Genomic DNA, 55,876 nt, shown 5'->3' on the forward strand with positions numbered 1-55,876 from the left:
TGCCCGGAGACGCGCACGGGATAGGTCTGCGCCAGCATGTTCAGCGAACGTTGGGTGTCGCTGATGGGAAAGGCTCCGGAAATGCGCAAATCGGCAATGGCTGGATCGCAACGCACAAAGCCTCGGCGATAGCGCGCCAGTTCGACGACGAAATCCGCCAGCCGCATTTTGTCGGCCATCAGCATGCCTTGGGTCCAGGCGCCGAGGTTGCGGTCGGTAGCGCTCAGTGAGCCAAAGGCTTGAGATGAAAAGTCGGTACGTTGCCCGGCGTTGACGATGACGGGCGCACTTTGAGGACTGTCGGCCAGTTCGACCTGCACAGCGCCTTCGAGCACTGCGAGTTGGGTGTGCGGCTGCCATTCACGAACGGTGAAGCGCGTGCCCAGCGCCTGCATCCGGCCTTGGCGGGTGCTGACCAGAAAAGGTCGAGGCTGCGCGGCGTTGTCCGGCGCAGTCTGCACCAGGATTTCGCCTTCGCGTAAATGGATCAGCCGCTGTCGGGTGTCGAACAGAACGTCGATGGCCGTGTCGGTGTTCAGGGTGAGTTGCGAGCCGTCGGCCAGGGTCAGTTCGCGGCGCTGCCCGACGGCGGTGTGGTAATCGGCGGACCATTGCTGCGACTGCGCCAGTTTCCAGCTGCCCCAACCGGCGGGTATCGCCGCCAGCAGCAAGGCCAGTTTGCCCAGGGCTGCGCGGCGTTCCGGGTTGCTCGGGCGATCCAGCGCCGACATCGCCAGCGACGGCGGCAGGCCGCCGAACTTGCTTTGCAGCAACTGCGCGCGGGCCCATGCCCGGTTGCGCTCGGGGCTGCTGACTTTCCAGTACTCCCACTCCGCACGCTCGGTTTCGCTGAGGTCGTTTTCGCTCAGGCGCATCAGCCACTCGGCGGCTTCTTCGAGGATTTTCGGATCGAGCGGCGGTTCACTGCGGCGCGTAAGCATTCATTCCACCAGCATCAGGCACTGCACGAAAGCCTGTTTCATGTAGCGCTTGACGGTGATCAGCGAAACGTCCAACTGCTCGGCGATGTCGGCGTATTTCAAGCCGCCGATCTGCGACAGCAGGAACGCGCGTTTGACCAGTGGCGGCAGGGTGTCGAGCATCGCGTCGATTTCGTGCAGGGTTTCCAGCACCACGAAGCGCAACTCGGGGGAGGGCACTTCCGGTGCGGGCAAATGCGCAAGGGCATCAAGGTAGGCGCGTTCCAGAGCCTTGCGCTGATACCAGTTGATGAGGATGCCCTTCGCCACGCAACTCAGGTAGGCCCGGGGTTGCTCGATGGTCGTGACCTGAGAAGCGAGGATCCGAGTGAAAGTATCCTGCGCCAGATCTGCCGCATCCATGGCGTTACCCAGTTTTTTCTTCAGCGTGGCGTACAGCCAGCCGTGATGGCCGCTGTACAGCGCTTCGATCACGCGCAGATGATTGTCGTTGTTCGCGGGAAGGGTTTCGCTCATGGCTGCAGTGTTTTGCAATTGAGAAGTATTCCCAATGCTAGTTTACAAAGAGCCTGCGACGCAAGCGCGATTCGTATCCGTTTTCAGGCGCGTGGCATTCTCATCAACGCGTCCGCCATGGCATCGATTTCCGCCTCGGTGTTGTAGGCGTGCAGTGATGCCCGGCTGACTTCCAGCAGGTCCCGCTGCTGCATGTCGAGCAGCGTCGAGCGGAAAGTCGAGGTGGTGACGTTGATGCGTTTGTCCTGCGCCGCCAGCCATGCCTGGACTTGCGCGGCACTGGCGTCCTGGCAGGTGAACGTGACGATGCCTGACTTGACCGCGCCCCGATCCTGCGACGTAACACCCGGCACGTCAGCCAGGCGATTGCGCAGGTGTGCCGACAATCGTTGAATGCGCTGCCACATCGGTTCGATACCTTGCGCCAGTGCGTAATGGGCCGCCGCGCCCATGCCGAGTTTCGCCGCGACGTTGCATTCCCAGTTTTCGAAGCGCCGGGCATCGCCACGAATTTTGAAGGTGTCCGGTGTCAGCAATGAAGCCGCATGCAGGTCGAGAAACGCTGGCTCAAGGTTTTCGCACAAAGTCTTTTCGACGTAGAGAAACCCCATGCCCCGAGGGCCACGAAGGTATTTGCGGCTGGTGGCCGCCAGCATGTGGCAACCGATTTTCTGCACATCGATCGGCATCTGCCCGACGCCCTGACAGGCATCCAGCAGAAACAGAACCCCGGCCGCGCGGGCGAGGGCGCCGATCTGCTCGATGGGTTGCACCGGGCCACCGTTGGTGGCGATCACCGGCAGCGACACCAGGGCAACCCGGTCATCGCCGAGCATGTCCCGCAGCGCCGGCAATGACACCTGGCCCTGTTCATCGTTGGGAATGACCCTGATCTCGATGCCGCGCTGTTGCTTGAGTTGCAGGTAGGGAATGTAGTTGCCGGCGTATTCGGTGGTCGATGTCAGCACCACATCGCCAGGCCGCAGCGGCAATGAATAGAAGGCCATGTCCCAGGCGCGGGTCGCGTTTTCGATCACCGCGATCTCTTCGGGACGCGCGTTGATCAGTTGGCCGATGGTGTCGTAAACGTCTTCCACTTCCCGGGCCTGTTGCCCGGCGGCTTCGTAACCGCCGATCCGGGTTTCAAGTTGCAAGTGACGGGTCACCGCTTCGATGACTGGATTGGGCATCAGCGCCGCGCCTGCATTGTTGAAGTGAATCAGTTGCTCGACACCAGGGGTGTCGGCGCGCAGTTGTTCAATGTTCAACGAAAACTCCTTGGTCAGTCGCCCGGCGGCATCTGGCTCGGTTGCATGACCATCGGCCGGTAGCGCAAGGCAACGATGGGCATCAGCGCGAGCATGTAGGCGAGGCAGACAAACAGGTAGGTGTACTGCAAACCATAGACCTGGCTGAGTAACCCACCGGCCGAAATGCCGGCGATGGACGCGAATTGCGCAGTGCTTTGGGCAATGCCCAGCACGTAGCCCTGGCGCGAGCTGTCGGCGGTTTTGGAAATCAGGGCCATCAGCACCGGCGTGGTGGCCCCCAGCAATACGCCCCAGATGAAATAGGCACCGACGAACACGATCGGGTTGCGCGTGTAGCCGGCAAGGGCCGTCAGCGCAATACAGCCGAGGACGACATAAGTGATGCGTTGCAGGGTGTCCTGCTGGGTACGGTGCTCGAAGTAACGCGACCACGCGGTTGCCGACAGAATGAAACCCAGCGCCAGCAAGCCATAACACAGCCCGACCACCGAGTTGCTGACCTCGAACACCGAGCTGACGTACAGCGAGAACGACGTCTGCGGCAGCATCCGCGCCAGCAGCAAGATGCCCATGACGCCCAGCAGCGACAGCAGGGGCGTGCCCTGCCAGACGCTGGTGTTATGGCTGGCAGGCGCCGCTTTATCAGCGATCGGCGCTTTCTTCACTGGCGGTACATCCGGCAACGTCACGGCTGCGACCACGGTGCAGATGGCGCATAACACAGCGGCGATCATGTTGATCCAGAAGAATGTCGCGTAATCGAGGATCAGTCCGCCGACCACTGCGCCGAGCAACGAGCCGACGTTGGTGGAGATCTGCAGGATCGCGAACAGCCGTGCCCGCCGCGAAGGTGCTTCAATGCTCACGCCGTACGCCTGGGCCGGGGCGATGTAGCCGGCGAAGGCGCCTTGCAGGAAGCGCAGGATCAGGATCACCCAGATGTCACTGCACAGGGCCAGCCCAAGCTGGGTCAATGACAGGCCGGCGAGGGCGCGGATCATCATCAACTTGTGGCCGTAGCGGTCGCCGATACGGCCCCAGAATGCGCTGGTCAGAATAATGCCCAGCATCGGCCCGACGTACACGGCGATGCTGGCGAAGCTGAAAAGCGAGTCTGACGAGGTCAGCCCGCGCAGGTGGACAGGCCAGAATGGCCCACTCATTTCCATCGCGCCCATCGAAATGAGCTGGATCGCGAACAGAAGATAAATCAGGACTCTTACGCGCGAACCCGCGATGGCACCTGCTTGGGTCATGAGTCAGCCTCGGTTATTGAACGACATTGAGCGGGTTGGTCAGCGTGTGCTGAATCCGGTAGTTGGAATACTGCATCATGTGCATGCGCAGCAACGAACGGGTCGGCCATGGATCATTGAGGAAGGCCTTGCGTTCGACTTCCCATAGATCCGGCGCGACACGCTCGCGCACCGCTGCGAACGCCTGCTCGGTTTCTTCACGCAGAATGCCCCACATCCGGTTGTTGTCCAGCGCGTACTCCCTGGTCAGCCACAGGGCCATTTCATGCAGGTGCGTGAGGAAGGCTGCGTCGAGCACGAACATGCGTACCGGCTCGATATCGCCCTCGAACACTGTCGGCAGAATGCCTGGCTGCACGTGCGGTTGCAGGGTGTAGCCACGTCCCTCCAGCAATGGGGCGTAGGTCCTGCCGTCGCCGAAATCGCGGATCAGCAGACTACGTGCTTTGCCATCCGGGGAAAACAGCACCATCGTGTTCTGCTGATGCGCCTCAAGCCCGATCCCGTACATCAGGTAGATCGCCACCACCGGATGGGTGACCACTTTGGCGTACTGACGGAACCAGTCTTCCACCTGAGCGGCATTGGCCCGAACGCCGTCGCGCTCGATCAGCTCGGTGAACAGTGGTCGACCGTTGCCCGGCAAGCGAGTGAACAGAGAAGCCACGGTGATCGGCAGACAATCGTCGTTACGCTCAAACGCTTGCTGGCTGGCACGGAACACCACCGACAGATGCCGGCCGGGGTGGTCGTCCTGAGTGATCGCGTGCTTGTAACGCACGCCGATCTCCTCCGGGAAGATTTCCAGGCGTTGCTCGAAACCGTTTTCGACCTCGAGGATCTTCGTGATGACGGTGCTGATGCGTGGCCCCATGTGAATCGACTTGGCTTGCAGGCTGCGCAGTTCGCTGGTCATCCACACGGCAATCGGCAACTTGATCAGCGGCGCGCTCTCATTGAGCACCGGCATCATCGTGCGGTAGGACATGGTCGGCAGGGTCTGGATGTCCGGACCGTCGGTGATGAGAATGCCTTCTGCAATTTCCGCCGCAAAGTTTTTCAGCACGTAAGCCTGCAAATGCCATGAGTGAATCGGTAGCGGCAACCACTGGGATTCGTCCAGGCCCTTGTCGTTGAGCGACGCCTTCCATTGCGCCCATTGCGTTGGGAAGTTACTGGCGAACCAGCTGTGGTAATCGCTGACGTGAGGCATGCTTTCGCTTTTCGCCATGTCGGCCCGCAGCGCGGCAATGCGCAGCGGCACCTGGGCGTTAAACTCCGGTGACAGTTGCTCGACTTCCTCATCGCTGAGGCCCGGGCGGGCTTTCCAGGTTGGATAGTAGGGGTGACCTTCCAGCGAGCCCCACTGGTCGAGAAGGATCGCGGCGTCCTTGGTGCTGGCGTGCTGGCGCAGGTAATCGGTCAGGCTGTCGAGGCCCTGTTCCCGGGCGGCGGCGGCCAGTCGAGCGTTCCATTGCTGGCGATGCTGACGCGCGTGGGCGTCGTTCATCAGGCTGTTTTCCATGTCTGACTTGAGCCCGGCGATGCCTTCATCGGTGGGTTCGAAATCGAAGCTGTCGCGCAGCACATCCAGCAGGTCATGATGGGTGTAGATCACCTGGCGTACGCCTTCATCGGTCATCAGGATCACGTCGCCGTCATTGACCACGGTATCGGCCGGGCCCTTGGCGATGTTGGAAAAGAACACATGGGAACGACCGTCTTTCAGCGCGTACGTGGCCTCGTTACCGGCCTCAGAGAAGCGCAGGCCCGCGCGATCCAGAATGTTTTCGGCAAACAGGCAACGGATCATCCGTCGCAGGGCGTTCTTGCGGGAGTAGGCGATGAGTGTCTTGAAGTCATCCATATCAGCTATCTGCTCGTCGAGAAATTAATGAAAAGTTGAACCCGCTCACGCAGTGCGCGGCCAATGGCGGGGGAAGTAGTCGAGCGCCGAGTCGCGCAGGCCCTGCATGTAGGAAACGCTCCATTGCAGGACTTCTTCGATGTAGGGGACTTTCAGTTCGAAGCGCCGGGCCATTTCCACCAGCAGCACGAGGCCGTAGGCAACGTCTTCGTTGAAGGCGCGGCTTTCGCGCTCGATCACGTAGCCGGCGCGGTTGTCGTCGGCCGGAATCATTGGCGCGAGGATGTCGTTGTAGGCCTGGTTGGTGCGCAGGATCGACAGCATGCTGCTCTGATCGCGGATCTGCTCGCCATAGGCCTCGACGATTTCCTGCTTGAGGGATTTGACCGATGACAGGTCGATGCCCATGCGCTGGCTGATCACGCTGCACAGTTCCTGACTTTCCTGATCCATGCGCTCCAGAAAATAGGCGCCCAGCTCGGGGCATTCGGTCCACCAGCACATTCGTTGCGGGAAGATCTTGCGATGCCATTGGCCGTAAGGACCGATCAAACCGTAGATCACCGAGCTGTGCATGATCGGATTGCCCGGTGTCAGGGTGATTTCCAGGTAGTGGTCGAGCATCGTCACGCAGGGGCCATAAAGCGTGGTGAGGATTTTTTCCAGGTGCAGCCGTGATTGCGCTGATTCGCGGTCGTGCAACGCGACATACAACTGGCTCTTGCCGCCGCCCATCTTGACCGACACCCCTGGCTTCAGATCGAACGCGGTGTGCGGCACATCCTTCATGCCCCAGATCACCACGTTCGAACGTTCGCCCAGCGTGGCTTGCGCCAGCCAGTCGAAACCGCAGAAACCCGGGATTGCGCCGACGTACACCGGTTTGCCTGAACTCAAATGCGGTGCGATGGCTTGCAGGGTCTGCGGTCGTGCGTGGGCCGGAACCGTGATGATCACGATGTCAGCGTCGGCAACTGCAACACTCGCAGCGCTGCTGACCTGGTCCGGTCGCGCGCTCAGCGTCGAGCCGTCCGGCATCAGCGCCAGCATCGGCAGATTGGCGAGGTGACGATCAACCACCTCTTGATTATTGGTGAGTATCGAAACGTGAACATTGGGCAACTGTTTAAACAGGATGGCATTCAGATGCCCGGTCCGGCCTGCGCCGCAGATGGCGACTTTCAGCGGTTTCATACAGAGACTTTCCTGTGTGGGAGACGCGTCAGGCGACGCTCAATTGCAAGGGAGTAGCGTCGGATTCCAGCCAGCGGGTCTTGCCCAGCCAGCGATCCAGTTGCGGTGCGACGTCCGGGTCCAGCAGATCCCGCTCTTGCAGCCATTTGTCGTCGAACACGGTGTGCAAGTACTTCTCGCCGCCGTCGGCAATCGGCACCACAACGTTGCCGGTCAACGTGCCTTTGTGAATCAGCTCCAGCGCCTTGAAGATCGCTCCGCCGGTGGATCCGCCGACCAGCAGTGCCAGGTTGCGCGCGATGTAGCGGGCGGTTTCGAAGGCCTGGGAATCGGTGACCTGCAAGCCCAGGTCGATGCAGCTATAGTCGAGCACCAGACCGACGGTGTCGCCGGCAGGCGTGCCGGTTCCCGATTGGTAATAGGGATAGCCGGGATGGCCGAAGACGATGGAACCGGCCGGTTCGACGGCGACGGTAACGATGTCCGGGTTGTGCAGTTTCAGGCCACGGGCAATGCCGGTCATCGAGCCGCCGGTGCCGACGCAACCGACGTAGGCGCCAATGTGGCCACCGGCCTGGGCGATGGTTTCACGCACAAAATCGCTGTAGCCGCCAGCGTTGGCCGCGTTGTCGGACTGGTTCATGAACACCGCGCCGGGGATCTGCGAAGCCAGTTCGGCCGCCAACCGTTGACGCTCGACCACGGCCACTTCGTCTTCGCGGTAAGTGCCGGCGACAAAACGGATTTCGGCGCCCAGAGCCTTCATCACCGCGATCTTGTCCTGCGCTGCATGGTGATCGACCACCGCAATGAAATGCAGGTCGAACTCCACGGCTGCCATCGCCAGGCCGATGCCGGTATTGCCGGAGGACGACTCCACGACCACACCACCGGGTTTCAACTTTCCGGACTTGAGCGCCGCCAATACCATGTTGCGCGCCATACGGTCTTTAATGCTGCCGCCGGGGTTGTTCTTCTCTATCTTGAGCAAAAGTCGAGCGTTGCTATCCGGAACATCAATGCCCAACATTGGTGTATTGCCAATAAGATCCGAAACTTTATTCAGTATCATCTGGACGTCTTCCCTTAATAGTCAGGTGTGAATGCGTAGTTACCTTCCGTACAACAAGTCGCCATCAGTCGCCGTGGCAACGGGTGACGATGAAATTCGTTTTCCAGCAAGTCCATCTGATAACCGGCGGTATTGGCATAGATCAATAAATCGCCGGTTTGCGGTGTTGTTTCAAAGTTGATCAATCGATGAGTAATCACATCATCGTCCAGGCAACTATGCCCGGCGATGTAGGCTTGCATTGGAACTTGTCTTGATTCTTTCGAAGTGATCAGGATTGGATCGACAAGGTATTCAGACGAGAACCAGGTTTCGCACGCGCTGAAACTGCTGCCTTCGGCGAATATCACAACTTTGTTGTCGGCCAATTGTTTGGTGCGCGTTACGCGAAAGACGGTGATCGCCGCTTGATCCACCAGACTTCGGCCGGGCTCCAGTGCCAGTTTTATATTCTGACTCTTCAAGTAACTGGCAATGGTTTTTTCCGGGGAATGCTCCGACGCCAGGAATAAGTCCAACCACTGGCAAGCCGTCAGACTGCTGCCATAAGGGTAATAAGAGTGGGGTACTCGACGGTTCTGATAATGACCAGGGTTGTTGTCGTTCTGCAAAAAACTGTCGTACTGCCGTGGGTCGACATAGCGCATCGGCAGGCCACCACCGATGTCAATCATGACCGGGTCGAGGCCCATTTCCCTGGCGGCATCGAAGAACCCGGTCACTTCACGGAAGGCCTGTACTCGGGTTTCGTAGCCGTATCCGCCGAGGTGGAAATGGAAACCTTCGAAGTGCAACGACTCCCGATGTTCCGTCAGCCATTGCAGGCACTGAAACACGTCATCGGCGCCCATGCCGAAGCGGCTCGCCAGGCAACTTGTCGGCCTGTAACGCAGTAGAACTCGGGCTTTGGCCGGTGCCGGCGTAGTGTCGAGCAGTGCTTTGAGCTGGCTGAACTCTTCCCGTGAATCCACACAAATCAGCGAACCGCCTTGCACCAGCGCTTGATGAAACGCGGTCGTCTTCGCCGGCCCGGTTGCGCACAGATGTTCCGCTTCGGTCCCGGCGCGCAGCGCAGCTTGCAGTTCAAACAGGCTCGATACGTCAGTGCCGATGCCTGACGACGCAGCCGCAGCCAGCAGGCACTGGGACTTGTTGGCTTTGGCGCCGTAGAAAATCGCGTAGTCAACGTTGTGCTTCTTCAGCACCGATTGCAGCGCTTGGGCGTTGGCCTCAAAGGCATGTGGCCACACCAGATTCAGCGGCGATCCGTGTTGTTTAACAAGTTCAACAAGTGCTTGGGGTGAGTGTTGAAGAAAGTTTTCGATAACAGGATCAAGTAACGGTTTCAGCACTTTTGTGTACTGAGCTACAGTTGTTTCTTTAATGGGCGGCGCAATTAATTCAGGCATAGAAAACCTCTGGCGTAAATAATCGCCATATGTATGTTGCGTGTTCTTGCTGCTCGTCAGATACGAATGTTTAAAAAGGTGGAGGCGGATGACAGATCCGCTCTGGAATTAAACAAGGGGCATGTTCTTTCATAAAATTTTCACAAATCTGTTTCATGAGAACCCCACTCCTTAAGGCTCAGGCAGGCAAGGAGAAGGCCAATAAAATATGGCCTTGTCGCTTTTGAAGTGCCATTGCCTGACATGTAAATGACATCATTGCGCCGAACTTTCCGTGAACAAAATCGCAGGTTTTGATTTGAGTCTCGACCCTGTCAGCGGCTCGAACAATATTGCGAACGGGAACGATTATCAAGTAAGGTTTTCAAATATTTTTGAATGAACACACACAACAGGGGAGTGCGAAGCCGTTTGTTCGCCTGCTCAAGTAAGCGCTCGCGTATTGATTAAAAATTCTCTTAACGCCTTGTTATTCAAGGTGTTGACGATTGATTCAATGCGCCTGAAATCAACCCGGTTTTTCCCCTGTAACAGGTGTTCGAATTTTTTTGAAAACCCACGACTGAAGCACGCTCAGGAGAGTCCCGATGACTGTTCGTCACAGCACCAACGCTACGCTTCCCATCAGCTACCTGTTCGTTCCCGGCAACCGCCCGGAGCGTTTTTCCAAAGCGGTCGAAGCCGGGCCGGACGCGATCATTCTCGACCTCGAAGATGCCGTTCATCCGAACAGCAAAGCCGTGGCCCGGGCGTCGATCTGGGCCTGGCAACAGAGCACGCCTGAAACCGCCTGCCGGCGTTACATCCGGCTGAACAGCGTCGGCAGTTCGCTGTTTCGCCAGGACATGACGTGGCTGGGCGATATGCGCTACCCCGAGCGCTGCGCGGGGATTTTCCTGCCCAAGGCCGAATGCCCGCAGAGCCTGTCCCATGTTGTCGGGCGCCTGCTGGAATGGAACCCCGAGCTGCAGATCGTCGCCATCATCGAGACCGCCAAGGGCTTGCATCAGGTCGAGGCGATTGCGGCGATTCCCGGGTTGGCGCGGCTGGCATTCGGTTCGCTGGATTTTTCCCTGGACATCGATTGCAGCCAGATTCCCGAAGCGTTTCTGTTCGCCCGCAATCGCATCGTGCTGGCTTCGCGGGTGGCCGGGTTACCGGCGCCGATCGATGGCGTGACCCCGGCCATCAGCGACATGGCGGTGGTCGAGCGCGACTCGCGTTACGCCCGGTCGCTGGGGTTCGGCGCCAAGCTGTGTATCCATCCTTCGCAAATCACCACGGTGCAGAAAGCCTTCCTGCCCAACGCCCGCCAACTGGCGTGGGCGGATCGGGTCCTGAGCGCGGTGGCCGGAGGCAGTCACGCGGTGCAGGTCGACGGCGAAATGGTCGATCTGCCGCTCATCGAACAGGCCCAGCGCCTGCGGGACATGGCCAGCCAGTACGCGCTGCTCGCCAACGCGGATGCCTGCTGAAACCGGGGGTGAAGCATGGGACATGGTTACCAGATTGCCTTGCGTGCGCTGTGCGACGTGCGGCAATCCGAGCAGGTCGATCCGCTCAACGTGCAACGTCTGCGCGAGGCGATCATCCAGGCCGGGCATTGGCTGGAACCGATCATCGTCGAGCGTTCCCGGGGCATCGTGATGGACGGCAACCACCGGTTCAACGCAGCGCGGGCACTGGGGTTGAAACGCGTGCCGTGCATCCAGCTCGACTACGCCGACCCACGGGTTTGTGTGCGCCACTGGCAAACCGGACAAGCGTTCGAAGTGGCGCAGATTTTCACCACCATCGAGCGTGGCGAATTGTTCCCGTACAAGACCACCCGCCACGCGTTCGACCCCGCGCTGCCGGTGGTCTCCATCCCGCTGCACTGCCTGTATGACTGATCGGCGTCGGAGGGTGGGTTTCACTGCCCCATCCTCCGGCGTTTTCCCCTGCGGGCGATCCGCGCAAAAAAATATTCGGCCACGCTGATACTTTTTCGATTGTCGACTGGCAAATAGGAGTCATTACCATTTTCAGCCATTCGAGAAGGACCCAATCGTCATGTCTGTTGCACGCCGACCCTGCAGTGAACGCGCCCTCACACTGGCCATTCGCACCGCGATGCTGAGTTCTATCCTGGCCGCAGGAAGCGCCACTGCCTGGGCAGCAGACCCCAAGCAACCCGAGCAACAGGACGCCGCCGCCACCGAAGGGCTGACGCTGGACACCACCAACGTCAACGCCCGTTACAACGGCGCAACCGCATTGCCGGAAGTCCTCGCCGGCGGGCAGGTCGCCCGAGGCGCAAGGCTGGGGATGATGGGCAACAAAGACGTGATGGACACGCCGTTCAGCGTGACCAGCTACACCGCCAAAACCCTCGCGGATCTGCAAACGGTCACCGTGGCTGACGCACTGGAACGCGACCCATCGGTGCGCTCGACCGGGCAGACCGGTGGGATCGTCGATTCGTTTTTCATCCGGGGATTTGCGATAGGCGAGGGCAACCTCGGCGAGCTGGCCTATGACGGTGTGTACGGCGTTGCGCCCAACTATCGCGTGTTCACCGAATACGCCGAGCGCGTCGAAGTGCTCAAGGGTCCGGGCGCGCTGATGTACGGGATTTCGCCCAACAGTGGCGTTGGCGGCGTGATCAACATCGTACCCAAACGGCCGCTGGCCGAAGACCTGACCCGCTTCACCGGCAGTTACGCGTCGGACTCGCAAGTGGGTGGGCACCTGGACATCAGTCGGCGTTTCGGTGACGAAAACCAGTTCGGCGTACGTTTCAATGGCAGCCTCCAGGGCGGCGACACTGCGGTGGATGATCAGGAGAGGGACCTCAACATCGGTGCCATCGCCCTCGACTACCAGGGCGAGCGCTTGCGTCTGAACCTGGATTTCATCAGCCAGAAAGAGAGCTTCGAGGCGGCGTCGCGCCCGTTCACCATCGCACCGGGCGTCGAGATTCCATCGGCGCCCAACGGCCGCACCAACCTGCCGCAGGACTGGGGCTGGTCGGACACCAAGGAGCAGTCGGCCTTGCTCGGCGGCGAGTACGACCTCAACGATAATCTGACGGTATTCGCCCACGCCGGCGGTGGCCGCTCCGACGTCAAGCGCATGTCCGACCAGGTGCCGCGAATCCTCAACGACGCCGGCGACACCAGCAACATCCCCGGCTACTACAAATTCAACGTCGACCGTTCGACGGCCGACGTGGGCATGCGTGCGCTGTTCGCCACCGGCCCGGTCACCCACACGACCACGATCATGGCGACCCGTTATCAGGACGAGTTGTCCCGTGGCATCAACAACGGCACAGAGATCCGCTCGAACATCTACCACCCGGTGGACGTGCCGAAGCAGTACATCAACTCGCCGAAAGTGCTGCGCGTTTCCGAATCGGAACTGTCCGGCATCGCGTTGACCGACACCCTGGGCTTTCTCGATGACCGGATCCAGTTGACCCTCGGCGTGCGCCGTCAGGACATCGAATCGCGTAACTACAACGCTTCGGGTGCGGTCAGCTCCCGTTACGACGACAACGCGACGACGCCGTTGGCTGGCGTGGTGGTTAAACCGTGGGAAGACGTTTCGCTGTACTACAACTACGTCGAAGGCCTGAGCAAAGGTGATATCGCTCCGGGCACTGCAGCAAACTCCGGCGAAACCTTCGCCCCCTACAAGTCCAGGCAGCACGAAATCGGCGTGAAGTACGAACACGGCACGTTCATGACCACCCTGGCGCTGTTCCAGATCGAGAAGCCGAGCGGCGAAATCGGCGCCGGCAACGTGTTCTCGGTGCAAGCCGAACAACGTAACCGTGGTGTCGAGCTGAGCATGTTCGGTGAAGTTGCGCCGGGCACCCGCCTGATGGGCGGCGTGACCTTGCTCGATGGCGAACTGACGGATTCGGCCACCGCCGCCAACCGTGGCAACAAACCGGTGGGCGTGCCGGATGTCCAGGCCAACCTCTGGGCCGAGTGGGACACACCGTGGGTCGAAGGTTTCACCCTGACCGGCGGCGCGATCTACACCGACAGCCAATACGTCAATCAGGCCAACACCCAGGAACTGCCTTCCTGGACCCGCATAGACGCCGGCGCTCGCTACGCCACCAAGATCGAAGGTCGGCCAACGACATTCCGCGCCACGGTGCAGAACGTGTTTGATCGCGAGTACTGGTCGGGTGTGGCGTCCTATGGCGCGTTCTCCCCGGGCTACCCACGCACGTTGCAGTTGTCGGCGACCGTCGACTTCTGATCCGGGGGCGCACTGTCGGGTGCGCCTTCTTCTATATAGAGCTACGCACAGCGGTTGATCACAGAGCCTTCAAGGAAAGGAGTATTCGAATGTTAACCAGCCCGGCATCGACTTCCTCTGGTACGCCATTGCCGATCCCGAAAGTCCAGCGAGCCTTCGATTTCGAGCGCAGCACCAACGAGCATATCCGTGAGCTGCTGCATTATTACGGGCTGCGCACCAGCCTGATCCGGATCAAGGTGATCGATGCCTTGCTGGTTGCCGCACGGGAAGGACGCGCCGTTGGCGGGCGCGGGGTGCATGGGTATCTGCAGGCATTTGTCAGCGGCATTCAGTTCATCAGCGTCAGGGAAGTGCTCAAGCGTTTGTGCGAGGAGGGCGTCATCGTGTTTCATTCCGACAAAAGCTACCGTTTCACCGGCGAGGCCTATGCGATGCTGGAGCAGCATGCCGATCGCTGAGTGATCGGGTGTGCCGGCCAGATCAAACCACCTGTTCGCAGGTGGTTTTTTCGTTGGGGGCCGTCAATTCTGATTCGCGCAAACACGGCCAGCGCCCGGCTCATATTCACTTCTTCATTTCCGCACCGGGGCAGCAGCACCTATACCGTCGATGGCACGCCCATTGCGCTGGGTGGGATGAAAACTGCGTGTGGGGCGGCGCTTATCGCCAGCGGCCCGAAAGGCGTGGTGGTCAGCTGAGTCCCGTAGTCAGACAGACCTAAGCTAATGCAAAAAAGATATTTGTTCGGTGTTTTTAATATCGTTTAGTTTTGTTTCATAGACGAACCAAAAGCATCAAACCGACAGACCCCCGATTGCCATGACGGCACACGCTGAATCGATCACGGACTCTTCAGGTTTGATTCACACGGGAGTGAATCATGCCGCACACCTCAGACATCACCGCATTACCCATCCTCGACCTGTCCCAGCTCGACGGTACGCCGTCGCAACGCCAGGCATTTCTTGATGACTTGCGCCATGCCGCCCGCGATGTGGGTTTTTTCTACCTGACCGGTCATGGCATCGACGCCGGCCTGCTCGAGCAAGTGCAGGACCACGCGCGCCAGTTCTTCGCCTTGCCTGACAGCGAGAAAACCGCTGTCGGCATGATCAATTCGCCGCACTTTCGTGGCTACAACCGCGCCGCTTCCGAGATCACCCGTGGCCAGCCCGATCAGCGTGAGCAATTCGATCTGGGCGCCGAGCGTGAGGTCTTGCCGTTGAACGCCGACAGTCCGTTGTGGGCGCGGCTGCAAGGGCCGAATCAATGGCCCGAGGCGTTGCCGCAACTCAAGCCGCTGTTGCTCGACTGGCAGCAGGCGATGACCCAAATGTCGCTGCGCCTGCTGCGCGCATTCGCTCAGGCGCTGTCCTTGCCGGAAGACGCTTTTGACCGGTTGTACGGCGACAAACCCAACGAACACATCAAGCTGATGCGCTATCCGGGGCAAGCCTCGACGGCGAGCAATCAGGGCGTCGGCGCGCACAAGGATTCGGGATTTCTCAGCTTCCTGCTGCAAGACCAGCAGGCCGGCCTGCAAGTGGAAATCGAAGAGGGGCGCTGGATCGATGCGCTGCCTCGGGACAACACCTTGGTGGTGAACATCGGCGAATTGCTGGAGCTGGCCACCAACGGTTATCTGCGCGCCACGGTGCATCGTGTGGTGTCGCCGCCGGTGGGCAGCGAGCGCTTGTCCATCGCGTTTTTCCTCGGTGCGCAACTGGATGCAGTGGTGCCGCTGTATCCCTTGCCGACGGCGCTGTTGCGTGAGGCGCGCGGCCCGGCGAGTGATCCGCTCAATCCGCTGTTCCGCGATGTCGGCTGGAATTATCTGAAGGGTCGACTGCGCTCCCATCCCGATGTCGCGCAGCGCTTCTACGCCGATGCCGCGAATGCTCCGACACCGTTGCGCAAGACCGCCAACGCCTGATCCATCACTCGCAAAAGGATTTTTCCCATGTTGAAAACAGCAGTGTTGAAAAAAGCAGGCCTGACCCTGGCCGTCCTCGGCGCGCTGGTGACTTCGTTTGGCGTTCAAGCGCTGGAGCCATTGCGGGTTGCCGCCGACCCGGTGCCCCACGCGCAGATTCTGGCGTACATCCAGAAACTCGATCCGCAGCTCAACCTCAAGGTGATCGAAATCCCGCAGGGCGTGAACTCCAACGAACTGCTGGTGCACGGCGATGTGGACGCCAACTACTTCCAGCATTTGCCGTACCTGCAATCCCAGGAAAAGGCCCTCGGCGAAAAGCTCGCGGTGGCCGCCACGGTGCACATCGAACCACTGGGCATCTATTCCCATCGCCACAAAACCTTCGCCCAGGTGCCGGACAAAGGCACGGTCGCGGTGCCGAACAATGTCACCAACCTGAGCCGCGCGCTGTACCTGTTGCAGGACAACGGCCTGATCAAGCTCAAGCCTGGTTTCAATGACCCGGCGGCCGATCAGGCAACGCCCAAGGACATCGCCGAAAACCCGAAACACCTGAAGATCCTCGAAATCGAATCGCCGCAACTGCCCCGTGCGCTGGATGACGTGGACCTGGCAGTAATCAACGGCAACTACGCGCTGGAAGCGGGGCTGGTGCCGGCCAGGGATGCGCTGGGGCTGGAGAAGGCCGAGCACAACCCTTACGCCAACATTCTGGTGACCACGCCGAAACTGGAAAACGATCCGCGCATCCAGCAATTGGCCAAGGACCTGACCTCGCCGCAAGTCGCCAAATACATCGCCGAGAACTTCAAGGGCTCGGTGATTCCGGTGGCGGATGCCAAGCCATGATCGTCGTCGAGCAGTTGAGCAAGACCTATCCGTCAGCGTCGGCTCCGGCGCTGGATCAGGTGTCGCTGAGCATTCCCGATGGCGCGATCTACGGGATTCTCGGGCGCAGCGGCGCGGGTAAATCGACGCTGCTGCGTTGCCTCAATCTGCTCGAACGCCCGGATGCCGGGCGGATTCTGCTGGACGGCGAAGACCTCACGGCGCTGTCCGACCGTGAGTTGCGCCGCCAGCGTCAGCGCATCGGCATGATCTTCCAGGGCTTCAACCTCCTGCATTCGCGCAACGTGTTCGACAACGTCGCGGTGCCGCTGGAAATCGCCAAGGTTGCCAAGCCACAGCGCCATGAACGGGTTCGCGAGCTGCTGGATCTGGTGGGGCTGGGCGACAAGGCCGAAGCCTTTCCATCGCAACTGTCCGGCGGGCAGAAACAGCGGGTGGGCATTGCGCGGGCCCTGGCGGCACGGCCGGCGTACCTGCTGTCGGACGAAGCCACCAGCGCCCTCGACCCGGAAACCACCGCGTCGATTCTGGAGCTGTTGCGCGACATCAACCGCCAGCTCGGTTTGACCATCGTCCTGATCACCCACGAGCTGGACGTGGTGAAGTCGATCTGCGATCACGCCGCGTCCATGGCCAACGGAAAACTGGTGGAGGCGGGGCCGGTGGCTCGATTGCTGGCCGATCCGCAGTCCGCCCTCGGCGCTTCCCTGCGGCCCAGTTGCGGATTGCCGCTGGGGCATGACGCGCCCGGTTTGAGCTTTCTGCGGCAATACGGCGTACGGGCGGCCCACTCATGAACCGCGTGATCGACTGGAATGAAATCCTGCAACTGGTGCTCAACGCCACCGGCGAAACCCTGTACATGGTGCTGCTCGCCGGGTTGTTCACGTTACTGATCGGTTTGCCGCTGGGGGTGTTGCTGTTCATCAGCCGTCGTCAGGGTCTGTACCCGTTGCCGAGGCTCAATCAGGCCTTGGGCGCGGTGATCAACCTCGGTCGTTCGCTGCCGTTCGTGGTGATGCTGATTGCCCTGATCCCGCTGACCCGCCTTGTGGTCGGCACCACACTGGGCAGCACCGCCGCCGTGGTGCCGATCACCATCGGCGCCTTTCCTTTTTTTGCGCGGATCGTCGAGAACGCTTTGGACGAAGTCGAAAAGGGCCGGATCGAAGCGATCCTCGCCATGGGCGGTGACATCCGCCACGTGATTTTCAAAGTGCTGTTGCCCGAAGCGCTGCCGGCCTTGCTGGCGGGCGTCACCCTGACGCTGGTGATGCTGATCGGTTTTTCTTCCATGGCCGGGGTGATCGGGGGCGGTGGACTGGGCGATCTGGCGATCCGCTACGGCTATCAACGATTCAACAATGAAGTGATGGTTGCCACCGTCGTGGTGTTGGTCATCCTCGTCCAGGGTGTGCAAAGCCTGGGCGATCGACTGGTGCGTTCGCTGGCTCATCGACGTTAAGGAATTTTATGGGTGCGCCTGTCGCCGTGGTCTCCGAGCCACTGATTCGTGTACGTGAACTGAGCAAGACCTTTGGCTCGAACCGGGCGCTGGACCGGGTCAGCCTGGATATTTTTCCCGCCGAAGTGGTGGCGCTGCTCGGCGCCAACGGTGCGGGCAAATCGACGCTGGTGAAAATCCTCGCCGGCAGCCAGACCCACGATGGCGGCGAGATCTGGATCGATGGTCAGCCCCGGCATTTCAGTTCGCCGTTGTCGGCGCGTCGTTTCGGCATCGTCGCGGTTCATCAGCAGATCAACGAGGGCATCGCGCCCGGCTTGAGCGTGGCGGAAAACCTGCTGCTCGATGAACTGTGCCGGCCCGATGCGGACTTCTGGCTCAATCGCAGACGTCTGCTAGAGCGCGCCGCGAGCATCGCCGCTGGCCTCGGGCTGGTGCTGCCGCTGGAGCAGCCGATCGAACACCTCGGCCAGGCCGAGCGGCAATTGGTGGTGCTGGCCCGCGCCTTCGCCCTGCAACCACGCCTGCTGATTCTCGACGAGCCGACAGCGGCCCTGTCGGATGCCGAGGCGCAGCGCCTGTTCGGGCTGATCGACACCTTGCGCAGCCGTGGTGTGGCGATTCTGTACATCTCCCATCGCCTGTCCGATCTGCAACGGGTGGCTGACCGCGCCGTGGTGTTGCGCGACGGGCAACTGGCCGGTGAGTTCAGTGCCCGGCAATTGCCAGAGGCACTGGAAGCGATGCTTGGTCAGGCGCTGGAGGCTCACGTCTACACACCGCGAGCGGTGGGCCGTGAACTGCTGAAACTGCGCGGCGTGAAAGTCCTGCCGCGCACCCGTGCCTTTGATTTGTCCTTGCACGAAAACGAAGTGGTGGTGCTGACCGGATTGCTCGGCGCCGGCAAAAGCGAGATCGCTGAAGTGCTGTTCGGGCTGCGCAGAACGTTGTCCGGCTCTCTGCAACTGGACGGCATCGAGTGGCAACCGGGCTCGCCCCGCCAGGCAATCCAGAATGGCGTGTTCTTCGCCGCCGAGGATCGCGCGAGCCAATCGCTGGTGGCGGATTTTTCATTGCGCCGAACCCTGACCTTGCCGTTCCTCGAACGCTTCACCCGTGGCGGTTTCATCCGCAACCGTGCCGAAGCGGCGGCGGTGGAGGCGCAAGTCGCCGCGCTGGGAATCAAGACCGCCGGCATTGATGTGCCGATGAGCGCGTTGTCCGGCGGCAATCAGCAGAAAGTCGTGCTCGGTCGCTGGCTGCTCGGCGAGGGCAGGGTGCTGATCCTCGACGAGCCGTTTCAGGGCGTCGATGTGCGTGCCCGGCGCGAGATCGGCCAGTTGCTGCGCGACAGCGCCGCTGGCCGCGCCACGCTGGTGATCTGTTCCGATGTCGATGAAGCGCTGGAGATCGCCGACCGGATTCTGCTGGTGCGCGATCACGCAGTGGTGGCCGAGTACCCGCGCGCGGGGCTGGATCGCGCCACTCTGGTCGCAGGGCTGGCCGGCAGCGATCCGCAAAATTCTGTTGTTCATGCCGCGCCAAGGAGTAGAGCGAGTGCCTGATTCGAGTTCCCTGTTGTCATCCGCCCTGGCGCCGTCCGAGCGATTCGTGCAAGCGCTGATCCGCTATGGCCTGCTGTGGGTGCTGGCGTTGATCGTGGTGTTTTTCAGTGTCGCGGAACCGGCGTTCCTGCGGGTTGGCAACCTGTTCAGCATCTTGCAGTCGGTGTCGATTGTCGCGCTGCTGGCGTTGGGCGTGACGCTGACCATGGCCGTGGGCGGGCTGGATCTGTCGATCGGCGCGGTGGCGGCCATGAGTCTGATGATCGCCAGTTACGTGATGGTGGTGCTCGGCTGGGGCGCGGTGCCGGCGGTGCTGATCAGCCTGGCGGGTGGCGCACTGGTCGGGCTGCTCAACGGCTGGCTGATCGTGAAGATGCGCGTGCCGGACATACTCGCGACGCTCGGCAGCATGTTCCTGGTGATCGGCGTGCAACTGATCCCCACGGGCGGCCGCTCGATTGCGGTGGGCATGACCCTGCCCAATGGCGACGAAGCCGAAGGATCGTTCAGTGCGTTGTTTCTGGCGCTGGGCCGTGGACGGCTGTGGGACATCGTGCCGATTCCGGTGTTGATCACGGCGGTGGTCGCGGTGGCGGTGTGGTTGTTTCTCGAACGCACGCGCATCGGCCGGTTGCTCTATGCGATTGGCGGCAACGAGCAGGCGGCGCGTCTGGCCGGTGCGCCAGTGCAGCGCTTCAAGTTGCTGGCTTATGTGCTCTCGGCGTTGCTCGCATCGCTGGGCGGCTTGCTGCTGGCGGCGCGGTTGGGGCGCGGCGATGTCAGCTCCGGCAACGGTCTGGTGCTCGATGCGCTGGGCGCTGCGCTGATCGGTTTTGCCGTGCTCGGGGCGAAGAAGCCCAACGCGTTCGGCACGCTGGTCGGCGCGCTGCTGGTGGCCTCGTTGCTCAACGGCCTGACCATGCTCAACGCGCCGTATTACGCGCAGGATTTCGTCAAGGGACTGGTGCTGGTGCTGGCCCTGATGTTCACCTTCGGCCTCGCGCATCGGGCGCGCTGAGCCGGTTCATTGATGCTTCAAGGAAAGATCCATGCACGGTTCAATCAAACAGTTCGCACGTCATTGCCTCGCCGGGGCGCTGCTCTCGGCGCTGGCCCTCAATGCCCAGGCCAAGGCCTTGCCCGGTGCGCCGGCGCCGTTCGATAAAGGTCAGGTACAGATCGCGCTGGTGGGCTATCTGTTCTCCGGGGATTTCCCTGAAGCCTATCTGCGCGGGGTGGAGAAACAGACCGAAGCGCTGGGCGCCAACCTGCGGGTGTTCGACGCGCGGCAACAGGCGGCGAGCCAGGGCGAGATGATCGATCAGGCCGCCGACCTCGGTGTCGACGGGATCATCGTGCAACTGGGGCTGGCGGAAACCCTCAAAGGGCCGATTGAGCGGGCGCTGGCCAAAGGCATCAAGGTCGTCGCATTCGACGTCGACCTGAACACGCCGCAAGTGACTCAGGTCGAGCAGGATCACCACGCACTGGCGCGGCTGGCACTCGATCAAGCGCTCAAGGACAACGGCACCCGTTTCGACGCCGGTTACGTCTACATCAGCGGTTTCACGCCGATGGAGCGCCGCGACGAGATCTGGAGCCAGGTCAAGGCGAACAACCCGGGGATCATCGAGAAGGCGCGCTTCGGCACGCTTAATCCGCCGATTGCCAACTCGGTGGCGGATCAGGCCAGCGCCGTGCTGCGGGCCAATCCGGGGATCAGCGTGATTTTTGCGCCGTTCGACGAGTTTGCCAAAGGCGCGAAGATCGCCGTCGATGAGGCCGGTCTGAGCCGCAAGGTGAAGATCTACAGCGCCGATATTTCCACCGCCGACATCCAGATCATGAAAGAACCGGACAGCGCCTGGGCCGCCACCGCTGCGGTCAATCCGCAAGTGGCCGGGGCGATCAGCGTACGCAGCCTGGCGATGCTGATCGCCGGGGAAAATCCGGGGCACAAGGTGCTGGTGCCGCCGACTCTCATTACCCGTCAGCAACTGCTGGATCTGGACGTGAAAAACGTGCGCGACCTCGGGCAAAAACTGCCGGCCTTCGGTGACACCGCCAATGTCGCGCGGGCACCGTGGATTCCCGTGGCGAACTGAGGAACCGACATGCACGACAAGGCTGCGCGCCTGCGCAAGAGCCGTTCGCCGAAAGCCGATGTGGCGCTGGGCGAACGGCTGCCGCCGGGGCAGGTGCTCACGGAGCGTTTCCCAATCCTGCACGAAGGCGAGGTGCCGGCGTATGACCTGGCGACGTGGTCGCTACGACTGTTCGGCACTTTGGCCAATCCGGTCGAGCTGACCTACGCCGACCTGCAAGCGCTGCCGCAACGCTCGTTGCAATGCGACATTCATTGCGTGACACGCTGGTCGAAGTTCGACACCCGCTGGAGCGGCGTGCACCTGCAAGACCTGTTGCAGGCCCTGGACATCCGGCCGACATCGTCCTTCGTCATGGCTCACGCCGATCACGATTACCAGACCAACCTTCGTCTCGATGACCTGCTGCACCCGCACAGCCTGCTGGCCACCCATTACGACGGTCAGCCGCTGACCGCGCAACACGGTTGGCCACTGCGTCTGGTGGTGGCGGGGCGATACTTCTGGAAGAGCGCGAAATGGCTGCGCGGGCTCGAATTCACTGATCAGGAACAACCGGGCTTCTGGGAGCGCAACGGCTTTCATTTGCACGCCGATCCGTTCATTGAGCAGCGTTTCAGCGGTGATGCGCTGGACATTGCCGAAGATGCCTGGCGGGAAAAGGACTTCGACTGACGGCCTCTAACTTCGCACCGAAAAAAGCACAGATTAATAACGCTCTCTACAACAACTTGGAGTGCGTTTTTGTGCGTGATTAGTTGTTGGTTAGTTGGGTATTCATGTTGTTGCGCAAACACAAGTGTTGCTCAGGCAACACTCCGTTCGTCGGGCATAACCTAAGCGTTATTGGTTCTTTTGCGGCAGAGGACCGCTCGTCTAGCATCGGTAAACAGGGGGTTCTACTAACTTTGGGGTTCTTGCGCTCTAACAGCCGATAGTTGCTCAACACACTTGGCTGCCTTTCTGAATATCAAAACTACAGCAGAAATTGCCGTGCACTGATTGCCGACACTTCATGATTCGGCAGCGGCCGGTTATTAACTGCGATTCAAGGAGCTGTCGCATGATTCACCGTTCGCGTTCATTACTCGCCATCGCTGTTGTCAGTGCAATCTGGCAACTTCCTGCGCAAGCCGAAGAGTCTTCCGCGCGCGTCGACGATGACACACGGCTGGGTACCGTGCTGGTCACCGGCACCCGGGGCACTGCTCGTACAGTGCTGGATTCGCCGGTGCCGGTGGATGTGCTGACCGCCGAGGACCTGAAGACCGCCGGCGCCAGTGGCGGCGAACTGGGTCAGGCATTGCAGACGCTGTTGCCGTCGTTCAGTTTTCCGCGCCAGTCCAACTCCGGCGGCGCCGACCACGTGCGCGCCGCACAGCTGCGCGGGATGAGCCCGGATCAGGTGCTGGTGTTGGTCAACGGCAAGCGCCGTCACACCTCGGCAGTGGTCAACGACTCGTCGAAAATCGGGCGCGGCACGGCGCCGGTGGACTTCAACTCGATTCCGATCAGCGCGATCAAACGCATTGAAGTGCTGCGTGACGGCGCCGGCGCGCAATACGGCTCGGACGCGATTGCCGGGGTGATCAACATCATCCTCGACGACGCCCCCGAAGGCGGCGAAGTCTCCACCAGCTACGGCGCCTACCACACCCACCAGGACGCCATCGGCAAAACCACCACCGACGGCCAGAACAGCGTGACCACCGCCAAGATCGGTACGCGGCTGGGCGAGGAGGGCGGTTTCATTCGCGGCGGCACCGAGTACAAGGATCGCAATCCGACCAACCGCGCCGGCTACGACGGTTTTGCCGACACCCCGGGCCAGCGCAACTACGTGATGGGCGACGGTGTGGCGCGGGACGTCAACGCCTGGTTCAACGGTGAATTGCCGTTGGCTGGCGGCAAGGCCTACAGCTTCGGCACCTACAACGAACGCCACACCACCGGCGCCGAGTTCTATCGCTACCCGTCCGAGCAGCCGCAGTTCTACCCCAACGGCTACTTGCCGCAATCGCTGGGCGACAATACCGACATCTCCGCCACCGCCGGCTACAAAGGCCTGATCGGCGACGACTGGGATTTCGACAGCAGCGTCACCCACGGCCGCAACCGCTTCGAGTCGGCGACCCGTCGCACCCTTAACGTCAGCCTCGGCGCGGACTCGCCGACCCGTTTCGACACTGGCGACTACGAGTTGCGTCAGACCACCACCAACCTGGATTTCAGCCGCGAATTGCGCCTCGGCGGCCGCTCGTTCGTGCTGGCGGTGGGCGGCGAATATCGCTACGAAAACTACCTGACCTTCGCCGGGGACGAGGCCTCCTGGATTGGCTCCGGGGCCGATGGCGCCAACGGCCTGCGTCCGAGTGAAGAGTCGGATCTGGATCGCAACGTGTTCGGCACCTACGCCGAATTGTCCGGTGATCTCACCGAGCGTTTCTTCGTCGACGCCGCCACGCGTTGGGAACATTACGACGACGCCGGCAGCAAACTCACCGGCAAGCTCAGCGGTCGCTACAAGTTGACCGATCAATGGGCGTTGCGCGGTGCGGTGTCGAACAACTTCCGCGCGCCGTCGCTGGCCCAGAGCGGTTTCCAGAACACCACCAGCAACTTCGGCGACGGCGGCACGCTCACCGACATCCGCGTGCTGTCGGTCAACGATCCGATTGCCCGTGCCCTGGGCGCGGAAAAACTCGATCCGGAAACCTCGAAGAACTTCAGCCTCGGCTTGACGTTCCAGTTGAACGAACGCTTCGATGCGTCGCTGGACGTGTTCCGCATCGACGTCAAGGACCGGATCACCCTGTCGCAGCGAATCGGCAGCGACGCACTGGAAAGCTACATCAACGATAACTTCGGCGTGCCGGGCGTGCACGACGTCAACTTCTTCACCAATGCCGCCGACACCCACACTGACGGCGCCGAACTGGTGCTCAACTACCATCAGCCGTTCTACGACGGGCAACTGGGGCTGACCACCGCGTACACCTACAACCACACCAAGGTCACCAGCACCAAGGGCACGCCGTCGCAGCTGACCGCCCTGGGGATCGGCAATGACGCGCTGGTCGGCGTCGAGGAACGCAACACCTTGACCGACGCCGCACCCAAGGATCGCTTCGTGTTTTCCGCCAACTGGACCAGCGAACACTGGGGCCTGCTCGGGCGTCTGACCCGTCAGGGCGAGACCACTCGGGTGTTCGATTTCGGCGACTCGCAGCCTGAGCAAACCTACGGCGCGGTGTGGCAACTGGACGCCGAGGTGACCTACAAATTCACCCCGAAATTCAGCATCGCTCTTGGCGGCAACAACCTGACTGACAACTACCCGGAACGCTCGGGCTCGGCCATCAACTACGGCGGCAACCTGCCGTATGACGTGCTCTCGCCGATCGGTACCAACGGCGCGTATTACTACGCCACCGCCACCTACGGCTTCTGAGTCTTTTCCGCCATGGATGGCGGATCATCAGCGGGAACCTTCATGACTCAAACCAATGGCCCCAAGCGGCACCTGCCGGTGTTCCAGGCATTGCTGATCACGCTGGGCATGGTCATCACCACCGATATTCTCAAAACCGCGCCGACCGTAGCCTTGAACGTCGGTCCGGAACATTTCTATTGGGTCTGGGTGCTCGGCGGGCTGGCGTCGATGGCCGGGGCCTTGTGCTTTGCCGAGATGGCCACCGCGTTTCCGCATCCGGGCGGTGACTATCATTTCCTGCGCACCGCTTACGGCGAGCGTATGGGTTTCCTGTTTGCCTGGTCGCGATTCTCGGTGATGCACACCGGGTGGATCGCGTTGTCGGCGTTCATGTTTGCCGACTACTTCAATGCGGTCGTGCCGTTGGGGCATTACGGATCGGGAGTGTTTGCCGGTGCGATCATTGCCGCGTTGGTGCTGTTGAATCTGACGGGCAAGCACGTTGGTTTCATGACTCAGACGGTGTTGGTCGGGCTGCTTGCTCTCGGGTTCCTGAGCATTGCCAGCGCCGGGGTCTGGCTGGCGTGGCAAGGGATCGAACCCGCGCTGCCCAGCGATCCGGTCGTGCCCGAACACACTGGTGCGGCGGGATTTTCAGCGGCGATGATCTTTGTGTTTCTGGCCTTCGGCGGCTGGAGCGATGCGGCGACATTGTCCGCCGAAGTGCGCGACGGTCGACGCGGCATTTTCATCGCCATGCTCGGTGCGCTGACGGTGCTGATGGCGATCTATCTGGCGCTGAACTGGGCGTTCGTCCAAGGGCTGGGATTCGAAGGTCTGGCCGCGAGCAACGCGCCGGCGGTGGAACTGTTGAACCGCGCTTTCGGGGCTCCCGGCGTGCTGCTGATTTTGCTGATGGTCGGCATCGCGGCCATCGCCACCATCAACTCGACCTTGCTGGTCGGCGCCCGCACCACCTACGCCGCCGCCCGCGATGTGCCGCAACTGCGACGTTTCGGCGAATGGGACGAACGCGACGGCGTGCCGCGCAAGGCGTTGCTGGCGGAGGGGGCGGTCGCGTTGTTGCTGGTGTTGTTTGGCAGTTTTACCCAGAGCGGTTTCAACACCATGGTTGAGTACCTGACACCGGTGTACTGGTTGTTTTTGAGCTTGAGCAGCCTGGCGTTGATCATTCTGCGGCGGCGTTTCCCCGAGATCCCCCGGCCGGTCAGGGTGCCGTTTTATCCGGTTTTGCCGCTGCTGTTTTTTGGCTTGTGCGTTTACATGCTGTATTCCAGCGTGACAGTGGTGGGGTTGGGGGCGTTTCTGGGGATCGGGGTGTTGGTGGTTGGCGCGTTGTTGCTGGCCGGGTTGAGCCACCTGGTGTCGACACCTCGGCAGGCTCTGCAAAAGGCCTCGGATCAGAAGGACACCGCCGCCGGCTGAGATAACCGTAGCACCGACAAATCCCCGGTAATCCGCTTGTAAGCCAAACGAATCGCCTCAATGTCACTCTCACGTTTCGCGCTGCTCTCGTGCAGGATCACAATCACCTTGGTCGCCAGCCGCTCGGGTACTTTCGCGTCATGGTCTTTCCACTGCCCATACGCATCGAACACGCTGAACCCGTCCGGGAACCGCGTCGTCACTTCCTGATCGAGAAACTCGCGCCAGCGCGCCGGGCTCACCACACCTTTCTTGCCTTCCAGCGGCCCCACCGAGAAGTACAACTCGGTGCGCACCCACTGCGCCTGCGCCGGTCGCGTGGCATCGCCTTGCAGGGTCGAACTGACGGGATCCTTGGTATGCATGGAAACCGGAGGAGGGCTGGCACACCCGGCGACCGCCAGGAACAGTGCTGCCAGTAGAAAACGTTGCGGCATGGAACTTCCTTATTGTTAAGAACTGTCCCGAATTATAGAGGGGACGGTTAATAGCAATAAAAGATTAAAAAGTGGATTAACGTTGAACTAATGGAATAAGCAAACAAAGTGAAAATAATGCCCGTTGGTTAGAACGATTATTTCTTTAAGTTATTTGCTTGGTGTTGGATCGCATATCCATGACATTTAAAAACCTGCTCCCGCATTTGCCGGATCTGTCATGGCGTTTACTCTGCTGCTGCAACGGTTCAAGTCGCACGGAACGCTGCACTTGAAGCGTTTGAACAGCACTTTTTGCTGCTCGATGGACAGCTTGTTGCGGATTTTTCAATCCTTAGAATCCGCTCCATCAACTTCTCATCCAGTTCTTAATCCTCAGGGAGCTACACCATGATGAACGCCATGCAGATGCAAATGCCGATGAACGCCAACATGCCGATGATGCCGATGACGGGCATGCCGATGATGATGGCGACCATGAGCTGCGACATGATGGACGACGGCATGATGTGCAAGATGATGCCGGCCGCTGGCATGGACATGGCCATGTTCAAGAACAGCGCGCAAATGATGCAGATGATGATGGACTGCGGCATGCCGATGATGATGCATTGCGGCAACATGAGCATGATGTGCATGTCCCCGGCGGCCATGGCCATGCCGATGATGAACATGATGATGCCGATGCCGATGATGGGCATGCCGATGCCATCGATGAAGTGCGTGATGGAATGCACCATGATGGCCGACTGCATGATGTGCAAAATCATGCCGATGCCGGGCATGAACATGGACATGATGAAAAACTGCTGCGCCCTGATGATGAAGATGATGAACGACTGCAGCATGCCAATGATGATGAGCTGCAACGGCATGCCGATGATGTGCTGCACCTGCTGATTTTCGCCAGCGCATGAAAAAGCCCGACCGGGAAATTCCCGGTCGGGCTTTTTCATGTCTGTCTGTTTTTCAGTCCAGGCGTTCGGGGTAGGTCACCACCAGGTACGCCACCGCTTCACTGTCGGCGGGGTTGCGATAGCGGTGGGGCTGGTCGGCGTAAAACAGAATCGAGTCGCCCGTCGACAGCAGATAGCGCTCGTCGTTGACGCTGATCTCCAGCACGCCCTGAGCCACCACCAGGTTTTCCTGCACGCCCGGGCCATGGCCTTCGGATTGATCCTCGCCCAGCGGGCTCAGGCGCAGTTCATAGAATTCCGACTGGCGCGCCACATCAAAGGGAAACAGCGCACGGCTGACAAAGGCACCGCTGGCGCTGACCAGCCGCTTGCTCTGGCTCGCCGACAACACGGCTACGCCTTCAAACGCGCGATGTTCGAGAAACGCCGCCACCGACACCTTCAAACCCTTGGCGATTTTGCACAGCACCTTGATCGACGGCACGCTGCGTCCGGATTCGATCTGCGCCAGCATCGCCCGGCTCACACCGCACTGGCGGGCTAGGGCGTCGAGCGACAGATGCCGCTTGCCGCGCAGCCGTTGCAGGTTTTGCGCGACCCTTTCGCAGATCGGGTCTTCTTCCAGGGATTCGAGATTGTTCAGGTCCAGCACAGGTTCATCGGCGCTCGCCAGAAAGCGCGAGGGTTCACGCGCGTTCACGCTTGACGCGTCTCGCTGGAACGAGCGGCCTGCACCCACTGCCAAGCCTGATAACCGGCATTGCGCGCATACATTTCCCACATCAGCCGGGCCTGTTGCTGGGCGTGGCGGCGTTTGCGGTAGACGGCGAAGTCGATCAGGTTGTCAGTCGGTTTCATGGCGCACTTCACTGTGTTCAATGACGGGATGAGGTGAGAGTACGCCGAGACTTTTATAACGATAAATACTGATTGTTTATTTATTAATTCAATTGGGTTCTATATGAAATGATTGGCGCGCCGATGGCAATCGGCGCGCCAAATCCTTCATTTGCTGGCGTTCAACACAATCCGGTACCGCGCCTTGCCGCTGCGCAGGTGGTCGACGGCTTCATTGACCTTGCTCATCGGAAATTCCTCTACCTGCGGCAGGATCTGATGCCGCGCGCAGAATTCCAGCATGGTCGCTGCCGTGGCGGGCGAGCCAACCGGGGAGGCTGACAGGGATTTCTGTTGAGGAATGAGGTTGAACACGTGCACCGGAATCGCGTCGGGCACGATGCCGACGAAGTGCAGCCGGCCCTTGCCGCGCAGGGTGGCGAGCATGGCCATCCAGTCGAGGTTGGCGTTGGCGGTGATCAGCAGGAAGTCGAGAGTGCCGGCAATTGCTTTCAGCGCTTCGCTGTCGGTGGAGGCGACTACCTTGTGGGCGCCGAGGCGCTTGGCTTCATCCTGTTTGCTCAGGGAGGAGGTGAAGGCGGTGACGTCGCAACCCCAGGCATTGAGAAACCGCAGCGCCAGGTGACCGAGGCCGCCGATGCCCACCACGCCGACCCGGTCGGTCGGCTTGATGTCGAATTCCACCAGCGGATTGAAGACCGTGGAGCCTGCGCAGAACAGCGGGCCGGCGAGGGCCGGGTCGAGGTTGTCCGGAAGTTTCAGCGCCCACGCCCAGTGGGTGCGCAGCCGATCGGCGAATCCGCCATGGCTGCCGATGATCGTCGGTCTGGCGGTGGCGCAAAGGTGATGCGAACCGCCGATACAGGACGAGCAATGCATGCAGCTGCCCTTGTACCAGCCGATCCCCACGCGCTGGCCGACTTCCAGACCACGTACCTGCGGGCCTGTACGCACGATGCGGCCGACCACTTCATGGCCGGGAATGAACGGGTATTGGCTGATGCCCCAGTCGTTGTCGATCAGCGACTGGTCGGAGTGACAGACGCCGCAGTACTCCACGGCGACTTCGACTTCTTCATCTCCCAGCGGGCCGGGGTCGTAACTGAAGCGCTCCAGCGGCGCGCCGGCCGAGGTGGCGGCCCAGCCGGTGAATGTCGTGGATTCGGTGTTATTGCTCATGGGACACCTCCAGGTCTGGCGCTGCGGGCGCAGCCTGAAGAGTCTAGCGTGTCATCGAGCGGGCGCTAGCCAGGTGTTAAGCACGCGTCGATCCAGTTCTTCCCAATCTGCCATGCCCAAAACGCGCGTGGTGTTCAGGCCGCGTAAATAGCCGCGCAGCTGATAGGCGACGGCCCGCACTGATTCGGAATCGGCAACGTTCTGGCCCAGGACCGTTTCGTATTCGACAAGGTATTCCGCCACGCGGTCGCGGAATTCGGGCACGACGGCATCGCGGATCAGATCAAAGGTTCGCACGGGTAATCCTCATCTGTTTTCGTTGTGATTGAGTGTGCCGCAGTCTGCACGCCGCGCAACTATCGGTTCAAGTAATAGTGACCATCAAGAAACGCAAGTTCTGCTTTGGTGCCGATGGGCGGAAAATCGCCTCCATCGAACACGCCGCTGAAGGAATTGCGCGATGAAGACTTTGAACCGACTGGCTGTAGTCGCCCTGCTGATGGGCGGGGTGGCCGCTACCGTAGCCCCGGCTTACGCAGACGACGCCAAGTCGTGCCATTTTCAGCCCGTCGCCGCCAGCAGCGCCGCGCTGCAGCACTCGCAAACCGTCGGTGTGCTGTACAGCGAAAACACTCTGGACAACCTGCAATACCTCGAGCGTTACCACGATGTGGCGGTGAACGGTGCCAAGGATGCGCTCGATGCGCGGATCCGTGACGCCTTCGTCGACAGCTCCGACCCGGAACTGGCCATCGACTGGCTGATGAGTTCGCTGCAACAACAGTTTCTCTCGGTGACCGTCTACGAAAACCTTGATGCGCTGGTACAGGCCCATCCGGACGTGGTGGTGATGCTCGACACCCACAACCGTCTGCTGACCCAACGCAACAGCCAGGTCGAAGCGCGGTTCGCCGCACGCTTCTACGACGCCAACCTGCAATACATCGGCAAGGCCGAGGGCGCGGTGGAGAAGCAACTGCCGTCGGTGTGGGTACACAACAAGGCCGCGCCCGAAATCGCTGCCGGAATCGAACAGCAACGCGATCTGCAATTGAGTGCCTTGAAGCAGTTCGATGACTCGCTCAAAGCCCTGGTGAGTGCAGGCTGAACACCTAAAGCAAAAACGGCAACGGCAGTGCCCGTGACACTGAACGTTGCCGAAGAACCGAACCTTTTATTTTCAGGATTTTACCCATGCGTGCCTTTCTTATCCCTGCCATGGCTTCTGCCACTTTGCTGCTGACCGCTTGCGCCTCTGCGCCGAACGATCCGACGCTGACCCTGCAGACGCACAAGACGCCCGCCCAGTACGCCGAATGCGTGGTGCCGAAACTGCAGGGCAGTGCGCTGAAGCCGACCGTGTCGCAGACCCAGCGCAGCTACCGGATCGTGGTGCCAAGCAAAGTCGCAGCGGACAACGTGCTGGAGGCTTACAAGGCACAGGACGGTGGGAAGGTCTTTTTGTATGAGCGCCACTTGCTGGCGTCGAGTTTCATGCCGTCGAGTTTTGAACGGGCTGCCCAGGAGTGCCTGTAACGCCTGACGGTTAACGCTTTTGACGATGCTCCTTTGGTTGGCCGCAACCAACCAATTCCTTTGCCCCGCACCTTGCGGGGCTTTTTTTGCCCGGCGTTTGGCGCAGTCGGCGCTACGCTGGATAGCGGAAAAGGTTTTCGGGAGTACAAGAACATGAAGAAGGACAGCAGCGGCGCGGCGACCGAGAATCCCTCTGTGCTGATCGACGCAAGAATCAAGGAACTAAACGACTGGCGCGGCCAGAAGCTGGCCGAGATCCGCGCGATCATTCATGAGGCGGACCCGGAGGTCGTCGAAGAGTGGAAGTGGCGCGGTGTTCCGGTCTGGTCACACAACGGCATCATCTGCACCGGGGAAACCTACAAGGCGGTGGTGAAAATGACCTTCGCCAAAGGCGCGGCACTGGAGGATCCGTCGGGACTGTTCAACGCCAGCCTGGAGGGCAATACCCGGCGGGCGATTGATATTCACGAAGACGACAAGATCGATGCAAAAGCTCTGAAAACGCTGGTGCGTTCGGCGATTACGTTGAATTCAAAGAAGTGATTTGCCGTTGAGGCAGAGGTGAAACGCAGGAGGGTGAAACGCAGGAGGGTGAAACGCAGGAGGGTGAAACGCAGGAGGGTGAAACGAGGAAAAATGGCAGGGGCGGCTGGATTCGAACCAACGCATGGCAGGATCAAAACCTGCTGCCTTACCGCTTGGCGACGCCCCTGTAGCTATTGGTTTCAGTCCCGGGAGGACCTCTGCAACAGTGGGCGGCACTTTACCAGCGCTCTTGCGTTCTGTGAACCCCTGAAGCCAATAAATTTCAGGGAAAACAGCTACTTATTTCCCGGACGGTATCGCCGGTCAGGTTTTTCGGGCTTTTCAGCGATTGCCATGAAAACCGGCGCGACCGCTGCAGCCCGAAAACCTGGCCAAGACCTGCCTCGATGAACCGATCAGTTGCCGTCTGCAACCTTGCGTTCGATTTCGTCGACCTTGCGTTGCAACTCCTCAGCGTCCTGCTCCTTGGTGCGGGTCGACGAGGGCGTGATGACCTCATCCACGCCGCGGGTCTTGTCGTCCGGATCCTCAAGATCGCGTTTCACCACATCGACCGGTTTGCCGGACGTATCCGTGGCTGGGGCTTTGCTGTCGTTGTTCATGGCGCTGACCTCCGTTGGCTTAAACGTTGGATGCAGCGCTCTGGCGCGAGTTCGAGTTTTTTAGCGGCAACCGTGCGGAAAACTGCGGAGCCGGGTTGATGAACGCCGGTAGCTCACCGGCAACAAGCCGATATTTGTTCAGGCGACAAAACCCAGCAACAGCGTCGCCAGAATCACCGTTGAAGCGCCGCCGATCCGGGTGGAGATCTGCGCAAAGGGCATCAGTGACATCCGGTTCGAGGCCGACAGGATCGCGACGTCGCCGGTGCCGCCCAGACCGCTGTGGCAGCAGGTCACGATGGCCGATTCGATGGGGAACATCTTCATCAGGTTGCCAATGAAAAAACCGGCGACGGTCATCGACACCACGACGCTGAGGCACACCAGAACATAGCCGATCGAAAACACCTTCACCACGCTGTCGAGCGGTACATACAGCATGCCCAGGCCAATCATTACCGGCCAGATGAAAGCGGCGGAAACCAGTTTGTAGAAAGACTGCGCGCCTTTTTCCAGTTTCTCCGGCAACACGCGCACGTATTTGAACAGCACCGCCGCGAGAATCATCATCACCGGCCCCGGAATCCCGACGACCTTTTCCAGCAGGCCACCGAGGACGAAGAAAGTGCAGATCACCAGCACCCCGGCGCCCATGACCCGCAGGTCGATGCTGGTGCCGGTTTCTTCCTTGACCTTGAATTTGTCGTTCTCGGCCCGGGCCCGGATCAGTGCGCCTTCACCGTTGATGGCCGGGCGTTTCAGTGCCAGTCGTGCCAGGTAACCGGCGCAGATGATCGCTGCAATGTTGCCGACCACGGCCGCCGGGACCAGTTGCGCGACGTAGATGTCCGGCGTGCCGCCGAGGATCGCCGAATAGGCCAGGGACAGCGGCAGGATGCCTTCGCCGATGCCGCCGCCAATGATCGGCACGATGATGAAAAAGAACGTGTGGTAGACGCTGTAGCCGGCGAGCTTGCCGACGATCAGCCCGCTCGCGACGGCAGCCAGGGTACCGGCCAGCAAGGGGATGAACATGCGGATCATGCCCTGGACCAGAATGAACCGGCTCATGCCCAGGATGCTGCCGACCACCAGGCTGGCGATCACGAAGTACAGGAAGTTGGCTTCCTTCATCAGCATTTTGGTGGCGTCGATCGTCGGCGCGCCGAAGAAGCCGTAGAACACCAGCACCGACGGCAACATCAGGCACAGGATCGCGCCGCCACCGATTTCCCTGAGGATCGGCAGACGCGAGCCCATCTGGCCGAAGAACACGCCCATGGTCATGATCACGGCCAGTCCGCCGATCATGTTCTTCGGCAGAAAGCCGAGGTGGGCCGACAGAAACACGATCACGGCGATGCCGAGGAAGATCGGCAGCGGGATCACGCCGATCTCATAGCTGCGCAGGCGCTGGATGAAGCCGCCGGCGCGCGGGCCGTCGACGTTCAGGGATTGCTCAAGGGAGTCGCTCATGACGCATGTCCTCATGTTTGTTTTTATCGAGGATTGACGGGAAACCACGGTGCACCGGGCTCGGGTGGCTAGGCGGTGATTCGATGGTATCCTTCGCAAAATGCGTGATAAACAGCGGAAGCATGCGGCCTATGAACACGAATCGTGACCAATTTCCCTTGCCCGAAGACCTCAAGGTCTTCCTCACCGTCATCCGCAAGAACAGCTTCGCCAGCGCCGCCGACGAACTGGGCTTCTCACCGGCCTACGTCAGCAAACGCATCTCGGTGCTGGAAACCACGCTGGCGACCAAGCTGCTGCACCGCACCACCCGGCGCATTGCGCTGACCGACGATGGCGAGCGGGTGCGGATCTGGGCGGAGAAACTGCTGGGGGATTTCGATCAGTTTCTCGGCGAGATTTCCCAGGCCCGACACCAGCCGGCAGGGTCGCTGCACATTTGCAGCAGCTTCGGTTTCGGCCGCAATCATGTGGCGCCGGCGATCAGTCAGTTATCCCGGGCTTGCCCGAAACTCGACATTCGGCTGGACGTGTTCGACCGCGTGGTCGATCTGGTGGGCGAGGGCTTCGATCTGGAAATCCTCGTCGGCGATGACCTGCCGGGCCAGCATCTGGCGCGCAAACTGGTGAGCAACCGGCGCGTGCTGTGCGCCACGCCGGAATACCTCGAACGCCGGGGCACGCCGCAGTCCCTCGAAGACCTGAAAGACCACGATTGTCTGGTGCTCAAGGAGCGCAACAACGCGTTCGGTATCTGGACCCTGAGCAAGGACGGACAGGAAGAAACGGTGCGAGTGAATGGTCCGTTGTCCTCCAACAGCGGCGAGATCGTGCTGGAGTGGGCTTTGAGCGGCGGCGGGATCCTGTTGCGCTCGATGTGGGACGTCAAACCGATGCTCGAGCAGGGCAGGCTGGTGCAGGTACTGGACGGCTACACCCAGAGCGCCAACGTCTGGGCGGTCTTTCCGACCCGGCTCAGCGAGTCGGCGAAATTGCGGGTGTGCGTAGAGTTTCTGGAAGAGTATTTCCGCGATTTGTCCGTGGAATGAAAACGGGTGGTTCAATGAACCGCCCGTTTTTTTGCCATCAACCCAGCCAGGGATTGTCCGCCAGATGCCGTGCCTCGAAGGCGCGGATCTGCTCGGTGCGTTGCAGCGTGGTGCCGATGGCGTCCAGTCCCAGCAGCAACGACTGTTTGCGCAGCTGATCGATCTCGAATCCGATCTGCGTGCCGTCCGCCAGCTCGATCGTCTGCTGCGCCAGGTTGACGCTGATCCGCGCGGTCGCCGGGACGCTGATCGCCTCGGCCACACGCTTGAACTGCACGTCGTCCAGCTGAATCGCCAACACGCCATTACGCTGGCAGTTGTCGTAGAAAATCCCGGCAAACGTGGTGCCGATCAAGGCCCGGATGCCCACTTGCTTCAAACCCCACACCGCGTGTTCGCGGCTGGAACCGCAGCCGAAGTTGGGGCCGGTCACCAGAAACGCCGCGTCCTGCCAGGCCGGCTGGTTGAGCACGAATTCAGGGTTGGGTTCGCCGGAGGCGAGAAAGCGCAGATCGAAGAACAGCCCGCGATCCAGCCCCTGACGATCAATGCCCTTGAGAAACTGCTTGGGCATGATCACGTCGGTGTCGATGTTGGACCCAAGAAACGGCGCGGCGCTGCCGCTGACGGTGTCGAAAGGTTGCATGGTTCAAGCCTCCAGCGCGACGGTGCGCACGTCAGTCAAATGGCCGGTGATGGCGGCGGCGGCGACCATCGCCGGGCTCATCAGGTGGGTGCGCGCACCGGCGCCCTGACGGCCTTCGAAGTTGCGATTGGTGCTGGACGCACAGCGATCCCCCGGCGCGAGCACGTCGTCGTTCATCGCCAGGCACATCGAGCAGCCTGATTGCCGCCATTCGAAACCGGCGTCGAGAAAGATTTGCGCCAGGCCTTCGTCCTCGGCCTGATTGCGCACCAGGGTCGAGCCGGGAACGATCATCGCCCGCACGTGGGCCGCCACACGCTTGCCGCGCACCACCCGGGCGACGTCACGCAAATCTTCGATCCGCGCATTGGTGCAGGAACCGATGAAGGCATGGCTGATCGTCACTTCGTTCAGGGGCATGCCGGGTGTCAGGCCCATGTAATCGAGGGCGCGCTGCAGGCCCTGACGCAGGATCGGATCGGGCTGAGCGGCCGGGTCCGGCACGTGCCCTTTGATCGGCGCGGCCTGATCGGGACTGGTGCCCCAGGTCACCATCGGCTCCAGCGCGGCGACATCGAGGATGACTTCGCGATCGAACACCGCGCCCTCGTCGCTGTGCAGGGCTTTCCATTGCTCGACGGCCTGCTCCCAGAGCTTGCCCTTGGGCGCGCGCGGCTTGTGTTGCAGGTAGGCGAACACCTTGTCGTCCGGCGCCATGAACGCACCCCGGGCGCCGGCCTCGACGGCCATGTTGCAGATAGTCATGCGCGCCTCGACGCTGAGGGCGCTGATGGCCGGGCCGGTGAATTCGATGGCGTAACCGGTGGCACCAGACGCACCGATCTTCTCGATCAGCGCCATGATGATGTCCTTGGACGTGACACCTGCGCCCAGCTCACCGTTGACCGTCACCCGCAGGGTTTTCAGGCGTTTGTAGACCAAGGTCTGCGTCGCCAGCAGGTGTTCGATTTCCGAAGTGCCGATACCGAAACCGAAGGCGCCCAGCGCGCCGTAAGTGGTGGTGTGGCTGTCACCGGCCGCGACCACCATGCCCGGCAGAATGAAACCCTGTTCCGGCGCCACGACGTGTTCGATGCCCTGGCGCTTGTCCAGCACATCGAACAGCTCGATGCCGAAGTCGCGGCAGTTTTCTTCGAAGTACGACACCTGCCGCGCGCCCCCGGCGTCGGGCATGGTCGCGATGCGTTTCGGTGCGGTGGGGTTCACATGATCGACCACCGCCAGCGTCGCCCCGGGCCGCCACACCGTGCGCCCGGCCTCGCGCAGGCCGCTGAAGGCTTGCGGGCTGGTGTATTCGTTGGCGACCTGGCGATCGATGTAAAGCAGCACGTGGCCCTGATCGTCGAGGGTGCAGACGGTGTGACTGTCGATGTGCTTCTGGTACAGCGTTCTCGGGCTGGGCATGGCTTGCGCTCTTTTCTGACCGGGGCAAAAACAATATGAGGACAGAATATTGATCGCGGAAATGGCATCAAGAGCGCTTCAGTGAAGCCGTTGAACACGGATTGTGAGCAATTGCCGTAAACCTACGCCCGTGTCTCCTCCGGCAACCTGGCAATCACCTTGATCTCGAACTGAAAGCCATACAGCCAGGTCACGCCGACCGCTGTAATCGTCGGGTGCGGCGCCTCGCCCCAGAATTCGGGGACCACTTCCCAGATGGTTTCGAAGGTCGATTGCGGGTCGACCATGAACACCGTCACGTCCACCACGTTATCGAAGCTGGCGCCGGCCGCGCCGAGAATGGCGTTGAGGTTGGTGAAGGCCAGTCGCACCTGTTGCTTGAGATCCGGTTCCGGCGAGCCGTCTTCAAGGCTGCCGACCTGGCCTGAGACAAACAGAAAACCGTTGGAGCGAACGGCCGGGGAGTACCGATTGCGCTCGTAAAGCGCATGGCGTCCGGGCGGGAAAACCACGTCGCGTTTTGGCTGGGCGTTAGTCATGGGGAGTCTCCTTCAATGGGTTGAAAACCTGCGATGGAGAAACTTTAGGGACTTGCCTCGGCGCGATAAACGCGCAACCTTGGCGTTCACTGTTTGCAAATCCCAAACAATCGAGCCGCTATCAGAGGTGGGATATGGACCGTTTTGACGCGATGCAAGCCTTCGCCAGGGTGGTGGAGGCGGGTAGTTTCACCAAGGCCGCCGAAACCCTGCACATGAGCAAGACCACCGTGACCCAGCTCATTCAGCAACTGGAGGCGCGGCTGCGGGTCAAGTTGCTCAACCGCACCACGCGCAAGGTCAACGCCACGGCGGACGGCGCGGCCTATTACGAGCGGGTGATCAAGTTGCTGGCGGACATGGACGACGCCGAGACCAGTCTTCCCGGTGCGGCATCGCAGCCCAAGGGCCGCTTGCGGGTCGATGTGCCCAGCCCTCTGGCCAATCTGATTCTGGTGCCGGCGCTGCCCGAGTTTTACGCGCGCTACCCGGAGATCCAGATCGACATGGGCGTCAGTGACCGGATCGTCGACATCATCGATGAAAACGTCGATTGCGTTATCCGAGGCGGGGAGCTGCGCGATCAATCGCTGATGGCCCGGCGGGTCGCCGATCTGCAATTGGGCGTGTATGCCGCTCCGAGTTATCTGGCCCGCTCCGGCACCCCGATGCATCCACGGGAGCTGGAGGACAGTCATCATCGGGTGGTCGGTTTCCTCTGGGCGCGTACTGGCAAACCGGTGCCGTACGCTCTGCACAACGAGCACGAAGACTTGCAGATCAAGGGTCGTCACGTGCTGGCGGTCGATGATGGCAACGCCTATCTGTCGGCGGGCCTCGCAGGGCTGGGCGTGTTGTGGTTGCCCAGGTACATGTCCAGAGCACACGAGGCGAGCGGTGATCTGGTGCCGCTGTTTGAAGACTGGCGCCTCAATCCGATGCCGCTCTACGTCGCGTACCCGCCAAACCGCCACATCAGCCGCAAGTTGCGGGTGTTCATCGACTGGATCGCCGAAGTGATGGCCCGTCACGCACCGGTCATGGATCGCTCAGGTTCGCCAGCAGAAGGTCAGGCTCATCGTTCAACAACAGGGTGAGCGGAATGGCGTTACCCAGAGGTAGCGCGCCTGGGCACCGCCACGCATTTGATTTCCACCAGCAGCCCCGGATGGGCCAGTTCGCTGACGCCGATGCAGGTCCAGGCGCAGAAGCCTTTGGGGAACACACGGTTTTTCACTTCGCGAAACACCGGCATGTGTTGGCTCATGTCGACGTGATAGGTGGTCATCTCCACCACATCGTTAAAGGTGCAGCCACCGGCCTTCAGCACTTCGTGGAGGTTTTCCCAGGCGCGGATGAATTGCTGCTCGGGGTCTTCGATGACTTGCAAATCAGCGGTGCGGCCCACCTGACCAGCGCAATAAAGCGTATCGCCGACCAGAACCGCCGGGGCGTATCCGGCGCGTTCGACGATGGGTTTCATGGATTCGGGGATGATGATTTTGCGATCTGGCATGGTGTTTTCCTTCAATGACGGATTTCAGCGACCGTGCGCGGCCGCTGCCAACTGCTCGGTATCCACCCGCACGAATACCGAATCACCCACCGCCGTCAGCACATCCCCGGCGTACACCTCGCAGATCACCCGGGTCTTGCGCCCGACGTCACCTTCGACTTTTGCCTTCAATGTCAGCGGCACGCCCATTGGCGTTGGTTTGATGAACTTGATGCCCAGGTTGCCGGTGACGCAGTTGATGCGCGGCAGGCTTTCGGGTTCGCGCTGTTCGGCCCGGTAGTGGTAGGCCATTGCCGTCCAGTTGGAATGGCAGTCCACCAGCATCGCGATCAGGCCGCCGTAGACCAGCTCCGGCCAGCCGCTGTACTTGGCCTCGGGCACGTGCTCGGCCATGACGTGTACGCCGTCTTCGTGCCAGAAACTTTTGATGTGCAGCCCGTGGGGGTTGTGGCTGCCGCAGCCGAAGCAGACGCCCTCGGGGGCGGCGGTGTCTTGCAGGGAAATGTCGGGGGTGGCCATGCCGGGATCATCCTTAAACTGTAAGCCGAGCCCCGCGGATTCTAACCCCGAATGCTCAACGTGAGGATTGCTCCTTTTGCGTGGGCCGTTGTGGATCGGTCAGCAGTTTTTTGCGAGTCGTCGAGTGGTTCGGCAATTGCTCACTGATGTCCCAGATTTCCAGCATTTTCGCGTATTCAAAGGCGTGGCGCGGGCTTTGCTGAATCCACTGCTCAAACGCCTGGCGTTCGTCAGGTGTGCAATCGTCCTCCTGCAGGCGCAGGCACCAGTGCGCTGCCTGGTTCAGGATTTCTTCGTCTGCGTCGGTCATTGACGGTTTCCACGATGGCTGGGGAGGGCATTTTACGTTGCCGCTTGCAAAAAAAACGTCAAAGCACCTTGAGTATTTAAACGGTTAGTGAACGTTCAACGGACAAAAAACGCTGCCGATGGACAGATCGCGCCGTGATTTCCGGGCTTCGTCGCTTTGTCATATTCCCTCACATTTCAATGCAGATAGTGGGCAGCCCAACCTGTTTCCAGTGAGGCTGCCCCGTGTTTCAACGTCTTGTGTGTTCGCTGTCCGTGCTGAGTCTGTCCATTGCTGCCGCCCAGGCGGCTGACCTCGATACCCCGCGCCTGGCAGGCATCGACAACTTCCGGGATATCGCCGGCACCACCACCGCCTATTCCACGGCCCATGACGGCACAATGCGCGCCGGTGTGTTCTACCGCTCCAATGCCCTGACGCCGACGGCGGCGGACCTGGCGACCCTCAATGGCCTGGGGATCAAGTCGGTGTACGACCTGCGCACGCCCAGCGAAATTGCCAGCACGCCGGACACGATGCCAAGCGGTGCGACCTACCAGAATATCGACATCATCGGCAGCACCACCTCTGGCGCGAACATCACCACCGTGTCGTTCAAAAGCGCGGCCGATGCGATTGCGATGATGCAGGAGACCAACCGCGCGTTTGTCAGCGATGCCGGCATGCGTGGTCAGTTCGGTGTGCTGTTCAATGAACTGGCCGGTGTCGACGGCGCCGCGCTGTTCCATTGCACCGCCGGCAAGGACCGCACCGGCTGGACCGCTGCCGTTCTGTTGAGCATCGCCGGCGTCGATAACGCCACGATCATGAGCAATTACCTGGCGACCAACGACTACACCGCCGAACGGGTCGCCAAGACCCTGGCGATGATGCCGCCGAGCATGGCCGCGATCTACGCGCCGCTGCTGGGCGTCGAAGCCAGTTACCTGCAAGCGGGGCTGGATCAGGTCACCGCGCAATACGGCAGCATGGACAACTACCTCAAGCAGGGACTGGGTCTGTCCCAGGAAACCATTTATGTACTGCGCGGCAAAATGGTCGAGTACAACAGCCTGCCCGGCCAGGCAGGGCTGGTCGGCAACGCCGCCGCTGGCGCGCAACTGTTGCAGGAACTGCAGAACAGCAAGCTGTCGGGCACTTACAGCGCCTACAACTACTACCTGCAATCGGCCATCGACGCCGGCACTCTGGGCGGTGTCGAGTCCACGGTCGGCGGCCAGGTGCACGCCGATGCGGCCAGTTACCTGCTGCGTCAGAACGCAATGATCGAGCAAGCCGCCGCGCCGTTCTCCAGCGGCACCGACCTCAAGGTCGGCCAGTACCGGTTGTGGAGCACCGCGCTCGCCGGTTATCTGGGCACCGACGGTTCGGCCCATGCGCAAAGCAGCAATGAACACAGCCAGGGCCTGATGGTTGGCGTCACCCAGCGCTTCTCCGAACAGCTCAGCGCCCGTGGCGGGATCGGTTACAGCAAAGGCTCGGTGGGCGGCGCGGGCGGCGAGGTCGATACCGATTTCACGTTCTTCAACCTTGGCGCCCGTTATGGTTTCACCAGCCTGGAACGAGGCCTGTTTGTCGACGCCAACATCAGCGCCGGTTACGTCGACTACGACAGCAAACGCGATCTCGGCGGTGGCCTCGGTTCGGCGAAGGGCGACACTCACGGCAATCTCAGCGACGCCACATTGGCGCTGGGGTATCGCATGCCGCTGAACACTGTGATTCTGGAGCCAAGCCTTGGCGTGCGCGTCAGTCGTCTGGACCTGTCAGGCTTCCAGGAGAAGGGCAGCGAACTGGCCCTCAATGTCGATGACATTCAGGAAACCCGCCGCAGTGCGGTGGCCAATCTCGACGTCTCGTTTGCCCCGATGCCCATGGGCGCGTGGCAACTGGTGCCAGGCGTTCGGGTTGGTTACGAGCGTGTGCTGGGCGATCATCAGGTCGACAGCGAAGGGCACCTGCTGGGGCTGGATATCGAGCAGCGTGCAGCGTTCGACAACCGCGATCAGTTCAGCGGGGGCGTCAACCTGATGGCCAATCTCGGTGCTTTGAGCCTGGGCGCTGAAGTCGGTGCCAGCGGTGGGGGCGACAGCCACGGTTTCAGTGGCGCGCTCAAGGCCAGTTATCAGTTCTAAAAACTGTGGGGGCGAGCCTGCTCGCTCCCACAATGGTCTGCTGTGCTAACGCAGTCCCTTTCGCACATCAGCCGGGCTCACGCCGTAGGCACTCTGGAAGTACTGGCTGAACCGGCCGACATTGCTGAAGCCCAATCGCAGCGCCACTTCGGTCACCGAGGCAGGAGTGTCCTGGCGCAATGTTTCGTAAGCACGCTCCAGCCGCACCTGCCGCTGATACCCGACAATCGACGTCCCGGCAAACCGCCGAAAACCCTCTTGCAGCGCGCGCAGGCTGACGTTGGCCAGCCGCGCCAGATCCGTGCCACTGACCTGAATCTCGGGATGCGCCTGAATGTAATCGATCGCCTGCCGCACATGCCTCGGCGCAATCAACGCCTCTGGACGACGCAGGACCTGGCTGAAGTTGTGCGGCCAGGCCTCCAATACCGCGTCCACCAGCATCTCCCGCAGCCGTGACGGCATCAGCGAACCGGCGTTCAGCAGCAGATCGAACTCGGTGCCGGTGGCCAGATCAATCAGCGCGCGAATGCCCTGAAACGCCGGGCTGTTCAGATCCACCCTCGGCTCGAAATGCAGCTTGTGCACGATCGGTTTGCCCAGCAGGGTCGACAGCCGTTGGGTGAGCGCCGCACGGCTGATCGACATGCCGTGCTGGGCATGATTGTCGATAAAACGCATCGAGCGCAGGTCAGCCTTGTCGATGGCCAGCCCCACATCGCGCAGCCCGACGGATTCATGGTTGAAAACGATCTTGCCGGCGGTGGGAATGACGAAGGTGATTTCGTCGAACGGCTCGGGGAAGGCGACCGTGAAATCGCCCCGGTAATGCATGCGCCGGAAACTCACGCCTTCGTACCGCCCGTAAACGCCGCCAATGATGATGTCTTTGGGCGGCGGCGGAGTGTCGCCATAACGGTTGCCGAACATTCGCGAGAACAGGGCGCCGAAGTCGTCACTGGCCATGTTGTCGGATCGCAGGATGAGGGTCTGGCGTGTCGGGCTTGAGTACACCGGGAGGTTCACCTTGGTGGTCGGGGCATAGGGGCGCGAGGACGTTACCAAGGGAGAATGACGCTGATGTAACAACGCCGGATGCTGTACGTGAACGCCACGCACAGCATCCGGCGAGGTTGGGTCAGGTGTGATGAATGTCGCGATCCTTGGTCTCCGGCATGAAGAAGATCCCGAGAATAGCCGTCATCACCGCAATCACGATCGGGTACCACAAGCCGTAGTAGATATCCCCGGTGGCCGCAACCATCGCAAACGCCACGGTCGGCAGGAACCCGCCGAACCAGCCGTTGCCGATGTGGTACGGCAGCGACATCGACGTGTAGCGGATGCGCGCCGGGAACAGCTCGACCAGCCACGCCGCAATCGGGCCGTAAACCATGGTCACGTAGATCACGAGGATGGTCAGCAGCAGCAAGACCATCGGGTAATTGGTCTTCGCCGGGTCGGCTTTTTCCGGGTAACCGGCTTCTTTTAACGCGGCGCCGAGGCTGGCAGTGAACGCGTCGTTACGGGTCTTGAAGTCGGCGGCCGGCAGGGTCGTGCCTTCGAAGCTTTCGATGACCTTGTCGCCGATACGCACCTGAGCCACGGTGCCCGGTTCCGCCACCACGTTTTCGTACGGGATCGCCCGTTTGGCCAGGATGGTTTTCGCCAGATCGCACGAGCTGGTGAATTTGGCCTTGCCCACCGGATCGAACTGGAACGAGCACTGGTCGGGGTTGGCGATCACCTTGACCGGGTTTTTCTCCTGGGCCACGAACACGTCGGGGTTACCGTACTGGGTTAGCGCATGGAAGATCGGGAAGTAGGTCACCGCCGCCAGAATGCACCCGGCCATGATGATGCCCTTGCGCCCGATGCGGTCGGACAGGCTGCCGAAAATCACGAAGAACGGCGTACCGATCAGCAGCGAACCGGCGATCAGCAGGTTCGCGGTCTGCGGGTCGATCTTCAGGGTTTGCAGCAGGAAAAACAGCGCGTAGAACTGCCCGGTGTACCAGACCACCGCTTGCCCGGCGGTGCCGCCGAGCAGGGCCATGATCACGATTTTCAGGTTGTCCCAACGGGCGAAGGACTCGGTCAGCGGGGCTTTCGACGACTTGCCTTCTTCCTTCATTTTCTTGAACACCGGCGACTCGTTCAGTTGCAGCCGGATGTACACCGAGACCGCCAGCAGCAGGATCGACAGCAGGAACGGAATCCGCCAGCCCCAGGCCTCGAACGCTTCGGTGCCCAGCGCGGTGCGGCAGGCGAGGATCACCAGCAACGACATAAACAGGCCCAGGGTCGCGGTGGTCTGAATCCATGACGTGAAATAACCGCGTTTGCCCTTCGGCGCATGCTCGGCCACATACGTTGCCGCGCCGCCGTACTCGCCACCCAGCGCCAGGCCTTGCAGCAGGCGCAGAGTAATCAGAATGATCGGCGCCGCGACCCCGATGGTCGCGTAACCGGGCAGGAAACCCACAATCGCCGTCGACACACCCATGATCACAATCGTGATCAGAAACGTGTGCTTGCGCCCGATCATGTCGCCCAGTCGCCCGAACACAATCGCCCCGAACGGCCGCACCGCAAAACCGGCGGCGAAGGCGAGCAGGGCGAAGATGAACGCCGTGGTCTCGTTCACCCCGGCAAAGAAGTGCTTGGCGATGATCGCCGCCAGGGAGCCGTAGAGGTAAAAGTCGTACCACTCGAACACCGTGCCGAGCGACGACGCAAAGATGACCTTGCGCTCCTCCCGGCTGACGCTGTGGTGCGGGGCACTGCCTGTGGACATGCTGTCGAGTACTGCCATGGGTGTTCTCCGTCGTGCTTGTTTTTTTAGGCCGGAGCACTTCATCAACGTCGCGTACCCAAGGCCTGTGGCGGATGCCGGTTCAGGTATTTCGTGGAGCGTGCACAGAATCACCGCCCCGCGCGGGAGGGCGGGGTTTCATTGAGCATAATTGGGATTGGGGGGATATCCAGTGGCGGGGATTGATCGACTGATGCAGGGGCGGCAGGAGAGACCTGCCGCCAAGGGTTTTATTCCGTCGGCACAACGTTATCCAGTACCTGATTCACCGCCAGTTCCGCCAGCATCACGATCTGTGCGATGCCTTGTGCGGTTTTGCGGTGGGGGCCTTCGAGGGCGTCGACGAGGTTGTTGAGCATGACGTTGGCCGAGCCGAGAGTTTCGACGGCGTCGGCGAGCAGGGATTCGGTGTTGCTGGCCGGGTTGGCCTGGTAGAGGCGGTTGGGGACGTAGGGCGCGGCCATGATGTAGGGGGCGGGCGGGCCGAGGTAGTAGTTGAGGGCGCGTTCGGCGGCTTCGTTGAATTTTTTGGAGTCAGGGCATTCGTAGGGGGATGTTGGATTGGTGATGCTGGCCGGTTCGGTGACCGGGGGATTTGGCGTTATTTTGAACATGGGATGTCATCCTTCTATAAGGCCGCATCCATTTCGCTGCTAAACGAAGGGGGTGGCGGCTGTGTGCGAGTTAGCAGACCGGTAGACATCCCCAAAACCCGGCGCACCCGAAGGTGCCAAGCACACAGCCACCATCAAGTGCAGGCGACCGCCTGACTGATGAGACTCGTACAACCGGGGAATATCTGCCGGGCTGCTAAACCCGATCACTGCAAATCAGTGACCCGATCCAAGTTACCGGCCGACCCCAAGGCGCACAAGCCGGCGGATTCTGGCGTAGCGGTAGGCTCTGGCGCAAGGATTTGTAGGCATCCGGAAGCATTCCGACATGTCTTTAAACGGCGTGATTCAAACCTGTTTATCGATCATCGCCCGACGAGGAGAAACCTGACGCGTTAAGCCCCAAAACCATTCGTCGCCAGCCCCGCACTCATCACGCCGCCCCTCGCTCAAAAGCTGCATGACCAAAACCATCAACGCCGAAGACTTGCACATCGACCTGCATCCGCTGAACGAATCAGCGCTGTTCAAATGGCTGCTCGCCAGTTTCCTGATGGGCAAACGAATACAGGCCGACATCGCCGCCGAAGCCTACCGAGTGATCGTTGAACAGCACCAGCGTGACACCCCGCGCAAACTCGCCCACTGCACCCACCGCGAACTGGTGCGGATGCTCGGCCAGGCGCATTACGTGCGCTACGACGAAACCACCGCCGAACGCTTGCTGGCCCTGGCCGCCAAACTGAATGACGAGTACGCCGGTCGGGTGATGAACATGGTCGAGGCGAGCGCTGACCGCCAAGACTTCGAAAAGCGTTTGCAAGCCTTCGACGGCATCGGCCCGAAAACCGTGGAAATCTTCATGCGTGAAGCGGGCAAGGTGCTGTTTTGAGTGTGTCGTCGATCTTCATCGGTTGCGCCGGCTGGAGCCTGCCCCGGCAGCACTGGCCGGCCTTCCCGGAGCAGGGCACTCATCTGCAACGTTACGCCGCGCTGCTCAATGGCGTGGAAATCAACAGCTCCTTCTACCGTCCGCACAAACTGCAAACCTATGCCCGTTGGGCCGAGTCGGTGGCGGACGGATTTCGCTTCTGCGTGAAGATGCCGAAGTCGATCAGCCATGAGCGACGTCTGCGGGACTGTGAACCTGAGCTCGACGCCTTTCTCGAGCAGTGTTCGGGACTCGGTGATCGTCTGGGTTGTCTGCTGCTGCAGTTGCCACCGTCGCTGGCGTTTGACGAAGCGGTTGCCGAGGCGTTTTTCATCGGCTTGCGCCAGCGTTATTCCGGGGCCGTGGTGTTGGAGCCGCGCCACGAATCCTGGGCCGCCTCCGAACCGTTGTTGATGGCGTATCGCATCGCGCAAGCGGTGGTCGATCCCTCGCGAATCAGCACCGACACGGCTCCGTGCGGCTGGCCGGGCGTGCGCTACTGGCGGCTGCACGGTTCGCCACGGATTTATCACAGCCCCTACGACTCGGCGTATCTGGAAACGCTCGCCGGCGATTTGCAGGTTGCGGCTGTCGACGGCGTCGACACCTGGTGCATTTTCGACAACACCGCCAGCGGCGCGGCACTCGGCAATGCGCTGGAACTGCGGCGGATACTGGCGCAGGACTGACACACCGCGTCGGGACTTCCAACCGCCGGCCGGGTCTGTAAACTGGCCGCCCGAAACGGCGCGCGATGGCGCCGTCCTCACTGCCAGCGAAGGACTTTCCCATGGCCAACCAAGACATCACTTACACCCCGGACCCGGATGCAGACTCGATCTCTTCGGACGTGACCGAATTCAACGGCATCCTGATGTCGACCCAGATTCCGACCCGTACCGACGGCAGCCTGGAACTGGGCGACATCATCGCGCAAAGCGAATGCACGTTGCAGGCGCTGAAAGTGGCGCTGGAAAAGGCCGGCAGCTCAATGGATCGCGTGTTGCACCTGACCATTTATCTGACCGATATGGCTGATCGCGCTGCGTTCAACGAGGTGTACAAGCGCTACTTCGCCAAGCCATGGCCGGTGCGTGCGGCGGTGGGCGTGGCGGCGCTGGCGGTTGAGGGGATGAAGGTGGAAGTGACTGCGATGGCCGCCAAGGCCTGATTCAGCCCAGCGGCACTTTCCCCTGTGGGAGCGAGCTTGCTCGCGATAGCGGTGGATCAGTCAGCATCTTTATCAACTGACAGTCTGCTATCGCGAGCAAGCTCGCTCCCACAGGTTTTTGGGTGTCTGCGGGATCTGGGGCAAGCCAGCTCCCACAGGGAATGCGGTGCTAAGGGCATTGTCGGCAGCTGCCACCCGGCAGCACAGGCGTGCCGGCCACGCGTTTCGCGGCTACAATGCGCGCCTCGACCGTGACAGCCTGACTAAAAACTATATATGTCCTTGCCCAAACATCACCTGGAACTGCTCAGCCCCGCCCGTGACGTGGCCATCGCCCGCGAGGCCATCCTGCATGGCGCCGACGCGGTGTACATCGGCGGTCCGAGCTTCGGTGCGCGACACAACGCGTGCAACGAGGTGAGCGAAATCGCCGAACTGGTGGAATTTGCCCGTCGCTATCACGCGCGCATCTTCACCACCATCAACACCATCCTGCACGACAACGAACTGGAGCCGGCGCGCAAGCTGATCCATCAGTTGTACGACGCCGGCGTCGATGCGCTGATCGTCCAGGACCTGGGCGTGATGGAGCTGGACATTCCACCCATCGAGCTGCACGCCAGCACCCAGACCGACATCCGTACCCTCGAGCGGGCCAAGTTCCTCGATCAGGCCGGTTTCTCGCAACTGGTTCTGGCCCGTGAACTGAACCTCAAGGAAATCCGCGCGATCGCCGATGAAACCGATGCCGCCATCGAGTTCTTCATTCACGGCGCGTTGTGTGTGGCGTTCTCCGGTCAGTGCAACATTTCCCACGCGCAGACCGGGCGCAGTGCCAACCGTGGCGACTGCTCCCAGGCCTGCCGTCTGCCGTACACCCTCAAAGACGAGAAGGGTGGCGTGATCGCCTACGAAAAACACCTGTTGTCGATGAAAGACAACAACCAGAGCGCCAACATCCGCGCACTGGTCGAGGCCGGTGTGCGTTCGTTCAAGATCGAAGGTCGCTACAAGGACATGGGTTATGTGAAGAACATCACCGCCTATTACCGCCAGCGCTTGGACGACGTGCTCAACGACCGCCCGGACCTGGCGCGCGCTTCCAGCGGCCGCACCGCGCATTTCTTCATGCCGGACCCGGAAAAGACCTTCCACCGGGGCAGCACCGACTACTTCGTCAGCGAGCGCAAGATCGACATCGGCGCGTTCGATTCGCCGACCTTCACCGGTCTGGCGGTGGGCACGGTCGAGAAAGTCGGCAAGCGTGACATGCAGGTCATCACCCACGAGCCGCTGTCCAACGGCGACGGCCTCAACGTGCTGGTCAAGCGCGAAGTGGTGGGGTTCCGCGCCAACATCGCCGAAGCCAAGGGCGAGTTCGAGGAAGAAGGCGAGAAGCGCTACCGCTACCGCGTCGAGCCGAACGAAATGCCGGAAGGCCTGTACAAGCTGCGCCCGAACCACCCGCTGAACCGCAACCTCGACCACAACTGGCAGCAGGCCTTGCTCAAGACCTCTGCCGAGCGTCGTATCGGCGTGAGCTGGCTGGCGAAGCTGCGTGAAGCGCGTCTGGAACTGACCGTGACCAGCGAAGAGGGCATCAGCGCCAGCGTCGCGCTGGACGGCCCGTTCGGCGTCGCCAACAAACCGGAACAGGCGCTGGAGACCTTGCATGACCTGCTCGGCCAGCTCGGCACCACCGAGTACCACGCGACCTCGATCAAGCTGGATGCGCCGCAAGCGTTCTTCATCCCGAACTCGCAGCTCAAGTCGTTGCGCCGCGAAGTGATCGAAGCGCTGACCGCCGCCCGCGTTGCCGCCCACCCGCGCGGTTCGCGCAAGGCCGAGACCACGCCACCGCCGGTGTACCCGGAAGCGCACCTGTCGTTCCTGGCCAACGTCTACAACCAGAAGGCTCGCGACTTCTACCACCGTCACGGCGTGAAGCTGATCGACGCCGCGTACGAGGCCCACGAAGAGGCGGGCGAAGTGCCGGTGATGATCACCAAGCACTGCCTGCGGTTCTCCTTCAACCTGTGCCCGAAACAGGCCAAAGGCGTGACCGGCGTGAAGACCAAAGTCGCGCCGATGCAGCTGATTCACGGCGATGAAGTGCTGACCCTGAAGTTCGACTGCAAGCCGTGCGAGATGCACGTGATCGGCAAGATGAAGGGCCACATCCTGAATCTGCCGCAGCCGGGCAGCGTGGTGGGGCATATCAGCCCTGAGGATCTGATGAAAACGATCCCGCGCGCGCCGCACTGATTAGCAGGCAATAAAAAACCGGTGACGAAAGTCACCGGTTTTTTTATGCCTGCCAGAAACTCAACTGGCTTCGTAGCGCGATCCTGTCTGCGGCGCCGCTTCGCCACTCAACGCATCGACCATCGGCGGATGCTCTTGCGCCGCCTGGCGCAGATCCTCGGTCACCCGCAGTTCGGCGCCAGTTGGTGAGAAGGTCGCCGCTGCTGCGAACGGCGCCGGATTGGCCGGCACCGGACGCTTGCCGCGACGCCAGAAGAAGAACGTCACCATGCTCAGATTGACCAGCGCGAAGGCCCAGAACAGGCCAGTTTCGCCATGGGCGTTCATCGCCGGCGAGATCAGCAGCGGGCTCATCGCCGAGCCCAGCGAGTTGATCAGCAACATGCCCTGAATCATCGGCACCAGGGTTTCCACCGGCGCCCGGTCGGCAGCGTGGCTGACCGCAACCGGGTACAACGCGAACACGCCGCCGCCCAGCAGGAACAGCATCGCCGCGAGCATGGCCGAGGACAGCGGCACCAGCACGATCACCAGCGACAGCACGGTGCACGCGGCGCAGAGCACGGTCAGCACTTGCAGGCGATCCTTGCGGTCGGACCAGCGCCCGACCGGGTATTGCAGCAGCATCGCGCCGAGGATCGTCCAGGCCATCATGCTGCCGACTTCGCCGACGTTCAGGCCGATGCGTTGCAGGTACAGCGGCAGCAGGGTGTAGATCGCCGCGATGGTCACGCCGGAGCCGAAGCAGCCGACCAGACCGGTAGGCGATACGCCCAGCAGCGCCCGAGGCTTGAGCGGTTCGACCTGTTCCAGCAATGGCGATACGCGCGGCAGGATCACGATCGGCAGCACCGACAAGGTCGCGAGCATGCCGGCGACCATGAACGGCGCGGTGTCGCCCAGCCCGGTGATTTTTCCCAAAAACGCCTGACCCAGCACGCCGGCGCCGTAGAGAACGATCATGTACAACGCGAGCAGACGGCCGCGAATCTTCGCGTCACCGGCCAGCAGCAGCCAGCTCTCGATCACCAGAAATACACCGACCGTGGCCCAGCCGTTAATCAGGCGCAGGACGACCCAGCCCCAGGTGTCATAAAACAGCCCTTGCAGCAGGATGGTCGCGGCGATGAGCGAGGCGAAGCTGCTGTAGGCGCGGATATGGCCGATGCGCAGGATCAGCCGGTCGTTGAAGATCGCGCCCAGGGTCAGGCCGATAAAATAGGCCGAGGACACGATGCCGATCATCGTCGCCGATTCGCCGGCCGCGCCCAGGCGCAAGGTGGTCAAAGAAGACAGAAAGCCGTTGCCCAGGGCAACAATGAACAGCCCGAGCAGGGGCGCCAGCGCCATGGCCAGCAAACGCGGTGTCATAAAAACCTCAAGTGATCGAACAGCGGAACGTGCGCCTCTGCGCATGCGAGTGCCAAGCCGAAGTGTGTTGAAGACAAACGACCGCCGAACGGGCAGGGCGATTGAGCCTGGCGCACTTCGTGAAAGTGGCCGGCTGTTCAAACCTGAGGGTTGTCATGGCTGCGGGCAGGCGCCGGTCGGGCGACTGCGAGAGGAGGCGCGATTTTAAGCCTTGTGTGGCGTTTGCCAAGGTGCCGGGCCTGCGACGTTGGGACGCAGGCTCGCTGGTGTCAGCAGCGATCGCACTGACGTGCTTGCGTCGTTCGCGAGTAATTTGCTGCGGCGCCGGTTAGCATGGCGGCATAACAACGAAACGATGGACCCCACCTTGATCGAACGACGCCAATTCAGCGGTGGCATGAAGGGCAAGAACCTTCGCTACCTGAACGAGCCCGCCAGCGGGCCGGGACGCATGACCCGCACCGGGTTTGTGCTGCTGGAGCATTTTTCCCTGCCGGCCTTCACCCAGGCGCTGGACACCCTGGTTACCGCCAATCTGCTGCGTCCCGGTCTGTTTTCCACGCGCACCTTTGGCTTGAGCGACGGTGAAGTGATCAGCGACCTGGGGCTGGTGATTCGCCCGGACTCGCGCCTGGAAACCAGCGTGTTGCAGGAACTGGATCTGCTGGTGATCTGCGGCGGTTACCGCACGGAATTGAAGGCGAGCGATGAGCTCATCAACCTGCTGAAAATGGCCGCCGAGGCTGGCGTGATACTGGCCGGGTTGTGGAACGGCGCGTGGTTCCTGGGCCGGGCAGGGGTGCTGGAAGGCTATCGCTGTGCGATTCACCCGGAGCATCGACCGGCGCTGGCGGAGATTTCCAAGGCGACCCAGGTCAGCAGCGAACCCTACGTAATCGACCGCGACCGGTTGACCGCGTCCAGTCCGTCTGGCGCGTTCCACATGGCCCTGGATTGGATCAAGGGCCTGCACGACAAGGCGCTGGTCGAAGGCATCGAAGACATTCTGGCGTTCGAGGAATCGCGTTACCGGCGGATCAAACCGACCGAGAACCTCTGCGTCAGCGCGCCGTTGCGTGAAGTGGTGAAGCTGATGGACGCCAATCTGGAGGAACCGCTGGAGCTGGAACAACTGGCGGTGTATGCCGGGCGCTCCCGGCGTCAACTGGAGCGGCTGTTCAAGGAACAACTGGGCACCACGCCGCAGCGTTATTACATGGAACTGCGCATCACCGAGGCTCGGCGCCTGCTGCAACACACCGAGCTGTCCCAAGTGGACGTGCTGGTGGCCTGCGGATTCGTTTCGCCGAGCCATTTCAGCAAGTGCTACAGCGCCTATTTCGGTTATCGCCCGTCCAAAGAAAAACGGCTCGTCAAATGACGAGCCGTTTGGCGTGCGGCTTCAGAGGTGATCGGCGTCAATGATCGCCTGAGCGAAGGCTTTCGGGTCTTCCTGCGGCAGGTTGTGACCGATGCCGCCGTCGATCAGGCGGAACTGGTATTTGCCGGTGAAGCGCTTGGCGTAGTCCTCGGGCGCCGGGTGCGGCGCGCCGTTGGCATCGCCTTCCAGGGTAATGGTCGGCACGCTGATCGACGGTGCGGTGGCGAGTTTCTGTTCCAGTGCCTCGTACTGGCTTTCACCTTGCACCAGGCCCAAACGCCAGCGGTAGTTGAACACGGTGATCGCGACGTGATCCGGGTTCTGCAACGCCTTGGCGCTGCGGTCGAAGGTGGCGTCGTCGAACGCCCATTTCGGTGACGCCAGTTGCCAGATCAGCTTGGCGAAATCATGGGTGTTCTTGGTGTAACCCGCCTCACCACGGTCAGTGGCGAAGTAGAACTGATACCACCATTGCAGTTCGGCCTTGGGCGGCAGCGGGTTCTTGCCGGCGGCCTGATTGCCGATCAGGTAACCGCTCACCGAGACCAGCGCCTTGACCCGCTCCGGCCACAGCGCCGAAACGATGTCTGCCGATCGCGCGCCCCAGTCGTAGCCACCGAGCACGGCCTGCTTGATCTTCAGCGCATCCATGAAATCGATCACGTCACTGGCCAGCGCCGCCGGCTGACCGTTGCGCACGGTCTTGTCGGACAGGAAATGCGTGTCGCCATAACCCCGCGCATACGGCATCAGCACCCGATAACCCTTGGCCGCCAGCAGCGGCGCGACGTTGTCATAGCTGTGAATGTCGTACGGCCAGCCGTGCAGCAGAATCACCACCGGGCCATTGGCCGGGCCGGTTTCGGCGTAGGCCACGTCCAGCACGCCGGCCTTCACATGCTTGAGCGGGCCGAAGGGCAGGTCAGCCGTGACGATGGCGGCTGCGGTCTTGACTGGATCGGGCGTTGCGGTTTGTGCCTGGGCGAGCGCGCCGAATTGCAGCAGCGCAGTCGCAAGAATCGACAAGCCCAACAGGCGACGACGGTTTTTCCCAGTAGTGACGGTGGCGTGTGGTGCGTGCTTCATGGCAAGTCTCCTTATGATCGGCGAGGGCCGGGTTCTGGCTGAACCCTTCGAATCTGGAGCCCATTAAAGACTGGCCACGTATCTGCGCTGTTTCCGTTTTCATCAGCTGATGCGCGGGCATGTATCCGGGAGGCGTTCGTACACACTGGGATACAAACCTGCGGCCAACAAAAAGCCCCGAATGTTCGGGGCTCTTGCTTGCCTTGGGCTTCAGGCCTGCGTGACGTGCTTGGGCCCGGCCAGCGCCCAGGCGATCAGCCCGAACAGCGGCACAAACACGATCAATACGATCCAGACACCTTTGTTGCTGGCTTTCCCCTCACTCTTGCGCACCCTGTTGATCGCCCACAATTCGATGAGCAAAAGCACGACGGCCAGTACGATCCACGTGGTTTCAATTTGCATGAGCTACCTCCTGATGGTCTTTGGCTTAGGCGGGCCGTGACACTCAGGGTTCATTAAATTTGCTGGATGGCCTGCCTGGCTCACGTGCACAAATGTTCTAAACCCATCGGCAAAGTCGCGGTAACGTAGACGTCCTTGACGAACAACCACTGCCTTCGGAGCCTTGCGTGGACAAACGCAACTGGATCGACTTGTCTCAGGATGCCGACACCGGGATCGAGTCGATTCGTGCCCATTTCCAGGGCCACGCCTACGATCCGCACTGGCACGACAGCTTTCTGGTGGGCGTCACCGAGCAGGGTGTGCAGCAGTTTCATTGCCGGCGCGTGCGCCATCTGAGTACGCCGGGCAAGATTTTCATGCTGGAACCGGGTGAGATCCACGACGGGCACGCGCCGACGGAGGAGGGTTTCACCTATTCCATGCTCTACCTCGACCCGCACTGGCTGGAGCGCGAATTGCGCGTGCTGTTCGAGCATGCGCCGGACAACAGCCAGCTCGGGTTCACCGATACCCTGAGTCAGGATTCGCGCCTGTCCACGGCCATCAATCAGGCCTTCAACGCCCTGCATCACGGCGACTTGCGCATCGTGCGCCAGACCGCCATCGACACCTTGCTCGGTTCGCTGACGTCCCACCTCGACTGGCGTAAGCGCCAGCCGTTCGATCCGCGCCTGCCATGGGTGGCCCAGGTGGCGCGGGATTATCTGCATGCGCACGCCTTCGAGGACATCGGGCTGGACGACCTGGCCCAGGCCTGCGGGGTCGATCGCTTTCGTCTGACCCGTGCGTTCAAGGCCGCTTTCGGGCTGGCGCCGCATGCCTATCTGATCCAGTTGCGCCTGGCCCGCGCCCGCCAGTTGCTGGCGCGCGGCGAAACACCCGCGACCGTCGCCAGCGCCCTTGGTTTCGCCGATCAAAGCCATCTCGGGCGCTGGTTTCGCCGTGCCTATCACCTGACGCCAGCGGACTACCGCAAGCGCTGCTCAAACCTTCCAGACTGAACCCCGCACAACCGCGACCATGGCCTCCTGTTTTGATTCGGGAGTCCTGTCATGGAATCGTTGCTGCCTTTTCTGCTGTTTTCCTTCGTCGCCTCGATCACCCCGGGGCCGACCAATATTTTGGTGATGAGCCATAGTTCGCGGCGCGGTCTGACGGCCACCGTGCCGATCATCTTCGGTGCGTGTGTGTCGGCGGCGCTGGTGGTGTTGGTGGTCGGACTCGGCGTGGGGGAAACCTTGCTGCGCTATCCCCGCGTGCAGCAGGCGATGGCCTGGGCCGGCGTGTTGTGGCTGAGCTGGCTGGCGTGGCAAATCTTTCGCAGCACGCCGCCGTCGCTGGAGTCGTCAACGTCTAGTGATGACGGCTTCAACGTGTTCGGCGCCGCCGGCCTGCAATTGATCAACCCCAAGGTGTGGATGATGGCCGTGGCGGTGGTGAGCGTGTTTGGCGGCAACGGCGACGACAGCGCGCGGATGCTGCTGTTGTCGGCGGTTTTTCTAATGGTCTGCCTGCCGTGCATGACGGTGTGGGCGCTGCTGGGCGTGGGCAGTGCG

Annotated in this window: 55 protein-coding genes, 1 tRNA gene and 1 pseudogene (2 of these 57 running past the window's edge); 29 read left to right on the forward strand and 28 right to left on the reverse strand. The window is 61.2% G+C overall.

Annotation, left to right across the window (positions count from 1 at the left end; translation table 11 throughout):
- From CAG25_RS13695 to CAG25_RS13730, 8 genes are all read right to left on the reverse strand, one after another.
- Window positions 1-941: the 5' portion of a FecR domain-containing protein gene (locus CAG25_RS13695; protein ID WP_085611889.1), read on the reverse strand. 37 nt of this gene lie to the left of the window's left edge; 941 of the gene's 978 nt are visible here — the first part of the coding sequence; the start codon lies at window positions 939-941; the stop codon falls past the left edge of the window.
- Window positions 942-1,457: a sigma-70 family RNA polymerase sigma factor gene (locus CAG25_RS13700; protein WP_039771138.1), complete on the reverse strand. Its 516-nt coding sequence runs from the start codon at window positions 1,455-1,457 to the stop codon at window positions 942-944.
- Window positions 1,458-1,540: 83 nt separating this feature from the next.
- A complete protein-coding gene (locus CAG25_RS13705) occupies window positions 1,541-2,725 on the reverse strand; it encodes an aminotransferase class V-fold PLP-dependent enzyme (protein ID WP_085611888.1) in 1,185 nt (394 codons plus the stop codon).
- A 14-nt stretch (window positions 2,726-2,739) separates the two neighbouring features.
- Entirely contained in the window at window positions 2,740-3,984 is a 1,245-nt protein-coding gene (locus CAG25_RS13710) for an MFS transporter (protein WP_085611887.1), read from the reverse strand.
- A 13-nt stretch (window positions 3,985-3,997) separates the two neighbouring features.
- Window positions 3,998-5,851, reverse strand: coding sequence for an IucA/IucC family siderophore biosynthesis protein (locus tag CAG25_RS13715; protein WP_085611886.1), 1,854 nt, complete (start codon window positions 5,849-5,851; stop codon window positions 3,998-4,000).
- A gap of 45 nt (window positions 5,852-5,896) precedes the next feature.
- On the reverse strand, window positions 5,897-7,045 hold the full coding sequence (locus CAG25_RS13720) for an NAD/NADP octopine/nopaline dehydrogenase family protein (RefSeq protein ID WP_085611885.1): 1,149 nt from the start codon (window positions 7,043-7,045) through the stop codon (window positions 5,897-5,899).
- Window positions 7,046-7,073: 28 nt separating this feature from the next.
- Entirely contained in the window at window positions 7,074-8,117 is a 1,044-nt protein-coding gene (locus CAG25_RS13725) for a PLP-dependent cysteine synthase family protein (protein WP_064595772.1), read from the reverse strand.
- A 14-nt stretch (window positions 8,118-8,131) separates the two neighbouring features.
- A complete protein-coding gene (locus CAG25_RS13730; protein ID WP_085611884.1) occupies window positions 8,132-9,526 on the reverse strand; it encodes a Y4yA family PLP-dependent enzyme in 1,395 nt (464 codons plus the stop codon).
- A gap of 587 nt (window positions 9,527-10,113) precedes the next feature.
- Here CAG25_RS13730 and CAG25_RS13735 point away from each other — a divergent pair.
- The 15 genes and pseudogenes from CAG25_RS13735 (at window position 10,114) to CAG25_RS13805 (ending at window position 26,585) form a co-directional block, all read left to right on the forward strand.
- Entirely contained in the window at window positions 10,114-11,001 is an 888-nt protein-coding gene (locus CAG25_RS13735) for a CoA ester lyase (protein WP_085611883.1), read from the forward strand.
- Window positions 11,002-11,016: 15 nt separating this feature from the next.
- The gene (locus CAG25_RS13740) at window positions 11,017-11,418 is read left to right on the forward strand and encodes a ParB N-terminal domain-containing protein (RefSeq protein WP_039771147.1); all 402 of its coding nucleotides are present in this window, start codon (window positions 11,017-11,019) and stop codon (window positions 11,416-11,418) included.
- Window positions 11,419-11,578: 160 nt separating this feature from the next.
- Window positions 11,579-13,783: a TonB-dependent siderophore receptor gene (locus tag CAG25_RS13745; RefSeq protein WP_085611882.1), complete on the forward strand. Its 2,205-nt coding sequence runs from the start codon at window positions 11,579-11,581 to the stop codon at window positions 13,781-13,783.
- An 89-nt stretch (window positions 13,784-13,872) separates the two neighbouring features.
- The gene (locus CAG25_RS13750) at window positions 13,873-14,244 is read left to right on the forward strand and encodes a fe2+ zn2+ uptake regulation protein (protein ID WP_085611881.1); all 372 of its coding nucleotides are present in this window, start codon (window positions 13,873-13,875) and stop codon (window positions 14,242-14,244) included.
- Window positions 14,245-14,373: 129 nt separating this feature from the next.
- Window positions 14,374-14,484: pseudogene (locus tag CAG25_RS28860) on the forward strand (PAAR domain-containing protein); the annotation flags it as partial.
- A gap of 182 nt (window positions 14,485-14,666) precedes the next feature.
- A complete protein-coding gene (locus CAG25_RS13760; protein WP_085611879.1) occupies window positions 14,667-15,719 on the forward strand; it encodes an isopenicillin N synthase family oxygenase in 1,053 nt (350 codons plus the stop codon).
- 42 nt (window positions 15,720-15,761) lie between these two features.
- Window positions 15,762-16,571, forward strand: coding sequence for a MetQ/NlpA family ABC transporter substrate-binding protein (locus tag CAG25_RS13765; RefSeq protein WP_085611936.1), 810 nt, complete (start codon window positions 15,762-15,764; stop codon window positions 16,569-16,571).
- Window positions 16,568-17,368 (forward strand): methionine ABC transporter ATP-binding protein, encoded by an 801-nt coding sequence (locus CAG25_RS13770; protein WP_085611878.1) that lies wholly within the window; start codon window positions 16,568-16,570, stop codon window positions 17,366-17,368. Before CAG25_RS13765 ends, CAG25_RS13770 begins: the two co-directional genes overlap by 4 nt.
- Window positions 17,365-18,036: a methionine ABC transporter permease gene (locus tag CAG25_RS13775; RefSeq protein ID WP_085611877.1), complete on the forward strand. Its 672-nt coding sequence runs from the start codon at window positions 17,365-17,367 to the stop codon at window positions 18,034-18,036. The genes CAG25_RS13770 and CAG25_RS13775 overlap by 4 nt, the downstream gene beginning before the upstream one ends.
- An 8-nt stretch (window positions 18,037-18,044) precedes the next feature.
- Window positions 18,045-19,601 carry a sugar ABC transporter ATP-binding protein gene (locus CAG25_RS13780; protein ID WP_085611876.1) on the forward strand — a complete coding sequence of 519 codons (1,557 nt, stop codon included), beginning with the start codon at window positions 18,045-18,047 and terminating at the stop codon, window positions 19,599-19,601.
- Window positions 19,594-20,619, forward strand: coding sequence for an ABC transporter permease (locus tag CAG25_RS13785; protein WP_085611875.1), 1,026 nt, complete (start codon window positions 19,594-19,596; stop codon window positions 20,617-20,619). Before CAG25_RS13780 ends, CAG25_RS13785 begins: the two co-directional genes overlap by 8 nt.
- 31 nt (window positions 20,620-20,650) lie before the next feature.
- Window positions 20,651-21,706, forward strand: a complete 1,056-nt coding sequence (locus CAG25_RS13790) for a substrate-binding domain-containing protein (RefSeq protein ID WP_085611874.1) — start codon at window positions 20,651-20,653, stop codon at window positions 21,704-21,706.
- Window positions 21,707-21,715: 9 nt separating this feature from the next.
- Window positions 21,716-22,381, forward strand: coding sequence for a sulfite oxidase-like oxidoreductase (locus tag CAG25_RS13795; protein WP_085611873.1), 666 nt, complete (start codon window positions 21,716-21,718; stop codon window positions 22,379-22,381).
- A 388-nt stretch (window positions 22,382-22,769) separates the two neighbouring features.
- Window positions 22,770-25,157 carry a TonB-dependent siderophore receptor gene (locus tag CAG25_RS13800; RefSeq protein ID WP_085611872.1) on the forward strand — a complete coding sequence of 796 codons (2,388 nt, stop codon included), beginning with the start codon at window positions 22,770-22,772 and terminating at the stop codon, window positions 25,155-25,157.
- A gap of 42 nt (window positions 25,158-25,199) precedes the next feature.
- On the forward strand, window positions 25,200-26,585 hold the full coding sequence (locus tag CAG25_RS13805; protein ID WP_085611871.1) for an APC family permease: 1,386 nt from the start codon (window positions 25,200-25,202) through the stop codon (window positions 26,583-26,585).
- On the opposite strand, the gene CAG25_RS13810 is transcribed toward CAG25_RS13805, so the two are convergent.
- Window positions 26,561-27,022, reverse strand: a complete 462-nt coding sequence (locus CAG25_RS13810; RefSeq protein WP_085611870.1) for a DUF3574 domain-containing protein — start codon at window positions 27,020-27,022, stop codon at window positions 26,561-26,563. The two genes, CAG25_RS13805 and CAG25_RS13810, sit on opposite strands and share 25 nt — an antisense overlap.
- A 390-nt stretch (window positions 27,023-27,412) precedes the next feature.
- Between CAG25_RS13810 and CAG25_RS28865 the strand changes: the two genes are divergently transcribed.
- Window positions 27,413-27,922: a hypothetical protein gene (locus tag CAG25_RS28865; RefSeq protein WP_074690788.1), complete on the forward strand. Its 510-nt coding sequence runs from the start codon at window positions 27,413-27,415 to the stop codon at window positions 27,920-27,922.
- A gap of 69 nt (window positions 27,923-27,991) precedes the next feature.
- Here CAG25_RS28865 and CAG25_RS13820 read toward each other — a convergent pair whose 3' ends face one another.
- The 4 genes from CAG25_RS13820 to CAG25_RS13830 form a co-directional block, all read right to left on the reverse strand.
- A complete protein-coding gene (locus CAG25_RS13820; protein ID WP_165369529.1) occupies window positions 27,992-28,582 on the reverse strand; it encodes a helix-turn-helix domain-containing protein in 591 nt (196 codons plus the stop codon).
- Between the two features lie 53 nt (window positions 28,583-28,635).
- Window positions 28,636-28,797, reverse strand: a complete 162-nt coding sequence (locus tag CAG25_RS28645; RefSeq protein ID WP_170928274.1) for a hypothetical protein — start codon at window positions 28,795-28,797, stop codon at window positions 28,636-28,638.
- A gap of 147 nt (window positions 28,798-28,944) precedes the next feature.
- Window positions 28,945-29,976 carry an NAD(P)-dependent alcohol dehydrogenase gene (locus CAG25_RS13825; protein WP_085611869.1) on the reverse strand — a complete coding sequence of 344 codons (1,032 nt, stop codon included), beginning with the start codon at window positions 29,974-29,976 and terminating at the stop codon, window positions 28,945-28,947.
- A gap of 51 nt (window positions 29,977-30,027) precedes the next feature.
- Window positions 30,028-30,273 carry a hypothetical protein gene (locus CAG25_RS13830; RefSeq protein ID WP_039773074.1) on the reverse strand — a complete coding sequence of 82 codons (246 nt, stop codon included), beginning with the start codon at window positions 30,271-30,273 and terminating at the stop codon, window positions 30,028-30,030.
- Between the two features lie 163 nt (window positions 30,274-30,436).
- On the opposite strand from CAG25_RS13830, the gene CAG25_RS13835 reads away from it, so the two are divergent.
- The 3 genes from CAG25_RS13835 to CAG25_RS13845 all read left to right on the forward strand — a co-directional run bounded on the left by CAG25_RS13835 (window position 30,437) and on the right by CAG25_RS13845 (window position 32,058).
- Window positions 30,437-31,084, forward strand: coding sequence for an ATPase (locus tag CAG25_RS13835; protein ID WP_085611868.1), 648 nt, complete (start codon window positions 30,437-30,439; stop codon window positions 31,082-31,084).
- A gap of 86 nt (window positions 31,085-31,170) precedes the next feature.
- Complete coding sequence (locus CAG25_RS13840; protein ID WP_085611867.1) at window positions 31,171-31,512, forward strand: hypothetical protein; 342 nt, start codon at window positions 31,171-31,173, stop codon at window positions 31,510-31,512.
- Window positions 31,513-31,665: 153 nt separating this feature from the next.
- The gene (locus tag CAG25_RS13845; protein ID WP_085611866.1) at window positions 31,666-32,058 is read left to right on the forward strand and encodes a DUF1801 domain-containing protein; all 393 of its coding nucleotides are present in this window, start codon (window positions 31,666-31,668) and stop codon (window positions 32,056-32,058) included.
- Between the two features lie 94 nt (window positions 32,059-32,152).
- Here the strand turns inward: CAG25_RS13845 and CAG25_RS13850 are convergent.
- From CAG25_RS13850 to CAG25_RS13860, 3 genes are all read right to left on the reverse strand, one after another.
- Window positions 32,153-32,227, reverse strand: a tRNA-Gln gene (locus CAG25_RS13850).
- Between the two features lie 229 nt (window positions 32,228-32,456).
- Window positions 32,457-32,663 carry a hypothetical protein gene (locus tag CAG25_RS13855; protein ID WP_039773079.1) on the reverse strand — a complete coding sequence of 69 codons (207 nt, stop codon included), beginning with the start codon at window positions 32,661-32,663 and terminating at the stop codon, window positions 32,457-32,459.
- Window positions 32,664-32,801: 138 nt separating this feature from the next.
- The gene (locus tag CAG25_RS13860) at window positions 32,802-34,139 is read right to left on the reverse strand and encodes a 2-hydroxycarboxylate transporter family protein (protein ID WP_085611865.1); all 1,338 of its coding nucleotides are present in this window, start codon (window positions 34,137-34,139) and stop codon (window positions 32,802-32,804) included.
- Window positions 34,140-34,270: 131 nt separating this feature from the next.
- Here CAG25_RS13860 and CAG25_RS13865 point away from each other — a divergent pair, with 131 nt between their 5' ends.
- Window positions 34,271-35,188, forward strand: coding sequence for a LysR substrate-binding domain-containing protein (locus CAG25_RS13865; RefSeq protein ID WP_085611864.1), 918 nt, complete (start codon window positions 34,271-34,273; stop codon window positions 35,186-35,188).
- A 37-nt stretch (window positions 35,189-35,225) separates the two neighbouring features.
- Here CAG25_RS13865 and leuD read toward each other — a convergent pair whose 3' ends face one another.
- The 3 genes from leuD to CAG25_RS13880 all read right to left on the reverse strand — a co-directional run bounded on the left by leuD (window position 35,226) and on the right by CAG25_RS13880 (window position 37,798).
- A complete protein-coding gene (gene leuD, locus CAG25_RS13870) occupies window positions 35,226-35,834 on the reverse strand; it encodes a 3-isopropylmalate dehydratase small subunit (protein ID WP_085611863.1) in 609 nt (202 codons plus the stop codon).
- Between the two features lie 3 nt (window positions 35,835-35,837).
- On the reverse strand, window positions 35,838-37,259 hold the full coding sequence (leuC, locus tag CAG25_RS13875) for a 3-isopropylmalate dehydratase large subunit (RefSeq protein ID WP_085611862.1): 1,422 nt from the start codon (window positions 37,257-37,259) through the stop codon (window positions 35,838-35,840).
- A gap of 122 nt (window positions 37,260-37,381) precedes the next feature.
- Complete coding sequence (locus CAG25_RS13880) at window positions 37,382-37,798, reverse strand: RidA family protein (protein WP_085611861.1); 417 nt, start codon at window positions 37,796-37,798, stop codon at window positions 37,382-37,384.
- A 134-nt stretch (window positions 37,799-37,932) separates the two neighbouring features.
- Between CAG25_RS13880 and CAG25_RS13885 the strand changes: the two genes are divergently transcribed.
- Window positions 37,933-38,895, forward strand: coding sequence for a LysR family transcriptional regulator (locus CAG25_RS13885; RefSeq protein WP_085611860.1), 963 nt, complete (start codon window positions 37,933-37,935; stop codon window positions 38,893-38,895).
- A gap of 11 nt (window positions 38,896-38,906) precedes the next feature.
- Here the strand turns inward: CAG25_RS13885 and CAG25_RS13890 are convergent, their stop codons facing one another.
- From CAG25_RS13890 to CAG25_RS13900, 3 genes are read right to left on the reverse strand one after another with little or no spacing between them, the layout of a single operon-like run.
- Entirely contained in the window at window positions 38,907-39,314 is a 408-nt protein-coding gene (locus CAG25_RS13890; protein ID WP_085611859.1) for a RidA family protein, read from the reverse strand.
- 24 nt (window positions 39,315-39,338) lie between these two features.
- Window positions 39,339-39,833 (reverse strand): PaaI family thioesterase, encoded by a 495-nt coding sequence (locus CAG25_RS13895; RefSeq protein ID WP_085611858.1) that lies wholly within the window; start codon window positions 39,831-39,833, stop codon window positions 39,339-39,341.
- A gap of 55 nt (window positions 39,834-39,888) precedes the next feature.
- A complete protein-coding gene (locus tag CAG25_RS13900) occupies window positions 39,889-40,143 on the reverse strand; it encodes a DUF4880 domain-containing protein (protein ID WP_085611857.1) in 255 nt (84 codons plus the stop codon).
- A gap of 224 nt (window positions 40,144-40,367) precedes the next feature.
- Between CAG25_RS13900 and CAG25_RS13905 the strand changes: the two genes are divergently transcribed.
- The gene (locus CAG25_RS13905; protein ID WP_085611856.1) at window positions 40,368-42,278 is read left to right on the forward strand and encodes a tyrosine-protein phosphatase; all 1,911 of its coding nucleotides are present in this window, start codon (window positions 40,368-40,370) and stop codon (window positions 42,276-42,278) included.
- A 45-nt stretch (window positions 42,279-42,323) separates the two neighbouring features.
- On the opposite strand, the gene CAG25_RS13910 is transcribed toward CAG25_RS13905, so the two are convergent.
- The 3 genes from CAG25_RS13910 to CAG25_RS13920 all read right to left on the reverse strand — a co-directional run bounded on the left by CAG25_RS13910 (window position 42,324) and on the right by CAG25_RS13920 (window position 45,707).
- Window positions 42,324-43,244 (reverse strand): helix-turn-helix transcriptional regulator, encoded by a 921-nt coding sequence (locus tag CAG25_RS13910; protein WP_371857718.1) that lies wholly within the window; start codon window positions 43,242-43,244, stop codon window positions 42,324-42,326.
- A 172-nt stretch (window positions 43,245-43,416) separates the two neighbouring features.
- Entirely contained in the window at window positions 43,417-45,093 is a 1,677-nt protein-coding gene (locus CAG25_RS13915; RefSeq protein ID WP_085611854.1) for an MFS transporter, read from the reverse strand.
- A gap of 230 nt (window positions 45,094-45,323) precedes the next feature.
- A complete protein-coding gene (locus CAG25_RS13920; RefSeq protein WP_085611853.1) occupies window positions 45,324-45,707 on the reverse strand; it encodes a DUF6124 family protein in 384 nt (127 codons plus the stop codon).
- 460 nt (window positions 45,708-46,167) lie between these two features.
- Between CAG25_RS13920 and CAG25_RS13925 the strand changes: the two genes are divergently transcribed.
- The 4 genes from CAG25_RS13925 to CAG25_RS13940 all read left to right on the forward strand — a co-directional run bounded on the left by CAG25_RS13925 (window position 46,168) and on the right by CAG25_RS13940 (window position 50,074).
- The gene (locus CAG25_RS13925) at window positions 46,168-46,599 is read left to right on the forward strand and encodes a DNA methylase (RefSeq protein WP_085611852.1); all 432 of its coding nucleotides are present in this window, start codon (window positions 46,168-46,170) and stop codon (window positions 46,597-46,599) included.
- Window positions 46,596-47,327, forward strand: coding sequence for a DUF72 domain-containing protein (locus CAG25_RS13930; RefSeq protein ID WP_085611851.1), 732 nt, complete (start codon window positions 46,596-46,598; stop codon window positions 47,325-47,327). The genes CAG25_RS13925 and CAG25_RS13930 overlap by 4 nt, the downstream gene beginning before the upstream one ends.
- Window positions 47,328-47,428: 101 nt before the next feature.
- A complete protein-coding gene (locus CAG25_RS13935; protein ID WP_085611850.1) occupies window positions 47,429-47,809 on the forward strand; it encodes a RidA family protein in 381 nt (126 codons plus the stop codon).
- Between the two features lie 276 nt (window positions 47,810-48,085).
- On the forward strand, window positions 48,086-50,074 hold the full coding sequence (locus CAG25_RS13940) for a U32 family peptidase (RefSeq protein ID WP_085611849.1): 1,989 nt from the start codon (window positions 48,086-48,088) through the stop codon (window positions 50,072-50,074).
- 60 nt (window positions 50,075-50,134) lie between these two features.
- Here CAG25_RS13940 and CAG25_RS13945 read toward each other — a convergent pair whose 3' ends face one another.
- On the reverse strand, window positions 50,135-51,445 hold the full coding sequence (locus CAG25_RS13945) for an MFS transporter (protein WP_085611848.1): 1,311 nt from the start codon (window positions 51,443-51,445) through the stop codon (window positions 50,135-50,137).
- A gap of 355 nt (window positions 51,446-51,800) precedes the next feature.
- On the opposite strand from CAG25_RS13945, the gene CAG25_RS13950 reads away from it, so the two are divergent.
- Entirely contained in the window at window positions 51,801-52,826 is a 1,026-nt protein-coding gene (locus tag CAG25_RS13950) for a GlxA family transcriptional regulator (protein WP_085611847.1), read from the forward strand.
- 21 nt (window positions 52,827-52,847) lie between these two features.
- Here the strand turns inward: CAG25_RS13950 and CAG25_RS13955 are convergent, their stop codons facing one another.
- On the reverse strand, window positions 52,848-53,912 hold the full coding sequence (locus tag CAG25_RS13955) for an alpha/beta fold hydrolase (RefSeq protein ID WP_085611846.1): 1,065 nt from the start codon (window positions 53,910-53,912) through the stop codon (window positions 52,848-52,850).
- A gap of 210 nt (window positions 53,913-54,122) precedes the next feature.
- Window positions 54,123-54,317, reverse strand: a complete 195-nt coding sequence (locus CAG25_RS13960; protein WP_041475233.1) for a PLDc N-terminal domain-containing protein — start codon at window positions 54,315-54,317, stop codon at window positions 54,123-54,125.
- A 167-nt stretch (window positions 54,318-54,484) separates the two neighbouring features.
- On the opposite strand from CAG25_RS13960, the gene CAG25_RS13965 reads away from it, so the two are divergent.
- On the forward strand, window positions 54,485-55,321 hold the full coding sequence (locus CAG25_RS13965) for an AraC family transcriptional regulator (protein WP_085611845.1): 837 nt from the start codon (window positions 54,485-54,487) through the stop codon (window positions 55,319-55,321).
- 51 nt (window positions 55,322-55,372) lie between these two features.
- On the forward strand, window positions 55,373-55,876 hold the 5' portion of the coding sequence (locus CAG25_RS13970; protein ID WP_085611844.1) for a LysE family translocator. It continues 93 nt past the right edge of the window; only the first 504 of its 597 coding nucleotides appear in the window; it begins with the start codon at window positions 55,373-55,375; its stop codon lies off the right edge, out of view.

Source organism: Pseudomonas sp. B16(2017) (genome assembly GCF_002113205.1).
Lineage (GTDB): Bacteria > Pseudomonadota > Gammaproteobacteria > Pseudomonadales > Pseudomonadaceae > Aquipseudomonas > Aquipseudomonas pharyngis.

Coding starts and splice junctions, on each gene's coding strand:
- CAG25_RS13700 (WP_039771138.1), bottom strand. CDS start 1,457: ATGAGCGAAACCCTTCCCGCGAACAACGACAATCATCTGCGCGTGATC.
- CAG25_RS13710 (WP_085611887.1), bottom strand. CDS start 3,984: ATGACCCAAGCAGGTGCCATCGCGGGTTCGCGCGTAAGAGTCCTGATT.
- CAG25_RS13715 (WP_085611886.1), bottom strand. CDS start 5,851: ATGGATGACTTCAAGACACTCATCGCCTACTCCCGCAAGAACGCCCTG.
- CAG25_RS13720 (WP_085611885.1), bottom strand. CDS start 7,045: ATGAAACCGCTGAAAGTCGCCATCTGCGGCGCAGGCCGGACCGGGCAT.
- CAG25_RS13725 (WP_064595772.1), bottom strand. CDS start 8,117: ATGATACTGAATAAAGTTTCGGATCTTATTGGCAATACACCAATGTTG.
- CAG25_RS13730 (WP_085611884.1), bottom strand. CDS start 9,526: ATGCCTGAATTAATTGCGCCGCCCATTAAAGAAACAACTGTAGCTCAG.
- CAG25_RS13735 (WP_085611883.1), top strand. CDS start 10,114: ATGACTGTTCGTCACAGCACCAACGCTACGCTTCCCATCAGCTACCTG.
- CAG25_RS13740 (WP_039771147.1), top strand. CDS start 11,017: ATGGGACATGGTTACCAGATTGCCTTGCGTGCGCTGTGCGACGTGCGG.
- CAG25_RS13745 (WP_085611882.1), top strand. CDS start 11,579: ATGTCTGTTGCACGCCGACCCTGCAGTGAACGCGCCCTCACACTGGCC.
- CAG25_RS13750 (WP_085611881.1), top strand. CDS start 13,873: ATGTTAACCAGCCCGGCATCGACTTCCTCTGGTACGCCATTGCCGATC.
- CAG25_RS13760 (WP_085611879.1), top strand. CDS start 14,667: ATGCCGCACACCTCAGACATCACCGCATTACCCATCCTCGACCTGTCC.
- CAG25_RS13770 (WP_085611878.1), top strand. CDS start 16,568: ATGATCGTCGTCGAGCAGTTGAGCAAGACCTATCCGTCAGCGTCGGCT.
- CAG25_RS13775 (WP_085611877.1), top strand. CDS start 17,365: ATGAACCGCGTGATCGACTGGAATGAAATCCTGCAACTGGTGCTCAAC.
- CAG25_RS13780 (WP_085611876.1), top strand. CDS start 18,045: ATGGGTGCGCCTGTCGCCGTGGTCTCCGAGCCACTGATTCGTGTACGT.
- CAG25_RS13790 (WP_085611874.1), top strand. CDS start 20,651: ATGCACGGTTCAATCAAACAGTTCGCACGTCATTGCCTCGCCGGGGCG.
- CAG25_RS13795 (WP_085611873.1), top strand. CDS start 21,716: ATGCACGACAAGGCTGCGCGCCTGCGCAAGAGCCGTTCGCCGAAAGCC.
- CAG25_RS13800 (WP_085611872.1), top strand. CDS start 22,770: ATGATTCACCGTTCGCGTTCATTACTCGCCATCGCTGTTGTCAGTGCA.
- CAG25_RS13805 (WP_085611871.1), top strand. CDS start 25,200: ATGACTCAAACCAATGGCCCCAAGCGGCACCTGCCGGTGTTCCAGGCA.
- CAG25_RS13810 (WP_085611870.1), bottom strand. CDS start 27,022: ATGCCGCAACGTTTTCTACTGGCAGCACTGTTCCTGGCGGTCGCCGGG.
- CAG25_RS28865 (WP_074690788.1), top strand. CDS start 27,413: ATGATGAACGCCATGCAGATGCAAATGCCGATGAACGCCAACATGCCG.
- CAG25_RS28645 (WP_170928274.1), bottom strand. CDS start 28,797: ATGAAACCGACTGACAACCTGATCGACTTCGCCGTCTACCGCAAACGC.
- CAG25_RS13825 (WP_085611869.1), bottom strand. CDS start 29,976: ATGAGCAATAACACCGAATCCACGACATTCACCGGCTGGGCCGCCACC.
- CAG25_RS13835 (WP_085611868.1), top strand. CDS start 30,437: ATGAAGACTTTGAACCGACTGGCTGTAGTCGCCCTGCTGATGGGCGGG.
- CAG25_RS13840 (WP_085611867.1), top strand. CDS start 31,171: ATGCGTGCCTTTCTTATCCCTGCCATGGCTTCTGCCACTTTGCTGCTG.
- CAG25_RS13845 (WP_085611866.1), top strand. CDS start 31,666: ATGAAGAAGGACAGCAGCGGCGCGGCGACCGAGAATCCCTCTGTGCTG.
- CAG25_RS13855 (WP_039773079.1), bottom strand. CDS start 32,663: ATGAACAACGACAGCAAAGCCCCAGCCACGGATACGTCCGGCAAACCG.
- CAG25_RS13860 (WP_085611865.1), bottom strand. CDS start 34,139: ATGAGCGACTCCCTTGAGCAATCCCTGAACGTCGACGGCCCGCGCGCC.
- CAG25_RS13865 (WP_085611864.1), top strand. CDS start 34,271: ATGAACACGAATCGTGACCAATTTCCCTTGCCCGAAGACCTCAAGGTC.
- leuD (WP_085611863.1), bottom strand. CDS start 35,834: ATGCAACCTTTCGACACCGTCAGCGGCAGCGCCGCGCCGTTTCTTGGG.
- leuC (WP_085611862.1), bottom strand. CDS start 37,259: ATGCCCAGCCCGAGAACGCTGTACCAGAAGCACATCGACAGTCACACC.
- CAG25_RS13880 (WP_085611861.1), bottom strand. CDS start 37,798: ATGACTAACGCCCAGCCAAAACGCGACGTGGTTTTCCCGCCCGGACGC.
- CAG25_RS13885 (WP_085611860.1), top strand. CDS start 37,933: ATGGACCGTTTTGACGCGATGCAAGCCTTCGCCAGGGTGGTGGAGGCG.
- CAG25_RS13890 (WP_085611859.1), bottom strand. CDS start 39,314: ATGCCAGATCGCAAAATCATCATCCCCGAATCCATGAAACCCATCGTC.
- CAG25_RS13895 (WP_085611858.1), bottom strand. CDS start 39,833: ATGGCCACCCCCGACATTTCCCTGCAAGACACCGCCGCCCCCGAGGGC.
- CAG25_RS13900 (WP_085611857.1), bottom strand. CDS start 40,143: ATGACCGACGCAGACGAAGAAATCCTGAACCAGGCAGCGCACTGGTGC.
- CAG25_RS13910 (WP_371857718.1), bottom strand. CDS start 43,244: ATGGCCAGTGACGACTTCGGCGCCCTGTTCTCGCGAATGTTCGGCAAC.
- CAG25_RS13915 (WP_085611854.1), bottom strand. CDS start 45,093: ATGGCAGTACTCGACAGCATGTCCACAGGCAGTGCCCCGCACCACAGC.
- CAG25_RS13920 (WP_085611853.1), bottom strand. CDS start 45,707: ATGTTCAAAATAACGCCAAATCCCCCGGTCACCGAACCGGCCAGCATC.
- CAG25_RS13925 (WP_085611852.1), top strand. CDS start 46,168: ATGACCAAAACCATCAACGCCGAAGACTTGCACATCGACCTGCATCCG.
- CAG25_RS13935 (WP_085611850.1), top strand. CDS start 47,429: ATGGCCAACCAAGACATCACTTACACCCCGGACCCGGATGCAGACTCG.
- CAG25_RS13940 (WP_085611849.1), top strand. CDS start 48,086: ATGTCCTTGCCCAAACATCACCTGGAACTGCTCAGCCCCGCCCGTGAC.
- CAG25_RS13945 (WP_085611848.1), bottom strand. CDS start 51,445: ATGACACCGCGTTTGCTGGCCATGGCGCTGGCGCCCCTGCTCGGGCTG.
- CAG25_RS13950 (WP_085611847.1), top strand. CDS start 51,801: ATGGACCCCACCTTGATCGAACGACGCCAATTCAGCGGTGGCATGAAG.
- CAG25_RS13955 (WP_085611846.1), bottom strand. CDS start 53,912: ATGAAGCACGCACCACACGCCACCGTCACTACTGGGAAAAACCGTCGT.
- CAG25_RS13960 (WP_041475233.1), bottom strand. CDS start 54,317: ATGCAAATTGAAACCACGTGGATCGTACTGGCCGTCGTGCTTTTGCTC.